The organism is Novosphingobium sp. (genome assembly GCF_965228995.1).
In the GTDB taxonomy this organism is placed as follows: Bacteria; Pseudomonadota; Alphaproteobacteria; order Sphingomonadales; family Sphingomonadaceae; genus Novosphingobium.
In genome coordinates this window covers 3,142,651-3,197,782 of record NZ_OZ245852.1, presented here as the reverse complement: position 1 = coordinate 3,197,782, position 55,132 = coordinate 3,142,651, and the positions used below count along the sequence as shown (strand labels likewise).

Annotated in this window: 52 protein-coding genes, 1 tRNA gene and 1 pseudogene (1 of these 54 cut by a window edge); 18 read left to right on the top strand and 36 right to left on the bottom strand. The window is 66.1% G+C overall.

Annotated features, from left to right (window positions below):
• Positions 1-390: 390 nt before the first annotated feature.
• Positions 391-846, top strand: coding sequence for a hypothetical protein (locus ACO056_RS14550; protein ID WP_421847956.1), 456 nt, complete (start codon positions 391-393; stop codon positions 844-846).
• A gap of 163 nt (positions 847-1,009) precedes the next feature.
• On the top strand, positions 1,010-2,329 hold the full coding sequence (locus tag ACO056_RS14545; RefSeq protein ID WP_421847954.1) for a hypothetical protein: 1,320 nt from the start codon (positions 1,010-1,012) through the stop codon (positions 2,327-2,329).
• Positions 2,330-2,369: 40 nt separating this feature from the next.
• Here the strand turns inward: ACO056_RS14545 and ACO056_RS14540 are convergent.
• Positions 2,370-2,444, bottom strand: a tRNA-Val gene (locus tag ACO056_RS14540).
• Between the two features lie 156 nt (positions 2,445-2,600).
• Entirely contained in the window at positions 2,601-2,981 is a 381-nt protein-coding gene (gene cpdR / locus ACO056_RS14535; RefSeq protein WP_421847952.1) for a cell cycle two-component system response regulator CpdR, read from the bottom strand.
• A 195-nt stretch (positions 2,982-3,176) separates the two neighbouring features.
• Between cpdR and ACO056_RS14530 the strand changes: the two genes are divergently transcribed.
• Positions 3,177-4,154, top strand: coding sequence for an N-formylglutamate amidohydrolase (locus tag ACO056_RS14530; RefSeq protein WP_421847950.1), 978 nt, complete (start codon positions 3,177-3,179; stop codon positions 4,152-4,154).
• Positions 4,155-4,479: 325 nt separating this feature from the next.
• Here the strand turns inward: ACO056_RS14530 and ACO056_RS14525 are convergent, their stop codons facing one another.
• Positions 4,480-5,253 (bottom strand): SapC family protein, encoded by a 774-nt coding sequence (locus tag ACO056_RS14525; RefSeq protein ID WP_421847948.1) that lies wholly within the window; start codon positions 5,251-5,253, stop codon positions 4,480-4,482.
• 135 nt (positions 5,254-5,388) lie between these two features.
• The gene (locus tag ACO056_RS14520; RefSeq protein ID WP_421847946.1) at positions 5,389-6,819 is read right to left on the bottom strand and encodes an FAD-binding oxidoreductase; all 1,431 of its coding nucleotides are present in this window, start codon (positions 6,817-6,819) and stop codon (positions 5,389-5,391) included.
• A gap of 186 nt (positions 6,820-7,005) precedes the next feature.
• On the opposite strand from ACO056_RS14520, the gene ACO056_RS14515 reads away from it, so the two are divergent.
• A complete protein-coding gene (locus ACO056_RS14515; protein ID WP_421847944.1) occupies positions 7,006-7,647 on the top strand; it encodes a hypothetical protein in 642 nt (213 codons plus the stop codon).
• A 141-nt stretch (positions 7,648-7,788) separates the two neighbouring features.
• Positions 7,789-9,207, top strand: coding sequence for a DEAD/DEAH box helicase (locus tag ACO056_RS14510; protein WP_421847942.1), 1,419 nt, complete (start codon positions 7,789-7,791; stop codon positions 9,205-9,207).
• Between the two features lie 345 nt (positions 9,208-9,552).
• Here ACO056_RS14510 and ACO056_RS14505 read toward each other — a convergent pair whose 3' ends face one another.
• Positions 9,553-10,005 carry a lysozyme inhibitor LprI family protein gene (locus ACO056_RS14505; RefSeq protein WP_421847940.1) on the bottom strand — a complete coding sequence of 151 codons (453 nt, stop codon included), beginning with the start codon at positions 10,003-10,005 and terminating at the stop codon, positions 9,553-9,555.
• Positions 10,006-10,014: 9 nt separating this feature from the next.
• Positions 10,015-12,297 carry an ATP-dependent helicase gene (locus ACO056_RS14500; protein WP_421847938.1) on the bottom strand — a complete coding sequence of 761 codons (2,283 nt, stop codon included), beginning with the start codon at positions 12,295-12,297 and terminating at the stop codon, positions 10,015-10,017.
• A 111-nt stretch (positions 12,298-12,408) separates the two neighbouring features.
• Here ACO056_RS14500 and ACO056_RS14495 point away from each other — a divergent pair, with 111 nt between their 5' ends.
• Entirely contained in the window at positions 12,409-13,674 is a 1,266-nt protein-coding gene (locus ACO056_RS14495; protein ID WP_421847936.1) for an MFS transporter, read from the top strand.
• Between the two features lie 189 nt (positions 13,675-13,863).
• On the opposite strand, the gene rsmD is transcribed toward ACO056_RS14495, so the two are convergent.
• The 3 genes and pseudogenes from rsmD to ACO056_RS14480 all read right to left on the bottom strand — a co-directional run bounded on the left by rsmD (position 13,864) and on the right by ACO056_RS14480 (position 16,757).
• Positions 13,864-14,412 (bottom strand): 16S rRNA (guanine(966)-N(2))-methyltransferase RsmD, encoded by a 549-nt coding sequence (rsmD, locus tag ACO056_RS14490; protein WP_421847934.1) that lies wholly within the window; start codon positions 14,410-14,412, stop codon positions 13,864-13,866.
• 248 nt (positions 14,413-14,660) lie between these two features.
• Positions 14,661-15,569, bottom strand: a pseudogene (locus ACO056_RS14485) (pseudouridine synthase); the annotation flags it as partial.
• 33 nt (positions 15,570-15,602) lie between these two features.
• On the bottom strand, positions 15,603-16,757 hold the full coding sequence (locus ACO056_RS14480; protein WP_421847932.1) for an aromatic ring-hydroxylating oxygenase subunit alpha: 1,155 nt from the start codon (positions 16,755-16,757) through the stop codon (positions 15,603-15,605).
• A gap of 154 nt (positions 16,758-16,911) precedes the next feature.
• On the opposite strand from ACO056_RS14480, the gene ACO056_RS14475 reads away from it, so the two are divergent.
• On the top strand, positions 16,912-18,606 hold the full coding sequence (locus ACO056_RS14475; protein WP_421847930.1) for an AmpG family muropeptide MFS transporter: 1,695 nt from the start codon (positions 16,912-16,914) through the stop codon (positions 18,604-18,606).
• Positions 18,607-18,714: 108 nt separating this feature from the next.
• Here the strand turns inward: ACO056_RS14475 and ACO056_RS14470 are convergent, their stop codons facing one another.
• The 13 genes from ACO056_RS14470 to radC all read right to left on the bottom strand — a co-directional run bounded on the left by ACO056_RS14470 (position 18,715) and on the right by radC (position 29,756).
• Positions 18,715-20,022, bottom strand: coding sequence for a bifunctional folylpolyglutamate synthase/dihydrofolate synthase (locus ACO056_RS14470; protein WP_421847928.1), 1,308 nt, complete (start codon positions 20,020-20,022; stop codon positions 18,715-18,717).
• A gap of 138 nt (positions 20,023-20,160) precedes the next feature.
• Complete coding sequence (accD, locus tag ACO056_RS14465; protein WP_421847926.1) at positions 20,161-21,009, bottom strand: acetyl-CoA carboxylase, carboxyltransferase subunit beta; 849 nt, start codon at positions 21,007-21,009, stop codon at positions 20,161-20,163.
• On the bottom strand, positions 21,006-21,809 hold the full coding sequence (trpA, locus tag ACO056_RS14460) for a tryptophan synthase subunit alpha (protein WP_421847924.1): 804 nt from the start codon (positions 21,807-21,809) through the stop codon (positions 21,006-21,008). The genes accD and trpA overlap by 4 nt, the downstream gene beginning before the upstream one ends.
• Positions 21,806-22,243 carry an endonuclease domain-containing protein gene (locus tag ACO056_RS14455; protein ID WP_421847922.1) on the bottom strand — a complete coding sequence of 146 codons (438 nt, stop codon included), beginning with the start codon at positions 22,241-22,243 and terminating at the stop codon, positions 21,806-21,808. Before ACO056_RS14455 ends, trpA begins: the two co-directional genes overlap by 4 nt.
• A gap of 41 nt (positions 22,244-22,284) precedes the next feature.
• A complete protein-coding gene (trpB, locus tag ACO056_RS14450) occupies positions 22,285-23,499 on the bottom strand; it encodes a tryptophan synthase subunit beta (protein WP_421847920.1) in 1,215 nt (404 codons plus the stop codon).
• A 58-nt stretch (positions 23,500-23,557) separates the two neighbouring features.
• Positions 23,558-24,202: a phosphoribosylanthranilate isomerase gene (locus tag ACO056_RS14445; protein ID WP_421847918.1), complete on the bottom strand. Its 645-nt coding sequence runs from the start codon at positions 24,200-24,202 to the stop codon at positions 23,558-23,560.
• A gap of 100 nt (positions 24,203-24,302) precedes the next feature.
• Positions 24,303-25,061, bottom strand: a complete 759-nt coding sequence (locus tag ACO056_RS14440; RefSeq protein WP_421847916.1) for an SIMPL domain-containing protein — start codon at positions 25,059-25,061, stop codon at positions 24,303-24,305.
• Between the two features lie 80 nt (positions 25,062-25,141).
• On the bottom strand, positions 25,142-25,660 hold the full coding sequence (locus ACO056_RS14435; protein WP_421847914.1) for a GNAT family N-acetyltransferase: 519 nt from the start codon (positions 25,658-25,660) through the stop codon (positions 25,142-25,144).
• An 8-nt stretch (positions 25,661-25,668) separates the two neighbouring features.
• Positions 25,669-26,355 carry an orotidine-5'-phosphate decarboxylase gene (pyrF, locus tag ACO056_RS14430; protein WP_421847912.1) on the bottom strand — a complete coding sequence of 229 codons (687 nt, stop codon included), beginning with the start codon at positions 26,353-26,355 and terminating at the stop codon, positions 25,669-25,671.
• Positions 26,352-26,648, bottom strand: a complete 297-nt coding sequence (locus tag ACO056_RS14425; RefSeq protein ID WP_421847910.1) for a DUF1049 domain-containing protein — start codon at positions 26,646-26,648, stop codon at positions 26,352-26,354. Before ACO056_RS14425 ends, pyrF begins: the two co-directional genes overlap by 4 nt.
• A 242-nt stretch (positions 26,649-26,890) precedes the next feature.
• The gene (gene purB, locus ACO056_RS14420) at positions 26,891-28,204 is read right to left on the bottom strand and encodes an adenylosuccinate lyase (protein WP_421847908.1); all 1,314 of its coding nucleotides are present in this window, start codon (positions 28,202-28,204) and stop codon (positions 26,891-26,893) included.
• 87 nt (positions 28,205-28,291) lie between these two features.
• Positions 28,292-28,999, bottom strand: coding sequence for an NRDE family protein (locus tag ACO056_RS14415; RefSeq protein ID WP_421847906.1), 708 nt, complete (start codon positions 28,997-28,999; stop codon positions 28,292-28,294).
• A gap of 13 nt (positions 29,000-29,012) precedes the next feature.
• Entirely contained in the window at positions 29,013-29,756 is a 744-nt protein-coding gene (radC, locus tag ACO056_RS14410) for a RadC family protein (RefSeq protein WP_421847904.1), read from the bottom strand.
• Positions 29,757-29,888: 132 nt separating this feature from the next.
• Here radC and ACO056_RS14405 point away from each other — a divergent pair, with 132 nt between their 5' ends.
• The 9 genes from ACO056_RS14405 to ACO056_RS14365 all read left to right on the top strand — a co-directional run bounded on the left by ACO056_RS14405 (position 29,889) and on the right by ACO056_RS14365 (position 38,518).
• Entirely contained in the window at positions 29,889-33,080 is a 3,192-nt protein-coding gene (locus ACO056_RS14405) for an intermembrane phospholipid transport protein YdbH family protein (RefSeq protein ID WP_421847902.1), read from the top strand.
• Between the two features lie 56 nt (positions 33,081-33,136).
• Complete coding sequence (locus ACO056_RS14400; protein ID WP_421847900.1) at positions 33,137-33,355, top strand: YnbE family lipoprotein; 219 nt, start codon at positions 33,137-33,139, stop codon at positions 33,353-33,355.
• Between the two features lies 1 nt (position 33,356).
• Positions 33,357-33,746 (top strand): DUF1318 domain-containing protein, encoded by a 390-nt coding sequence (locus tag ACO056_RS14395; RefSeq protein ID WP_421847898.1) that lies wholly within the window; start codon positions 33,357-33,359, stop codon positions 33,744-33,746.
• A 202-nt stretch (positions 33,747-33,948) separates the two neighbouring features.
• Positions 33,949-34,266, top strand: coding sequence for an AtpZ/AtpI family protein (locus tag ACO056_RS14390; RefSeq protein ID WP_421847896.1), 318 nt, complete (start codon positions 33,949-33,951; stop codon positions 34,264-34,266).
• Positions 34,267-34,347: 81 nt separating this feature from the next.
• On the top strand, positions 34,348-35,133 hold the full coding sequence (locus tag ACO056_RS14385) for a F0F1 ATP synthase subunit A (protein WP_421847894.1): 786 nt from the start codon (positions 34,348-34,350) through the stop codon (positions 35,131-35,133).
• A 56-nt stretch (positions 35,134-35,189) separates the two neighbouring features.
• Positions 35,190-35,417, top strand: coding sequence for a F0F1 ATP synthase subunit C (locus tag ACO056_RS14380; protein ID WP_054122335.1), 228 nt, complete (start codon positions 35,190-35,192; stop codon positions 35,415-35,417).
• Positions 35,418-35,505: 88 nt separating this feature from the next.
• Entirely contained in the window at positions 35,506-35,997 is a 492-nt protein-coding gene (locus tag ACO056_RS14375) for an ATPase (RefSeq protein WP_421847892.1), read from the top strand.
• On the top strand, positions 35,990-36,544 hold the full coding sequence (locus tag ACO056_RS14370) for a hypothetical protein (RefSeq protein ID WP_421847890.1): 555 nt from the start codon (positions 35,990-35,992) through the stop codon (positions 36,542-36,544). The genes ACO056_RS14375 and ACO056_RS14370 overlap by 8 nt, the downstream gene beginning before the upstream one ends.
• A gap of 162 nt (positions 36,545-36,706) precedes the next feature.
• A complete protein-coding gene (locus ACO056_RS14365) occupies positions 36,707-38,518 on the top strand; it encodes a hypothetical protein (protein WP_421847888.1) in 1,812 nt (603 codons plus the stop codon).
• Here the strand turns inward: ACO056_RS14365 and ACO056_RS14360 are convergent.
• From ACO056_RS14360 to ribB, 11 genes are all read right to left on the bottom strand, one after another.
• Complete coding sequence (locus ACO056_RS14360) at positions 38,499-39,392, bottom strand: ATP-grasp domain-containing protein (RefSeq protein ID WP_421847886.1); 894 nt, start codon at positions 39,390-39,392, stop codon at positions 38,499-38,501. The two genes, ACO056_RS14365 and ACO056_RS14360, sit on opposite strands and share 20 nt — an antisense overlap.
• Before the next feature lie 31 nt (positions 39,393-39,423).
• Positions 39,424-39,678, bottom strand: coding sequence for a hypothetical protein (locus tag ACO056_RS14355; RefSeq protein WP_421847884.1), 255 nt, complete (start codon positions 39,676-39,678; stop codon positions 39,424-39,426).
• A gap of 18 nt (positions 39,679-39,696) precedes the next feature.
• A complete protein-coding gene (locus ACO056_RS14350) occupies positions 39,697-40,746 on the bottom strand; it encodes a LacI family DNA-binding transcriptional regulator (protein ID WP_421847882.1) in 1,050 nt (349 codons plus the stop codon).
• The gene (gene gloB, locus ACO056_RS14345) at positions 40,747-41,511 is read right to left on the bottom strand and encodes a hydroxyacylglutathione hydrolase (protein ID WP_421847880.1); all 765 of its coding nucleotides are present in this window, start codon (positions 41,509-41,511) and stop codon (positions 40,747-40,749) included.
• Positions 41,512-41,531: 20 nt separating this feature from the next.
• Positions 41,532-41,942 (bottom strand): GFA family protein, encoded by a 411-nt coding sequence (locus tag ACO056_RS14340; RefSeq protein WP_421847878.1) that lies wholly within the window; start codon positions 41,940-41,942, stop codon positions 41,532-41,534.
• Positions 41,943-42,045: 103 nt separating this feature from the next.
• Entirely contained in the window at positions 42,046-42,324 is a 279-nt protein-coding gene (locus tag ACO056_RS14335) for a BrnA antitoxin family protein (RefSeq protein WP_421847876.1), read from the bottom strand.
• Positions 42,317-42,565: a BrnT family toxin gene (locus ACO056_RS14330; RefSeq protein ID WP_421847874.1), complete on the bottom strand. Its 249-nt coding sequence runs from the start codon at positions 42,563-42,565 to the stop codon at positions 42,317-42,319. Before ACO056_RS14330 ends, ACO056_RS14335 begins: the two co-directional genes overlap by 8 nt.
• Before the next feature lie 122 nt (positions 42,566-42,687).
• Entirely contained in the window at positions 42,688-44,394 is a 1,707-nt protein-coding gene (gene rpsA / locus ACO056_RS14325; protein WP_421847872.1) for a 30S ribosomal protein S1, read from the bottom strand.
• Positions 44,395-44,604: 210 nt separating this feature from the next.
• On the bottom strand, positions 44,605-46,344 hold the full coding sequence (locus ACO056_RS14320; protein WP_421847870.1) for a methyl-accepting chemotaxis protein: 1,740 nt from the start codon (positions 46,342-46,344) through the stop codon (positions 44,605-44,607).
• Between the two features lie 217 nt (positions 46,345-46,561).
• Positions 46,562-46,981 (bottom strand): 6,7-dimethyl-8-ribityllumazine synthase, encoded by a 420-nt coding sequence (gene ribH / locus ACO056_RS14315; RefSeq protein ID WP_421847868.1) that lies wholly within the window; start codon positions 46,979-46,981, stop codon positions 46,562-46,564.
• A 7-nt stretch (positions 46,982-46,988) separates the two neighbouring features.
• A complete protein-coding gene (gene ribB, locus ACO056_RS14310; RefSeq protein ID WP_421847866.1) occupies positions 46,989-48,257 on the bottom strand; it encodes a 3,4-dihydroxy-2-butanone-4-phosphate synthase in 1,269 nt (422 codons plus the stop codon).
• A 260-nt stretch (positions 48,258-48,517) separates the two neighbouring features.
• On the opposite strand from ribB, the gene ACO056_RS14305 reads away from it, so the two are divergent.
• Both ACO056_RS14305 and ACO056_RS14300 read left to right on the top strand, forming a co-directional pair.
• Positions 48,518-51,517: a TonB-dependent receptor gene (locus ACO056_RS14305; protein WP_421847864.1), complete on the top strand. Its 3,000-nt coding sequence runs from the start codon at positions 48,518-48,520 to the stop codon at positions 51,515-51,517.
• Positions 51,518-51,707: 190 nt separating this feature from the next.
• Complete coding sequence (locus tag ACO056_RS14300; RefSeq protein WP_421847862.1) at positions 51,708-53,222, top strand: acyl-CoA carboxylase subunit beta; 1,515 nt, start codon at positions 51,708-51,710, stop codon at positions 53,220-53,222.
• A gap of 20 nt (positions 53,223-53,242) precedes the next feature.
• Here ACO056_RS14300 and ACO056_RS14295 read toward each other — a convergent pair whose 3' ends face one another.
• The 3 genes from ACO056_RS14295 to ACO056_RS14285 all read right to left on the bottom strand — a co-directional run.
• Positions 53,243-54,082, bottom strand: a complete 840-nt coding sequence (locus ACO056_RS14295) for a hypothetical protein (protein ID WP_421847860.1) — start codon at positions 54,080-54,082, stop codon at positions 53,243-53,245.
• An 88-nt stretch (positions 54,083-54,170) separates the two neighbouring features.
• Entirely contained in the window at positions 54,171-54,899 is a 729-nt protein-coding gene (locus ACO056_RS14290) for an anti-sigma factor family protein (RefSeq protein ID WP_421847858.1), read from the bottom strand.
• Positions 54,896-55,132, bottom strand: the 3' end of a protein-coding gene (locus ACO056_RS14285) for an RNA polymerase sigma factor (RefSeq protein WP_421855522.1). The gene runs 252 nt beyond the window's last position; only the last 237 of its 489 coding nucleotides appear in the window; its start codon lies off the right edge, out of view; its stop codon occupies positions 54,896-54,898. The genes ACO056_RS14290 and ACO056_RS14285 overlap by 4 nt, the downstream gene beginning before the upstream one ends.

Sequence of the window (55,132 nt, the reverse complement as noted above, 5' to 3'; positions counted from 1 at the left end):
TCCCTATTTGAAGATATCGGCAAATCGCAGGCGGAGCACTTGTCTCGGAAGTGGTCGGTGCTCAAACCTTCGTTCGATCAGGCTTCTCACCTGATCCTCCCATCCAACGGGCATCGACTGCAGATGCGAGGTCAGCCTGATCTCGACGTTGATTGTGGAGTTTTCAGTCAACCAAACTTGCCCGTGCTGAATAGCTCCATCGGGGCCCCCAGGGATTTTTTCCCAATAGTCCATTTGCCGCAATTTATTGCGATCCATTGTTATGCTCCGATCAAGCAAATGTTATGCAGGATAGCAGAGGCGGCAACAATACGGCACTATTGCCCCTTAGGGCAGCGGAAATCGAGTGCTGAGGCATGACCACAGCATCGATCAGCAGGAGACTGTCTGATGGCCTTCGCTGAAGGAACGAGCGTCGAGTTCGAAAAGTCGATCGCTGACATCATCTCCCTTATCAAGCGCGCTGGTGCCGGCCAGATCGGGCAGATGGACTATGGCGACAAGTTCGTCATCGGCTTCAAGCTTGCCGATCGCGCAATTCGTTTCACTTTGCCGCTGGCGACCGAATACGAGGGGCCGACGAAGGCAGGGAACGGGCGGAAGATCGACCAGAAAAAGGTTCTTGAGCAGCAGAACCGCCAGAAGGGCCGCGCGCTGCTGCTGGTGATCAAGGCGAAGCTCGAGAGCGTCGAGAGCGGCATCGAGACGATGGAACAGGCGTTCCTTGCCAACGTCGTGCTGCACGGCGGGCAGACGGTCTATGACCGCATCGCTGAGCCGATCGCTCTTGAATACCAAACGGGCAGGCCGACCGTCGCTGGATTGCTGGCGGGGCCAAGCACATGACGACCCCCCAGGACCTCGTCGCACTTGACCGGAAAGTCAGCCGCGCGCTCAGCAATGGCCGGGGCATCAAGCTCTCGGCCGAGGATTTGGAACTTCTCGCCGGGCTCGGCATGATCGAACAGCTCGCCGATTCGAAGGCGAAGGCATTGAAGGAACAGGCGCGGTGTCGGCAGTTAAGGGTGGTGTCTACCAGCGAGGGCCGTTCTGGCTCGACTACGTCAGAGGCGCCGACGGTCGGCCAGCCAGCGATCGATGGTACATCTGGTGGTACGACGCCGCCGCAGGGCGCCAGCAACGGCGAAGCACGCGCACGTCAGATGTTCGGATAGCCTGCGACCGCCTCGACGAGCACTACCTTGCCACGCATCGTCCGACGCCAGCCGATCAGGCCGTCTACAGCGTACACGATGCGCTGACAGACTATTACCTTGAGCACGGTCAGAACCTGCCCAGCGCCGAACCGATTCGCGCCCGGTTCAAGCTGCTCACCCGCTTTCTTGAGATCGAGCTGGCGGCCGGGCGTGTTTCCTCGCCCTTACTCCCCGATCACGTCGACGATCAGCTGCTCGAGCGCTTCCGGGCTTGGGGCGCGGCAGATCCGATCGTCGCGCGCCGCAAGGATGCCGACGGCAACTGGATCGATGGCAAGTCGCGAGCGCGCAGCCCGTCGACTGTCGAGGAATCGATTATCCAGCTTAAGGCGGCACTCAATCATGCGTTCAAGGCCCGCCGCATTCGCTACGTGCCGCCGTTGCGGCACAAGACCCGTGATCAGGTGACGCCGGAACGCTCCTTTCGCCTGAGCCTCGAAACGCTCGGCGAGATGTTGGATTATAGCCTACGCGGCGCCGGGAACTATGCCGGGCATGGTGAAAGGCTGCTGCCGCTGCGGCGCTACCTGATCGGCGCGATCTGCACGCTGGGCCGCCCTGACGCCGTTCTCGACATGAGCGTGCAGCCAGAGCGCGGGCAATGGCTGAGAGACGAAGGTCTGTTCGCCCTTAACCCTGCGAATCGACCGCAGACGCCAAAGCGCCGCCCAGTCATGCCTGTCGTACCGCTCCTACGTTCATGGCTCGAATCGACTGACGATTGGTTCGTTTGCGCCGAGCGCACGCGGTGGGACGCGCGCCAGGAGATCGAAGTCGTCGAGCAACACGGCGTGACCGGCATCCGCAGCGCTTGGGACGGCGCTTGTGAGCGGTTCAAGATTCCAACTGGGTGGGGGCCGAAGCTGATCCGACATTCGATGGCGACGATTCTCGCCAACCGCGGTGTCGATCTGATCCAACTCGAAATGGCGCTCGGCCACCGTGTCCTGGGCAAGACTTCCAGCCGCTATGCGATCTTCGGGCCGGACTATCTGAACAGCGTTCGCGCCGGCATCGAGGACGTGATTGCGGACCTCACAAAGGCCGCCGGACCGGCGCTTCACGCAAAAGTCACGCAAAAGACGGCGAATGTCGCTGTGCTGCGGGCATGAAAAAGCCCCGCAAAAGCGAGGCTTTTCAATCATCTGGCGATGGTGGGCGTAGCAAGGATTGAACTTGCGACCCCTACGATGTCAACATAGTGCTCTACCACTGAGCTATACGCCCGCACCATCGAGCTTCCGCCGCGCCGAGCGCTTTGGAGAGGCAGCCCATTAGCCTTGGGCGGCTGGGCTGGCAAGGGGGGTTTTTTTACCCCTCCGACCCGCCTGCGGCGGGCCACCTCCCCATTTGGGCTTCGCCAAAAAGGGGAGGACAATTTTGTCAGCGCAGATTGCCGGTCATCGGGGACTCGCCGAAGACGCGTTCCACTTCGAGCACGAGATCGCGCAAGTGGAAGGGCTTCGAGAGCACGCGCGCGCTCGGGGCCTCGCGGTTGGCCTTGAGCGTGACGGCGGCAAAGCCGGTGATGAACATGACTTTCGTGTTCGGGCTGATTTCGGCGCAGCGCTGCGCGAGTTCGATCCCGTCCATTTCGGGCATGACGATATCCGACAGCAGCAGATCGAAGTGCTGTGTCTCGAGCAGAGGCACGGCCTCGGTTCCGCGATCGACCGAGACAACCTCGTAACCGGCATTCTCGAGCGCCCGGGCGAGGTAGGTGCGCATTGCGTCTTCATCTTCGGCCAGGAGGATTCGAATCATGGTCACCTTCATCGTCGTGCCAGTTGTCTGGCCCCAGTTCGCCTGGATATTGCGCCCGTGAGCCGCGGCTGACGGCATCGCTTATCCCGCACGCATACACCCGCGCAGGTTAAGATTCCCTCCAGCGAGTCCTCGATCAAGTCTCGCACCATGGAGCACTTTGACATGTGCGCCAAACCCCGGCAGCCTTTGCATATGGAGCGACTTTCTGCGTCGCGGGGCGAATCGCCTGCGCACGGCAATGCCGATACTTTCAGCGGGGGATGCGTCCCCGGCCTGGAGGGCGCGAGCGCGTTCACCGTGTGGCAGCACGACCCTTCGCCGATCCCGGTCGTGATCGCGGTTCCGCACGCCGGGCGCAGTTATCCGCCCGACCTCGTTTCGCGGATGCGCCAGCCCGCCTACAGCACGCCGCGCCTTGAAGACCGGCTCGTCGATATGATTGGCCGTGCGGTGGCGGAGCTGACCGGGGCGGCGCTGCTGGTCGCCCACGCGCCGCGCGCGATGATCGATCTCAACCGGTCCAGCGACGATGTGGATTGGGACATGGTGGGCGGCCGCGTGCCCGATGCAAGCTCGGCGCCGGCGCCTTCGGCATCGGGTCGCCGTGCGCGCAGCGGGCTCGGCCTTGTGCCGCGGCGGCTGCCGGGCCTTGGCGAGCTGTGGAAATGGCCGATTGCGCACGATGAGCTCGCCGCGCGGATCGAAGGTGTGCACCAGCCCTATCACACCGCGCTGGGAGCGCTGCTTGAAGACGTGCGCGCGCGCTGGGGGGCGGTGCTGCTGATCGATCTGCACTCGATGCCGCCGCTGCCGGCACGCGCGGGCGAAGCCGTGGCCGAGTTCGTGGTGGGCGACCGCTTCGGTGCGGCCTGCGATGGCGCGCTGGTGGCGGAGGCCTTTGCCATGCTGGGGCAGGCGCGGCGGCTAGCCGCGCACAACAGGCCTTATGCCGGGGGCTACGTGCTGGAGCGGCATGCGCGCCGCCATGCCGGAGTCCATTGCCTGCAACTGGAAATCGACCGGCGGACATACCTCGATGCGGCGCTCGCCGAGCCGGGGCCGGGGCTGGACGAGACAGTCGATCTGGTGGCGGCGCTGGTGCAGCGCCTGGCGATCGCAGTGGCAGATCTGGGCCGTGAGCGTGGGTTCTGGCGCGCTGCAGCGGAGTGAGTCACGAGATGGAAGGCGCTGCCCTTGGCCGCTCTGGATTGCTTCGCTGTGCTCGCAATGACGAGTGAAAGCTTTAAAGCTCTGAATTCATGAAAAAACCACCTGGAGCATTGCTCCAGGTGGCCAAGGTTCAGGGAGGAGGTGCACCAAGTGCACCCGCCGCGCCGGGCCATGAGGGGAGCGCCGACGCGACTTACGGAAGATAGGTTGCACTATGCGGCAGTGCAAGCGGTTTTGCCGCTCGCTTTGTCGCTATTGGTAACAGCAACCGATCTGGTCAGTAATACCGCAGCGTGATCGGCTTGGGCCGATCACGCTCCAGCAATCAGAATGCGGGAAGCGGCGGGGTGGGGCCGACGCCCATTTCGACCTGCTTGCCGAAGATCGTGCTCATCAGATCGAGCGAGAAGATGTGCGCGTAGAGCAGCGGCAGCAGCCCGCTCTGCGCCCAGCCGCGCAGGACATCGCCGCGCATGTCGCGCAGCTTTTCCTGGTTCACCATCTGGAAGCCGCGGTAGACGAAGGGCTGCTCGATCCCGGCCTGCTGGATCGCGGCTTCGCCGTCCATCAGCAGATCGTGCTTGGTCAGTTCTTCGACGAAAGTCTGCGTGCGCTGGCCGGCCTGCTCGAACTGCTCGCAGAACTGGAGCACGTTGCGCGTGGCTTCCGAGGGCTCCTCACCGTTGAACAGGAGCTCACCTTCGGGGAAATCGCCGACGAGGCCCGAAGTGGGATCGAAGCACAGCGAGAGGTCGGTGGTGTCCGGCGTCAGCTTCGCGAGGAGGAAGGGATAGCGGCGGGCATAGGCCGGCACATAGGTGCCGGGGGCGACAATGCCTTCGGCATTGACGAACACGTTGATGCCTTCGTTTAGGCCCATCAGCGCCAGCGGCACGGGATTGTCGCCCGAAGCGAAGATGATCGGGAAGTGGCGCGCGGCCTGCGGGAATTCCTCGACCGTCAGCGGAACGGCGTGCTGGCCGATCATCCACGACGCCTTGTCGGCGCCGCGAGCCTTCCAGTTCGCGTGATCGCGCAGGTTGAGCGGCACGATGTCGTTGTAGAACAGGGGCAGGGAAGCTTGCGGCGCGCTGGCCATGGAATTCTCTCCGTCAGACTGATCGCCTAGACGCGCCATGACGCGCGGGGTTGCGGCGGGAAGCGCGCCGTTTAGGGATTGTACGGAAGCTGCGCAAGAGTGCCTGAAACAGCGTTGTCATACGCCGGGACGGGATCAGACCAGCTTGCCCGGGTTGAGCAGGCCATGCGGATCGAGCGCGGCCTTGATCTGGCGGAGCAGGCCGAGCGCCACCGGATCGCCGAGGCGGGCGAGTTCATCGCGTTTCAGCTGGCCGATCCCGTGTTCGGCGGAGATCGAGCCGCCCCACTGTGTGACGAGATCATGGACCTGGGCGCTGATCGCCTTGCCATCGGTGATCTGCCAGGCGGCTGGATCGACTCCGGCCGGCGCGATGACGTGGAAGTGGATGTTGCCATCGCCAAGGTGGCCGAAGCCGACCGCGCGGGTGCCGGGCCAGGCCGCCTCGATCAGCGGGACAGCCTGCTCGACGAAATCGGGCATAAGGTGCGTCGGTACGCTGATATCGTGCTGGACGGCAGGTCCCAGCGCCCGTTCGGCCGGTGCGATGCTGTCGCGCAGGGTCCAGAAGGCTTCGGCCTGCGCTTCGCTGGCGGCGATCGTGGCATCAGCGATCAGGCCGGCCTCGAACGCGGAGGCGAGCAACGCTTCGGCGCGTTCGGGCAGGTTGGCGGCATCGGCCTCGTTCGTGGCGACGAGTTCGATCAGGGCGTGCCACGCGTGGGGCTCCGCCAGCGGCGCGCGGGCGGTGGGGAGATAGGCGCAGACCGCCTCTAGCGAATGGCGGGGCATGACCTCGAAGCCTTCGAGCGCGCCGCCCGCCTGCGCCTCGGCATACCGCAGCAGCGCGCGGGCCGCCTGAAGCGAGGCGAGCCCCGCCCAGAGCACGGCGCGGCCCGCGATGGCGGGCTCCAGCCGGAGCGTGGCGGCGGTGATGATGCCGAGCGTGCCTTCCGAGCCGATCAGCACCTGCTTGAGATCGAAGCCGCGGTTATCCTTCTTGAGCGGGGTCAGCGTATCGAGCACCGAGCCATCGGCGAGGACGGCCTCGAGCCCGAGCACCATCGCGCGCATCGTGCCGTGGCGCAGCACCTGCGTGCCGCCAGCGTTGGTGGAGACAAGGCCGCCGATGGTGGCCGAACCCTTGCCGCCAAGCGTGAGGGCGAAGCGCAGGGACGCCGCCTCTGCCGCTTCGTGGAGCGTTTGCAGCACGACCCCGGCTTCGGCGGTGACCATGCGGTTTTCTGCATCGAGCGCGCGGATCGTGTTCATCCGGCGCAGGCTGAGGAGGAGCGCGTGGCCGCCGGTATCGGGCGTCGCGCCGCCGGACATGCCGCTGTTGCCGCCCTGCGGTACGATGGCCACGCGGTGCTGAGCGCAAAGGCGCACCAGCGCGGCGACTTCGGCGGTGGAAGCGGGCGAGGCCATGGCCAGCGCGCGGCCGGTGAAGCGCCCGCGCCAATCGGTTAGCCAGGGCGCCATGAGATCGGCATCGCTGGTGAAGCCGCGGGGGCCGAGCAGCGCCGCAGCGGCTGCGAGGAACGGAAGGTGATCGGGGCTGGACATGCCCAGCGGGGGCTAATCCCGGCAGGGCGCTGTGGGCAATTCATTTTTTCCTGCAGGCGAGTTAAGCGGGGGTTCAAGCTCTGCTGCTAACGAGAACGCACGATTCTCCGGGCACGAAGCTGGCCTGAGACAAGAGTCGAGGCGGGGACAACAGTTTCGAGGGACCACACTGCTTCTGCCGTCGCCATGACCAGCCTGTTTGACCTTTTTGCGAGCATCGCCCTTGTCCTGCCCGGTTTCCCGGCGGACGAAGCCGTGTTTGCGCCGCCGGCTGGCGAAGTCTCGGCTGAGGATGAGTGGGATGCGGCGGCGCTGCCCGCCGGGTCGATCCTGCTGGCGAACCCGCAAGCGCCGGGCGCGACCGCAGCGGGGATCAACCCGCTGGCGCCCGATGTGTGGGATCAGGAGCGCATCGAACAGCGCGTGATCATCCGCGTAACGCCGCGCGATGCGGGGCGCGATGCATTGGCACCGCAGATCCTGCCGCTCCAGTCGATGCAGCCGATTGTCCAGCCGCTGGTGCCGCAGCCGCGCTCCACTTCGGTGCGGGTGCGCGAGCGCAAGGCGGGCAAATGCATGCCCGCCATGGGCATCGCGGCGGTACAGCCGATCACCGATGGCCGGCTGATGTTCTACATGCGCGATCGGCGGATGCTGGCGGCGGGGCTCGAAAAGGCCTGCAGCGCGCGCGATTTCTATCTCGGCTTCTACATGTCGAAGACAGCGGACGGGCAGCTTTGCGTGGGCCGCGATGCTATCCATTCACGCGCAGGCACCACCTGCAAGCTCAAGGATGTGCGCGAATACGTTCCGGTGGATGGCAATTGAACGTCCGTACGCAACCACTTTCCTTGACTTTCGTGGGGCTTTGGGACTAGGCGCGGGGCCACGATGGCGGGCCGCGAGGCCGAGCCTTCCGCGCGCGGGACTGTCCCTGTGCGCCTTACCATTTCGGAAAAACCAGCGCCCATGAAATTTGCCGACCTCGGCCTGTCTGACGAATTGCTGCAGTCGGTTCTCGACGCAGGTTACGACACGCCGACTGCGATCCAGGCGCAGGCCATCCCTTCGGTGCTGATGATGCGCGATCTGATCGGCATCGCCCAGACTGGGACGGGCAAGACGGCGAGCTTCGTGCTGCCGATGATCGACATTCTGGCGCATGGCCGCCGCCGCGCGCTGATGCCGCGCTCGCTGATCCTCGAGCCGACTCGGGAACTCGCCGCGCAGGTGGCCGAGAACTTCGAGAAGTATGGCAAGAACCACGATCTCAAGATGGCGCTGCTGATCGGCGGCGTGCAGATGGGCGATCAGGTCAAGGCGCTGTCTGACGGCGTGGACGTGCTGATCGCGACGCCGGGCCGGCTGATGGACTTGTTCGAGCGCGGCAAGATCATGCTCAACGGCTGCGATCTCCTGGTGATCGACGAGGCGGACCGCATGCTCGACATGGGGTTTATCCCGGATATCGAGACGATCTGCTCCAAGCTGCCCGCACAGCGCCAGACACTGCTGTTTTCCGCGACGATGCCGCCGGTGATCAAGAAGCTGGCGGACAAGTTCCTCTCGAACCCGAAGTATATCGAGGTGGCGCGGCCTGCCTCTAACAACACCAGCATCGTCCAGCACAAGGTGCATGTCACGACGCGCGGCAAGCGCGAAGCGCTGCGGCACCTGCTGCGCACCGACAACGTGGGCACCGCGATCATTTTCGCCAACCGCAAGACCACGGTGCGCGAACTGGCCAAGAGCCTGCAGCAGAGCGGCTTTTCAGCGGGCGAAATCCATGGCGACATGGACCAGAACGCGCGCAATGCCGAGCTGCAGAAGTTCAAGGACGGGGTGATCTCGATCCTCGTGGCGTCCGACGTCGCGGCACGCGGGCTGGACGTGAAGGGCGTGAGCCACGTGTTCAACTATGACACGCCGTGGCATCCGGATGACTACGTCCACCGCATCGGCCGCACCGGCCGCGCGGGCGCGACGGGCCGGGCGTTTACGTTCGTGACGAGCGAAGATGCCGAAGCGATCGCCAACGTCGAGAAGCTGACGGGGATGAGCATTCCGGTGTTTGCGCTGGAAGGCGGGGATGCGGCGCCGGCGCGCGAGGATGCTGCACCGCGCGAGAGCGGACGGCGTGAGCGGGCACCGCGCAGCGAGCGTGCGCCACGCAAGGAACGCGCCCCCAAGGCGGCAGCACCTGTGGAAGAGATCGACGTTTCGCCAGAAGTGGTGAAGGATCCGGCCCCTGCAGCAGCTCCTGCGCGGGCACCCCGCGCACGCCGCGACGAGCCGCGTCCGCCCAAGGATGTGCTGACGGAACTGCCTTCGCAGCCGGGCGAGTGGAACGGGCCGGTGCCGGGGTTCCTTGGCGTTTCGGCGCTTTAAGTCCTTCCAAACATTCCATTCCCCGTTCGTGTCGAGCCCCTCGACTTCGCTCGGGATAAACTTCCGGACTGAAAGGCCGGAAGTCGAGACACCGAGCGCGGCGTGTGGTGTCTCGACTTCGCTCGACACGAACGGATGGTGGGTGCTTGGGACAGGCTGACATCCGAGGGGATCGTCAGCCCGGACTTGATCCGGGCCTTGGCCCGGACTTGATCCGGGCCTTGGCTTCTTGTTTCAGCGCCGCGCCAGAAGGACAGCCCAACCCCGTGTCAAGCACGGGGTGACGGATCACGGTACGGTCATCTGTCGCCAGTCGAGACGGTGCCAAGCCTGCGCATGGGCCCTTCAACCCCTTGCCAGCTTCTCAAGCCAGAGCGTTCGCCGGATGGTCTGTTCGGTGCGGCAGCTCACGTAAATGACTGGGGCAATGGTGCCGCCGGAGAAGCCGTCGGATTCTTTACGGCAGAACGGATCACGCGCCGCCAGCCAGCGGCGCTGGGCCGCGCGTAGGAGCGGGCGCTGCTGGGCTGGGATGCGAGGAAACGCGGCCTGCCAGGTGCGATTGAGAACCGCATCCTGCCGGGCGAACTCCGCTACGAAACAGTCTGCGTTCTCGCTCGTGGTCTGCGCGGTGTTCTGGCAGGCGGCGAATGCGGCAGTGTAGCGGCCCTCGACCTTGGGATCGAGCGGGCCTTCCTCCGGGGTCTGGACCATCCGATAGGCGAAGGGTGGGGCGGCCTGCGCGAGCGCAGGTACTGCTGCGGCGAGCAGAACCAGAAACCGGATATGGTGTGCCATGAAACCCCCTCAAGCCGCCTTCACAAAGCTATCAATCACCCGCTTCCGGTCCCCCGTCTCGAAGTCGATCTCCAGCTTGTTGCCCTCCTGCGCGGCGACGGTGCCGTATCCGAACTTGTCGTGGAACACGCGGGTGCCAACGGAAATGTCGGTGCGGGGTTTGCTGGCGAAGCTGGCGGCGGAGCGGCTGGGTTCGGCGATGCGTTTGGGGGAGGGGTCGTAGGTCGCGGCGGCGGCGCGTTGCCAGCCGGGGCCGCGGGTGAGGTTGCGCGCCGGATTGGCGCTGGCGACGTGCGCGAAGGGGTCCGAGTGTTCGGACCATTGCGCGCGCCACAGGGAGGCGCCGCCACTCATCGTGGTTTCCTCCTCGATATGGTCGGCGGGCAGTTCGCCGACGAAGCGGCTGGGGATCGAGCTGGTCCACTGGCCGTAGATGCGGCGGTTGGCGGCGTGGAGGATCGTGCAGCGTTTGCGCGCGCGGGTGATCGCGACATAGGCGAGGCGGCGCTCTTCCTCAAGGGAGGCGAGGCCGCCTTCATCCAGCGCGCGCTGCGAGGGGAACACGCCTTCTTCCCAGCCGGGGAGGAACACGTTGTCGAATTCAAGCCCCTTGGCGGCGTGGATGGTCATCACCGTCACCTTCTCGGTGTCCGCCGCGGCGTCGTTGTCCATGACGAGGCTGACGTGCTCGAGGAAATCGCCGAGCGTTTCGTATTCCTCCATCGCGCGGGCGAGTTCGGTGAGGTTTTCGAGGCGGCCGGAGGCTTCGGTGCTCTTTTCGGCCTGAAGCGCGGCGGTGTAGCCGCTTTCATCCAGCACGGTGCGCATCAGTTCGGCGGGGGTGAGCGTGGCGATCCCGTCGCGCCAGCCGATGAAGCTGCGCATCAGGCTGGACAGCGTGCCGCGGGCGCGGGCGGGGAGTTCATCAGTGTCGCACAGCTCGATCGCGGCGGCGGCGAGCGGGATGCCGCGCGCGCGGGCGTGGCGGTGGAGCTTTTCGAGCGTTTTGTCCCCAAGGCCGCGCTTGGGGGCGTTGTAGATGCGCTCGAACGCGAGGTCGTCCTGCGGGGAGGCGATGACGCGCAAGTAGGCCAGCGCGTCGCGGATTTCAGCGCGTTCGTAGAAGCGGAAGCCGCCGACGATCTTGTAGGAGAGGCCGATCTGGATGAAGCGGTCCTCGAACTCGCGCGTCTGGAACGAGGCGCGCACGAGGATGGCGATGCGGTCGAGCGGGGCGCCTTCGCGCTCCAGCCGCTCGATCTCCTCACCCACGCGGCGGGCTTCTTCGGGGCCGTCCCATACGCCGATGACGCGGACCTTGTCGCCGCCGTTCACTTCGGTCCACAGCGTCTTGCCGAGGCGTTGGCTGTTTTCCGCGATGACTCCGCCGGCGGCGGCGAGGATATGCGGGGTGGAGCGGTAGTTCTGCTCCAGCCGGATCACCTTGGCGCCGGGGAAATCCTTTTCGAAGCGCAGGATATTGGCGACTTCTGCGCCGCGCCATGAGTAGATCGACTGATCGTCATCGCCCACCACGCAGATGTTCTTGCGCGTCTGCGCAAGCAGGCGGAGCCAGAGATACTGGACGGCGTTGGTGTCCTGATACTCGTCCACCATCACGTATTTGAAGCGGCTCTGCCAGCTTTCCAGCACTTCGCGGTGCTGCTTGAAGATGGTGAGCATATGGAGCGTGAGATCGCCGAAATCGCAGGCGTTGAGCGCGCGCAACCGGTCTTGATACAAGGCGTAGAACTTGGCGCCCTTGCCGTTCGCGTAAGCCTCGTTGTCGAGCGCATCGAGGTCCTTCGGGCCGAGGCCGCGGTTCTTCCAGCGGTCGATCAGCCCGGCGAGCTGGCGCGGGGGCCAGCGTTTGTCGTCGATCCCTTCGGCCTGGATCAGCTGCTTGAGGAGGCGCAGCTGGTCGTCGGTATCGATGATCGTGAAGGTGCTTTGCAGACCGACCAGTTCGGCATGGCGGCGCAGCATCTTGGCGGCGACCGAGTGGAACGTGCCGAGCCAGGGCATGCCTTCGACCGAAGGGCCGATCAGCTGGCCGACACGCTCACGCATTTCGCGCGCGGCCTTGTTGGTGAAGGTGACGCAGAGGATTTCCGAAGGCCACGCGAGGCGCGCGCGCAGCAGGTACGCAAGGCGCGCGGTGAGCGCGGCGGTTTTGCCGGTGCCCGCGCCCGCGAGCATGAGCACGGGGCCTTCGGTCGTCAGCACGGCCTCGCGCTGCGGGGGATTGAGGCCTTCAAGCCAGTTTGAATCGGGGGCGTTTACAAGGGTCACACCGGAACAAGTAGGGAACTTCGCGAGGGCGTGCAAGTCTGCGGGGAGGAGGCTGGTTGCGCCGACCGAAGCGAGCGGGCATGGCACCCATGAAGCCGGGGTAGGGGATATATGAACACTGCAAATCCGTTCGTGGTCCACGCGCGCGTACTCTTGGCCAGCCTTGTTGGCACCGCGGTCGAGTTCTACGATTTCTACATCTTCGGCACGGCCGCCGCGCTGGTGATCGGGCCGCTGTTTTTCCCGGCCGAGAGCGTGGCGGCCCAGACGCTGCTGGCGCTGATGACCTTCGGGATCGCGTTTTTTGCACGGCCGGTGGGCGCGGTGGCGTTCGGCCATTTCGGTGACCGCATCGGACGCAAATCGACGCTGGTCGTCTCGCTGCTGCTGATGGGAGTCTCGACCTTTCTGGTGGCCTTCCTGCCGGGCTATGCGGTGGCAGGCTGGGTGGCGCCCGCGCTGCTGTGCCTGCTGCGCTTCGGGCAGGGCTTTGGCCTTGGCGGCGAATGGGGCGGGGCATCGCTGCTGGCGGTGGAGAACGCGCCGAAGGGGATGGAGGCGCGCTTTGGCATTGCCGCGCCGCTGGGGGCGCCGCTGGGGTTCCTGTTTGCCAATGGCCTGTTCCTGCTGCTGGGCCTGATGCTGAACGAAGCGGATTTCCTTAGCTGGGGCTGGCGCGTGCCGTTTCTGGCGAGTTCGCTGCTGGTCATTCTCGGGCTATGGATCCGGCTGCGGATTGGCGAGACGCCTGCGTTCAAGGCCTCGCTCGAAGCCGCGCCGCCGCCGCGCGTGCCGCTGGGCAAGCTGCTGGCCGAATATCCCGGCGCGGTGCTGGCGGGCACGATGGGGGTGATTGCGTGCTTTGCGCTGTTCTACCTCGCGACGACCTTCGCGCTATCGTTCGCGACGACCAAGCTGGGCTACCCGCGCGAGACGGTGCTGGCGATCCAGCTGGGCGCGGACGTGGTGTTCGCCATCGGCATCGTGGTCTCGGGCTGGTGGTCGGACGCTGCGAGCCCGCGCACGGTGATGGCGGTGGGAGCCGCGCTGACCGGGCTGGTCGGGCTTGGCTTTGGCAGCGGGCTGGCGGCAGGATCGCTGCCGGTGCTGTTTCTGACGCTCTCGGCCGCGCTGTTCGTGATGGGGCTCTGTTACGGCCCCATCGGTGCGTGGCTGCCTTCGCTCTATCCGGTGGACGTACGCTACACGGGGATTTCGCTGGCGTTCAATCTCGGCGGGATCGTCGGCGGGGCGCTGGCGCCGCTGGGCGCGGCGTGGCTTGCGGCGCATGGCGGGGTGGTGTGGACCGGCCTGGTGCTGACGGCTGCGGGGGTGGTGACGCTGGTGGGGGTGCTGATGGCGCCGCGCCGGGTTTAGGAAGAAGATACCCCTCCGACCTGCCTGCGGCAGGCCACCTCCCAATTTGTGCCTGCGGCAAAAATGGGGAGGACCTAGAGTGGGTTGGCCCATTTGTGCCTGCGGTAAAAATGGGGAGGACAAGAAGATCCTCCCCATTTTCACGAAGTGCAAATGGGGAGGTGGCAGCCCGCAGGGCTGACGGAGGGGTTATTCAGCCACCCGCATCAGCGTGAGGCGCGCTTTGCCGACTTTGCGTTCGGCGTCGATGGCGAGCGCGCGAACGCCGGAGGGTTCATCGGCGTGAGTTTCGAGGCTGACCCAGGTGCCGGGGCCGATCCAGCCGAGGCGCAGGAGACGGTCAATGGCGACAGCGCCGGCGCCGGAGCCATAGGGCGGATCGAGCATCACCACATCGAGCGGAGATGGCACCGGGCCAAGCGCGAGGACCGAGGCTGCGCGCACGTCGCACTGCGCCTGCGCCTGAAGCGCGGCGATATTGGCGCGGAGCGCGCGGATCGCGGCGGGGTCCTGCTCGACGAATAGCGCCTTGGCCGCGCCGCGCGAGAGGGCTTCCAGGCCGAGCGCGCCGGAGCCTGCGAACAAGTCCGCGACGGTCAGTTCCTCGAAGCTGCCGAGGCGGCTGGTGAGCATCGAGAACAGCGTTTCGCGCGTGCGGTCTGCGGTGGGGCGGGTGGTGTCGCCCGAGGGGGCCTGAAGCTTGCGGCCGCGCCAGGTGCCGGCGATGATCCTCAGCATCAGCGCTTGGCCCCGGGCTTGCCGCCGCTCTTGGGTCCGGTGCGGCGCGGGGGGCGGCCGCCTGGCTTGTCGACCAGCTTGCCGGCATCAGGGCTGAGGCGGACGCGCTGCGCGCCGGCGCGGCGGGGCCGTTCGGCCTCGCGTTCGGGCGCGGGCGCGGGAGCGGCAGGGACGGGCTTGGGCGCGCGGGGCGCGACCGCCTTGCCGGCATGGACCGCCTGCTGGACGCGCGTGGCGTGATCGCCCGCAAGCCCCTTGCGGAAGCGCTCGACCACGACTTGCGGCACTTCTTCCGCCGCGCCGCGCTGCAGTTCGCCGAGATCGAAGGGGCCGTAGCGCAGGCGCAGCAGGCGCGAGACTTCGAGGCCGAGATGTTCGAGCACGCGGCGTACTTCGCGATTCTTGCCTTCGGTGAGGGTCAGCTCGATCCACTTGTTGCGGCCGGTGCTGCGCTCGAGATTGGCGTTGATCGGGCCGTAGCGGATGCCCTCGATCTCGATCCCCTGCATGAGTTCATCGAGCTGGCTCTGCGCCACATCGCCAAACGTGCGCGCGCGGTAGGTGCGCGGGACCGCGTTGGCGGGCAGTTCCATCGCGCGCTTGAGTTCGCCGTCGTTGGTGAGGAGGAGCAGGCCTTCGGTGTTGATGTCGAGCCGGCCAACCGGCATCACCCGGCCCGCGCCTTCGGGCAGGGCATTGCGCAGTGCGGTGTAGATCGTCGGGCGCCCGGTGGGGTCGCGCTCGGCAGTGATCAGGCCCGAGGGCTTGTGGAACATGAACAGGCGCGGTGGTTCGGGGGCGGCGACGGGGTTGCCGTCTACGGTGACGCCGCGCAGGTTCTTGAGGATCGTGGCGGGCGTGGTGATCACCGTGCCGTCCAGCGCGATGCGGCCTTCGGCGATATAGCGCTCGATCTCGCGGCGGCTGGCGATGCCGGCGCGGGCGAGGAGCTTGGCGATCCGGTCGCCCTCGCGCGGGGTGCCATCTTCCGCCAGGGCGCGCGTCTGCGGCACGGCGGCGGCCTTGGGCAGGCGCGGCTTGGGGATCTTGTAGGGAGCGGGCTGATTGGAGGGGTTTCGGCGCGAGCCTGAACCTGAGCCGGTAGGAGCCGCGGGCCTTCCCGGGCGGCCGCTCCTGTCTTTGGGGGGGAATGCCATAGACTTGCCCCTTACGCGCGCAAGGGCGCGCCGTCACCCTGCTTCGTGTCGGGCGATCTCGCGCTGGCAGATCTCGTGGAAGCGGCGGATGCCGCCTTCGAGCGTGCCGAGGGTCAGCTGCGGGACGGCGCCGGTGGCGAGGCCCTGCTGGCCAAGTTCGGCGGCGCGGAAGTCTTCGGAGCCGAAGACCTGCCCGTCGAGCAGCTCCCAGCTGCGGCGCCAGTGGTCCTCGGCCTTTTCGGTGGCCGGGGCCTCGGCAATCAGCATGAAATCCTCGACCAAGGTGAGGTCGTGCGCCTGCGGCATGATCGTCATCAGGTTCACGTAATCCGGGCTGATCACGATGACGGTGGCGGGGAACAGCTGGTAGGCGAAAGTGGCGACGCGGCGCAGCGCGGGCCAATCGGCGAGATCGAGGCCTTCGAGTTCGGTCACCCGGCCGACGATGGCGCGCATGTGGGGGCCAATCTCGTCGCCCGCTGTCACGCCATCCTTGAAATAGGGCGCGATGGTGCGGGCGTGGAGGCGCTGCACGTGGTAGCTTTCAAGGAACGCATCCATGATGAGCTTCCAGTTGGACGCGACCCTGTGCGTGCGGCGGGCATAGAGGTGATGACCGCCAAGGCCCGCAGCCGCGAAATCGGCGCTGATTTCGGCGGCGAGGCTGAATTCGGCCGATTGCGGCGCGAACCAGATCAGTCCTCCGGCTTCGAGGCTGGGAAGTTCGATCAGTCCGAGCGCAGGCTGGTCGAGGCCGGGGAAGGTATCGGGGCGGGGAAGCGCGAGGAGCTTGCCGTCGGTGCCGTAAGTCCAGGCGTGATAGGGGCACACGAGGCGCTTGGTGCACTGGGCCTCGCCGCCTTCGACAAGGCGGGTGCCGCGGTGGCGGCAGACGTTCATGAACACATGCGCCTTGCCGGCGGTATCGCGGGTGAGCAGCAGGGGCCGGCCGGTGGCATCGTGGGGCACGGCCATGCCGGGCTGCGGCAGCAGCGCTGAAGGGGCGAGAACCTGCGGGAACCGGTCAAACAGCGCGGCTTTCTCGCGCGCCCAGTGGGCGGGATCGGTATAGACGCTGGCCGGAACGTGGCTGATCGCCTCGCCCTTGCGGCCTGTGCCTGCGGCCACGAGGCGCGCCAGATTGAGCTGGCCATCGGTAGGCCGACTGGTCGTTTCAGTGGTGGCCATTCGCGGCTCTCCCCCGGTTTCGTCACTCTCCGGCGCTAGGCATAGCGCAATTTGCCGCTTAGCATGCAAGGAAATGCTTGATCGCATTGGGGTGCCTCCGTTCCCCGTTCGCTCGACACGAACGGAAGGGAGGTGGGAAAACATGAGGAATTGAATGGCATCGACTGCCACTGAAGTGGAAAAGCCGCCACGCCCCAAGGGCTTCCGGCTGCTGATGATTGCGCTGGCGACGCGCAAGTCGGCGACGATGCTGGGCTTCGGCTTTGCCTCGGGCCTGCCTTATGCGCTGCTGCTTGGCACGCTGAACGCGTGGCTGGGCGAAGTGAAGATCGATCTCGCGACCATCGGGGTGCTTTCGTGGATCGGCCTCTCCTATTCGTTCAAATTCCTGTGGTCGCCGCTGGTGGACCGCATGGCGCTGCCGGGGCTGGAGGCACTGGGGCGGCGCAAGAGCTGGATCCTGCTGTGCCAGATCGTGTTGATCATGGGCTTTGCGGGCCTCGCCGCGACTGATCCGACCAAGGCCATCGGCACGTTCGCACTGTTTGCCTTCCTGGCTGCGCTGGCATCGGCGACGCAGGACGTGGCGGTGGATGCCTGGCGGATCGACGTGGCGGACGCGGACACGCCGGTCGAGCTGCTCTCCTCGATCTACCAGTTCGGCTACCGCATCGCCTCGATTGTCGGCGGGGCGCTGGCGCTGGTGCTGGCGGGACGGATGTCGTGGCCGCTCGTTTATCTGCTGATGGCGGGGCTGATCGCGCTGATCGCGGTGGTGACCGTGCGCGCGCCCGATACGCCGCGCCCCGAGCAGGGCACACTCCACGCCGCGCTGGCGCAGCCGGGCGAACTCACACCGCGCGCGCGGGGCATCGCGCTGCTCGTGGTGGGCACGAGCTGGGCCTGGGCCATCAGCACCATCGTGCGCTTCATGGTGGTGATGCTGAGCCCGCTGGGACCGGGCGAGAAGCATCCTTCGGTCGGCGATTTCACGCGCGAGTTCGGCCCGCTGATCGTGGCGGCGACAGTTGCGGTGCCGCTGCTGGTGGCGGCGGTGACCAATGCGCTGCGGGCGCAAGGCCGGGCGGTGCTGACGGCGCCTGATACGCGGCGTTCGCCCGCACGGACGGCCGCGAACCATCTCTATGTGGCGCTGATTGCGCCGCTGGCGGAACTGGTGGCGCGGCTCGGCTGGGGGGTGTTGGTGGTGATCGGGATGATCCTGACCTACACGCTGTGCTACAACGTGTGGTCGAGCTTTGCCTTCCCGTTCTACCTCGATTTCCTGCACTATTCGAAGGACGAGGTGGCGTTTGCCTCCAAGGTCTTCGGCATTTTCATGACCATCGCGGGGATCAGCCTTGGCGGCTACCTCTTCCTGCGGCTGGGGCGGATGCCGACGATCCTGATCGGCGCGATCCTGCCGATGCTGGGCAACTTCGTTTATGCCGACCTCGCCGAGGGCGCGGTGCATATCGATGCGGTGGGCAAGGCCATCGGCCTGCACTCGCTGTTCGCGCAGTTCGGGTTTGATCCGCGCATGATCCGGCTGCTGCTGGCGATCAGCTTCGAGAATATCTCCACCGGCATCGCGGGCGCGGCATTCGTGGCGTACCTCTCGGGCATCGTCTCCAAGCGCTACACAGCGGTGCAATATGCGCTGCTGTCCTCGCTGACGTTCCTGATCGGCTCGCTCGGGCGCGGGATCGCGGGGGAGGCGTTTGACCTCTATGGCTATCCGACTGTGTTCCGCTGGACGGCGGCGGCAGGGTTGGTGGCTGTGGCGTTCGTGTGTCTGGAATGGGTGCGGGTGGGGCGGCGGGTTGCGGTGGTTCCGGCGGAAATGTGACGCCGCGCATGATCCTTCGACAAGCTCAGGATGAGCGGGACTTGGGGATTTCGGGCAATCACAAACTCCGCTCGTGCTGAGCTTGTCGAAGCACGTTGGCGCCACGGCTCAATCCGGCGCTTCGTCGTTCCGTTTGAGGACGTCGCCCGCGAGATAGAGCGAGCCTGCGATCAGGACATCGCCCTCCGCCGGCAGCGCGGCGAGGGCCTCGGCCACATTGGTGAAGCTGCGCACGGCAAGCATGGTGAAGGGGGCGAAGTCCTCCGGCGTGTGCGCGTCGTGGCCGGGGGCGGGGACGATGGAGACCGAGGCGAGCTTGCCTTCCAAGGGGCGCAGGATGGCGCTGGGGTCCTTGCTGGTCAGCATTCCCATGATGAGGTGGAGCGGCGCGCTTTCCGCGAAATGGCGGGCGATGGCCTGCCCCGCGTCCGGGTTGTGGCCGCCATCGAGCCAGACAGTGCGCTGGCCCGCGAGCGCCGTCAGCGGGCCGGTGCCGAGGCGCTGGAGGCGGGCGGGCCAGCGGGCGGCGCGGATGCCTTGCGCCATGGCTTCGGGGCTGACCGGGACGGCGCTCTGGTGGCGCAGCATGGCGATGGCGAGCGCGGCGTTATCGGCCTGATGCGCGCCGGCGAGGGCGGGGAGGGGCAGGCTCAGCGTGCCCTGTGCATCGCGGTATTCGATGGTTTCACCGACTTGCGCCCGCCAATCGCGGCCGCGCAGGTGGACGGGCGCGCCGATCCGGCTGGCCGTGGCGAGGACGCTGGCGAGCGGGCTGGCGGCGTAGCTTTGTACGACCAGCGGCACGCCGGACTTGGCGATGCTGGCCTTTTCGAAGGCGATGCGGGCGAGGGGGTCGTCCGGGGTGCCTTCCTCGGGCACAAGCAGGAAGGCCTCGTGATCAATGCCCAGGGTGGCGATGCCGCAGACAGCGGGGCTTTCGAGCACGTTGGTCGCATCGAGGCGGCCGCCGAGGCCGGTTTCGATCACACAGGCGTCCGCGGGCGTTTCGGCGAAGGCGAGGAAAGTGGCGACGGTGGTGACTTCGAAGAAGCTCGGGCCGAGGTCTGCGGAGGCATCGAGCACGCGCTGGAGGAGATCGGCAAGGCTTTCGTCGCTGACGAGCTTTCCGGCTATGCGGATGCGTTCGTTGTAGCGCACGAGGTGGGGTTTCGTGGCTGTGTGGACCACGAGGCCCTGCGCTTCGAGGATCGCGCGCAGATACGCGCAGGTCGAGCCTTTGCCGTTGGTGCCTGCGACGTGGAAGACGGGCGGGAGCTTGTTCTGCGGGTTGCCGAGGCGGGCGCAGATTTCGCGCACGGTATCGAGCCCGAGGCGGCCTTGCGGGAGCGAGAGTGCGCCTAGGCGGTCAAGCTGCGCTTGCACGCGGGGGTTTTCGGAAATGGCGAAGTCGCGCAAGGTTTACCCCTCCGTCAGCCCTTCGGGCTGCCACCTCCCCATTTGCACTTCGTGAAAATGGGGAGGACCTTTCTTGTTCCTCCCTGTTTTGGCGAAGCCCAAACGGGGAGGTGGCCGGCGTCAGCGGGTCGGAGGGGTCTACGCCGCCTGTGCGGCCATCAGGTAGCCGATGGTGCGGGCGAGGGTGGCCTTCAGCATGTGGCGGCTGATGACCATGTCGATCATGCCGTGCGCGTGGAGGTATTCGGCGCGCTGGAAGCCTTCGGGGAGCTTTTCGCGGATCGTGTCCTGGATCACGCGCTGGCCGGCAAAGCCGATGAGCGCGCCGGGCTCGGCGATCTGGATGTCCCCCAGCATAGCGTAGCTCGCGGTGACACCGCCGGTGGTGGGATCGGTGAGGACCACGATGTAGGGCAGGCCTGCCGCGCGCATGCGATTGATCGCGACGGTGGTACGCGGCATCTGCATGAGGCTGAGGATGCCCTCCTGCATGCGCGCGCCGCCTGCGGCTGTCACGGCGATGAAGGGGCACTTGTTGGCGATGGCGGCTTCAGTCGCCGCGATAAAGGCATCGCCCACGGCCATGCCCATCGAGCCGCCCATGAAGCCGAAATCCTGCACGCCGACGACGGCCTTGTGGCCATCGATCTTGCCGACGGCTGCGGTGAGCGCATCGGGCAGCGGGTTGGCGGCGCGGGCGGCCTTGAGGCGGTCCGTATAGCGCTTTGTGTCGCGGAACTTCAGCGGGTCTTCGCGCACCTTGGGTGCGGGCAGGATCTCGAACCCGGCGTCGAGCAGCTGGGTGAGGCGCTCCGTCGCGCCAATGCGGCCGTGGTGATCGCAGCGCGGGCAGACCGAGAGGTTTTCTTCGTACTCCTTGGTGAACAGCATTTCGCTGCACGAAGGGCACTTGATCCAGAGATTGTCCGGCGTGTCGCGCTTGGGCGAGAACGGCAGCGAATTGCGGACGCGGGTTAGCCAGCTCATACCTCTACCTTTCGCGCATTGTGGACGGCATTGGCAAGCGCGGAGACGAGTTCGCGCACCGGGCCTGCGGCGTTTTCACCGTGTTCGGCGATAATGTCGATCAGCGCCGAACCGACGACCACACCATCTGCCACCTGGGCGATGGGGCCGGCCTGCTCAGGGGTGCGCACGCCGAAGCCGACGGCGACGGGGATCGTGGCGGTCTGTTTGATACGGGTGACGGCCTCTTCGATCGAGGCGAGCGCGGCGGATTGCTTGCCGGTAATGCCCGCGACCGAGACGTAATAGAGAAAGCCCGAGGAGCCTTCGAGCACGGCGGGCAGCCGCGCGGCGTCTGTCGTCGGGGTTGCGAGCCGGATCGGGCTGATCCCGGCCTTGCGCAGATAGGGGCCAAGCTCGCCGTCTTCCTCGGGCGGGATATCGACGCAAATCACCCCGTCGACTCCGGCCTTGGCGGCTTCGGCGGCGAACCATTCAGGCCCGCGCGTGATCATCGGGTTGGCATAGCCCATGAGGACCAGCGGCACATCGGGGTGGCGCGCGCGGAAATCGGTGGCCATCTTGAGGATATCGGCGGTCTTGGTGCCGGCGGCGAGGCTGCGCAGATTGGCGCGCTGGATCGCCGGGCCATCGGCCATCGGGTCGGTGAAGGGCATGCCGAGCTCGATCACATCGGCGCCGCCCTCGACGAGCGCATCGAGGATCGCGGGCGTGGCACCCGGCGTCGGATCACCGGCGGTGACGAAGCAGACGAGGGCGGGGTGGCCCTTGGCGAAGGCTGAGGCGAGGCGGATGGTCATTCCCCTCTCCCCGACCCTCTCCCCTGAAGGGGAGAGGGAGACTTAGCCCTCTCCCCTTCAGGGGAGAGGGTTGGGAGAGGGGAAGGCGGCTGCATTTCGGCAATCACCCCGGTCAGATGGATCAAAACGCCCTCCAAATTCTGCATCACATCGGCATTCTTGTATCGCACAACCCGATAACCTTGCGCTTCGAGAAAGCGAGTCCTGTTTGCATCGCGCCGGTCATCGACATCGTGCGTGTTGCCGTCAATTTCGATCACCAGCTTTGGGTCATTCGCTGCGAAGTCGGCGATGACCGGCCCAATCACCTTCTGCCGCCGGAACTTGATGCCGGAAAACCGTTCAGCGCGAAGCGCCAGCCACATGCGGGTTTCGGGTTCGGTCATGTGCTTGCGGTTATCGCGGGCGTGGCCCGTGAGTTTGGCGTCGCGCATTCCCCTCTCCCAACCCTCTCCCCTGAAGGGGAGAGGGCTATTTAGAGCTTCACCCCCAGGTGCTCCGCGACCGAGAAGATGTCCTTGTCGCCGCGGCCGCAGAGGTTGGCGAGGATGATCTCATCCTTGCCCATGGTCGGCGCGATCTTCTTGACTGCGGCGATGGCGTGGGCGGGTTCCAGCGCGGGGATGATGCCTTCGGTGCGGCAGAGCAGCTGGAAGCCGTCGAGCGCTTCGGTGTCCGTCACCGAGGTATACTGGACGCGGCCGGTTTCCTTGAGCCAGGCGTGTTCGGGGCCGATGCCGGGGTAATCGAGGCCCGCCGAAATCGAGTGGCCTTCGAGGATCTGGCCGTCCTCGTCTTGCAGCAGATAGGTCTTGTTGCCGTGGAGCACGCCGGGGCGGCCGCCGGCTAGGCTGGCGGCGTGGAGCTGGTCGAGGCCGTGGCCTGCGGCTTCGACACCCATCATCTTGACGCTCGGATCATCGAGGAAGGGGTGGAACAGGCCGATGGCGTTGCTGCCGCCGCCGATCGCGGCGACGAGGAGATCGGGCAGGCGGCCGACGCGGCTCAGCATCTGGGCGCGGGCTTCCTTGCCGATCACGCTCTGGAAATCGCGCACGAGTTCCGGATAGGGGTGCGGGCCGGCGGCGGTGCCGATGATGTAGAAGGTGTCGTGCACATTGGCGACCCAGTCGCGCAGCGCCTCGTTCATCGCGTCTTTCAGCGTGGCGGCACCGGCGGTGACGGGGACGACTTCGGCGCCGAGCAGCTTCATGCGGAACACGTTGGGCGCCTGGCGGGCAACATCGGTCGCGCCCATGAAGATCACGCACGGGAGGCCGAAGCGCGCGCAGACGGTGGCGGTGGCGACGCCGTGCTGGCCTGCGCCGGTTTCGGCGATGATCCGCGTCTTGCCCATGCGGATGGCGAGGAGGATCTGGCCGATGCAGTTGTTGATCTTGTGCGCGCCGGTGTGATTGAGCTCGTCGCGCTTGAACCAGACCTGGGCGCCGCCGAGCTCTTCCGTTAGCCGGGGCGCGAAATAGAGCGGGCTGGGGCGGCCGACGTAGTGTTCGAGCAGGTCATCGAACTCGGCGTGGAAGGCAGGGTCTGCCTTGGCCTTGCGGTATTCTGCCTCGAGATCGAGGATCAGCGGCATCAGCGTTTCGGCGACGTAGCGGCCGCCGAACTGGCCGAAATGGCCCTGAGCGTCGGGCTGGGTGCGGAAGCTGTTGGGGATGGGCGCGTGCATGGCGCTTCGCTTGGCAGAGCCCTGCGCGCTTGTCCAGATTCGCGGGCGAAAGGGAAGGTCAGGCGGCGCGAGCGGCCTTGCAGAATTGGGTGATGAGGCTTTCGTCCTTGACGCCGGGTGCGCTTTCGACGCCGGAGGAGACATCGACCAGCGGGGCCTGCGTGATCCGCACGGCTTCGGCCACATTGGCGGGAGAAAGGCCGCCGGCAAGTCCCCAAGGAAGCGGGGCCTTGTAGCCTGCCAGCAGGGTCCAATCGAACACTAGGCCGAGGCCGCCGGGCATGATGGCGCCTTTGGGGGGCTTAGCATCGAACAGCACGAGATCGGCGGCGCCTGCATGGGCTTCGGCGCGCGCTATGTCTTCGCGGGTGGAGACGGCGGTGGCCTTCCACACGGGCTTGCCGAAAGCGGCGCGGATCGCGGCGACGCGGGCGGGGTCTTCCTTGCCGTGAAGCTGGATCACATCGAGCGATGCTGCGGCGACCACTTCGGCGATCAGGCTTTCGGCGGCGTCGACGAACAGGCCGACGAGCTTGATCCGGCCTGCCGCGCGCGCTGCCAGTGCGGCGACATCGGCGAGCGCGAGGTGGCGCGGGCTGGCGGGAAAGATCACGAGGCCCGCATAATCGGCGCGCGCGGCAATGGTCGCATCGAGCGCGGCGGGGGTGGTGAGGCCGCAGATCTTGATCAGGGGGGCGGGCATGGGGTGCGGATAGGGGCGAGCGCGCTGTGGGTCAAATGCGGGTGGGGCAAGTTCCCCTCTCCCAACCCTCTCCCCTGAAGGGGAGAGGGCTTTTCAGGGCTTACTGCCCCAGTTCGAACGTCACCGTCACGTTCGCAGCCACCTGCACTTCGCCGGCGGCGACCGGGCTCGGGGCCTTGGCCATCATGGCATCGGCGCGCGCGTACATCACCATCGGCTGCGGGGCATAGCCGCCGCTTTCGCTGATGGTGAGGATGCGCTTGACGGTGAGGCCCGCCGCCTTGGCATAGAGCTCGGCGCGGGCGCGGGCCTTTTTCATGGCTTCGAGGCGGGCTTCGTCGCTGGCGACATCGGGGTTATCGAGCTGGAACGAGGGGCCGCTTACCTGATTGGCACCGGCGGAGACCAGCGTATCGATGGTCTTGCCGTAGTTGCCGATCTTGCGCTGCTTGACCTCGACCTGATTGGTGGCCTGATAGCCGATGATCAGCGGATCGCCGCTGACGTTGCCATTCGCATCGGCGCGCTGCTGGCCGTAGACCGGGTTCACCGAGAGGTTGCTGGTCTGGATATCGCGCTCGGCGATGCCCGAGGCCTTGAGCGCGGTGATCACCGCATTCATGCGGTCCGCGTTTTCGGAGAGGGCGGCGGCGGCGGTCTTGGCCTGGGTGGTGACGCCGGCGCTGAACACGGCCAGATCGGGGGTGCGGCTGGAGCGGCCATCGGCGCTGACCGTCAGCACGGCGTTGCCGGGGGCGACGACTGGTGCGGGCGAGACGGTCTGCGCCATGGCGGGCGTGGCGGCACCGGCAGCAGCAAGCGCGGCGGCCATCAGGAGCGAGGTTGAGCTAGTGGTCATCGGTTGGTCCCCTTGAGAATGTGCCCTGCCATTGCACAGCGCGGGCTTTCGCGGGGCTGAACCGCGTTGACAGGAGGCCTTCAGGCGCCGGATTGATGGATGGCGCGTTCGAGCACGACCATCTTGTAGGGCACGTCCATCGGCAGCGGGAAGGGGCGCAGCTCCCCGGTGCGGGTGTAGCCGCGGCGTTCATACCACGCGATCAGTTCGGTGCGGACGTCAACCACGATGAGTTCCATCACGCGCGCGGCAAATTCGCGGGCGGCCAGCGCTTCGACTTCGCAGACAAGCGCGCGGCCAAGGCCGCCAGCCTGGAGCGTGGGGGAGACGCAGAGCAGGCCCATGTAGGCGCGTTCGTTTCCGAGATCGGTGATCGTGACGGTGCCGACGAGGGCGCCGTCCTGCTCGGCGAGGAGGACGCGCTTTTCAGGCGCTGCGATCATCGCGGCGACTTCTTCGGGCGTGGTGCGGTCACCGCCGAGGAGGTCTGCCTCGTTGGTCCAGCCCTGTCTTGCGCTGTCGCCCCGATAGCCGCTTTCGATCAGTGCGCGAACGGCGGGCGCGTCGGCGAGGCCGGCAATGCGATAAGTCGTCGTCATGGCTCGGCTCAGAGCGTGGCTTCGATGGCGCGGGCGGCGGCGACGGGATCGTCGGCGCGGCTGATCGGACGGCCGATGACGAGCACGCTGGCACCGTCGCGGCGGGCGGCGCCGGGGGTGACGATGCGCTTCTGGTCTGCCGTGTGCGCCCCAAGGGACTTGTCTTCGGGCCTGAGGCCGGGGACGACGAAGAAGCCGTTCTTCCAGCGCTTGTGGATCGCGCCGACTTCGTGACCCGAGCAGACGATGCCATCCAGCCCGGCTTCCTGCGCGAGATCGGCAAGGCGCAGCGCCTGATCGTGCGCGCCGCCGGGGACGCCGACGCCGGCGAGGTCATCATCGTCGAGGCTGGTGAGGACGGTGACGGCGACGACCTTGCAATGCTCGCCCGCCGCGGCCTTGGCGTCTTCCATCATGGCGCGGCCGCCCGCAGCGTGGATGGTGACGATGGCCGGCTCGAGCACGTGGATCGACTGCATCGCGGCAGCGACGGTGTTGGGAATGTCGTGCAGCTTGAGATCGAGGAAAATCGGCAGGCCGAGCTTGGCGACTTCGTGCACGCCGTGGTGCCCGTGTGCGCAGAAGAATTCGAGGCCGAGCTTCACCCCGCCGATATGGCCCCTGACCTTCTGTGCGAGTGCTATGGCGGCATCGAGGCGGGGCAGATCGAGTGCGAGAAAGACGGGATTGCTCATGGGGCTTCGCTTGCTTTCCGGGCTTCTAGCTGCGTGGACGAAAGCGAGGCGCTTCCGGCCAGCGTGGTTTCAAGATTGGTGATGCGGCGCTGAAGCCGCCAGCGCATGGTGCGGTGGATCAGCCACATCGGGACAAGTCCCAGCAGGAACGCGCCGATAACCAAGGCGGGCAGCTTGGTATCGAGCACGAGGCCCTGCCACACCACGAGTTCGACGGGCTGCCAATTGGCTGCAGAGAATGCGGCCAGCGCGGCCACGATTACGAGCCACAGGATCGAGCGTAACAGTTTCATCAGGCTTTGTCCCCAGCCTCCCCCGTGTGGCGCCCATGCTAGGGCGCTTTGGCGGGGAAGACCAGTGCTAGCGGGTGTCAGGGCCAGATGCCAAAATCTATGGTTGTGCTTTCTCCCCTTCAGGGGAGAGATACGAAGACTTGCGAGCTTGCTCGCTAGTCGGAGTTGAGAGGGGACTTCCGGCGCGCCATTCCCCTCTCCCAACCCTCTCCCCTGAAGGGGAGAGGGCTATAAGCCGAGCCTCAGCTGCCGAATACCCGCGCGAAGATCGTGTCGACAGCCTTGAAGTGGTAATCGAGGTTGAACTTGTCCTCGAGCTCCTGCGCGCTCATCACCGCGCTGACTTCGGGATCCGCCTTCAGGAGTTCGAGCAGCGAGAGCTGGCCGTCCGACTGCCAGACCTGCATCGCATTGCGCTGGACGAGCCGGTAGGAATCATCGCGCGTAAGGCCCGCCTGGGTGAGCGCGAGGAGCACGCGCTGCGAGTGGACGAGGCCGCCCATGCGGTCGAGGTTCTTCTGCATGCGTTCGGGGTAGATGAGCAGCTTGTCTATCACCGAGGTGAGCCGGGCCAGCGCGAAATCGAGCGTGATCGTCGCGTCCGGGCCGATGTAGCGCTCGACCGAGGAGTGCGAGATATCGCGCTCGTGCCACAGCGCGACGTTTTCCAGCGCGGGGGTGACGGCGGAGCGGACGACGCGGGCAAGGCCGGTGAGGTTCTCGGTGAGCACCGGGTTACGCTTGTGCGGCATGGCGGAGGAACCCTTCTGCCCGGGCGAGAAGTATTCCTCCGCTTCCAGCACTTCGGTACGCTGCAGGTGGCGCACTTCGGTGGCGAGGCGTTCGATGCTGCTGGCGATCACGCCCAATGTGGCGAAGAACATCGCGTGGCGGTCGCGCGGGATGACTTGCGTGGAGACGGGCTCGACCGCAAGGCCGAGCTTCTCGGCGACATGGGCTTCCACCGCCGGATCGATATTGGCGAATGTACCGACCGCACCGGAGATGGCGCAGGTCGCGATTTCGGCGCGCGCGGCGACGAGGCGGGCGCGGCAGCGGGCGAACTCGGCATAAGCCTGCGCAAGCTTGAGGCCGAATGTGGTCGGTTCGGCGTGGATGCCGTGGCTGCGGCCGATGGTGGGGGTGTACTTGTGCTCCATCGCGCGGCGCTTGATCGCGCCGAGCAGCGCGTCGATATCGGCGATGAGGATATCGGCGGCCTGCGTGAGCTGCACCGAAAGCGTGGTGTCGAGCACGTCGGAGCTGGTCATGCCCTGGTGCATGAAGCGCGCTTCGGGGCCGACTTCCTTGGCCACCCAATCGAGGAAGGCGATGATATCGTGCTTGGTCACGGCCTCGATGGCATCGATCGCGGCGACGTCGATCTTCGGATTGGTCGCCCACCAGTCCCACAGTGCCTGGGCGGCCGAGGGCGGGACGACGCCCAGTTCGCCGAGCTTCTCGGTCGCATGAGCCTCGATCTCGAACCAGATCCGGTAGCGCGCTTCCGGCTCCCAGATCGCGGTCATCGCGGGGCGGGCATAACGGGGGACCATGGGCGACTCCTGATCGCGATTACGAGGGGCGGTATGAGGGGGAGCCGCTAGGAGGGAGGGGGACGGATGGCAAGAGGCGGCGAACGTTCAGGCGGTAGCGAACGCCAGATCGGTTTCCCCGGTCATGCGCCCTTCGGCATCGAAGCGGCGCTCGATGATCCTTGCAGTGCCGTCTGCCGCGATGGTGACTACGGTGGAGCAGCGCGTGCCATAAAGCGGATTGCGGATGAACACCGGCGAGAAGCGCGGCTCGGGGCCAGGGCCGGGGAGTTCGGTCCGGTCTGCCAGCGCCGCGAAGAGGGGGGCGTGGTTTGTGCCCTCTCCCTCCAGCCAGCTTGCCAGCGCAGCTTCGAGAGCGTGGGTCTTCGCCCAGGGCAGCTCGTGCGGGCCGTTTGAAAGGCCATGGATGCCCGGGGCAAGCCGAATGCGGTGCGCTTCGGGGTGGTTGGTAAGGTGCGCGGCGCCTTCGGCATCGGCCATGAACAAGTTGAACGGGTTCATGGTTTCTGGCGCGGCGGGTTCGTGTCCGGCGAGCCAGTCGGTGACGAGGCCCCCGCGTGAGGCGAGGTGCGGCATGGGGTAGCCATCAACGCGCAAGTTGGTGACGAGCGCGAAGCGGCCTTCAGCGTTGACGCCGAGCCACGTGCCACCGGCCTGCAGATCGCGTCCGGCAATGACGCCAGTTTCCCATTCTGCAAGCGGCGCGGTGGGGCGTTCGTGAAACTCGTCGCGATTGCCGATGACCACGAGGCGCCAGCGTGGATGCGCGCGGAATGCGGCGGCAGCGACACACATCAGGACACCGGCATCAGATCAGGCCCTTGGCTTTCAGGCTGACATGCCCCTGCCGTCCGATGATCACGTGATCGTGGACCGTCACGCCCAGCAGCCGCCCGGCCTCGATGATCTTCTGGGTGATCTGGATATCGGCGCGGCTGGGCTCCGGGCTGCCGGAGGGATGGTTGTGGACCAGGATCATCGCAGCGGCGCCAATGTCCATCGCCTTGTGAATCACCTTGCGCGGGTGGATCGCAGCTTCGTCGATATCGCCATCGGCCACCTTGTCATCAAGGATCAGGCGGTTCTGGGTGTTGAGATAGAGCACGCGCACACGTTCGTGCGTGAGGTGCGCCATATCGATGTGGAGATAATCGAGCAGCGCCTGCCAGCTGGAGAGCACCGGCAATTCGGCGACGGTCGCCTTGGCCAGCCGGCGAGCCGAGACACCGGCGATGCGCAGCGCGGCGGCGGCGGCGTCCTTGATGCCGGGCGTGGCCATCAGCGCGCGCGGATCGGCGTTGAACACCGCGGCAAGGCTGCCGAAGCGCTGGAGCAGCATGCGGGCGAGAGGTTTCACATCCTGCCGGGGAATGGCGGTCATCAGCAGGTATTCGATCACCTCGTGATCGCCGAGTGCATCATCGCCGCCTTCGAGCAGGCGCTTCCTGAGGCGCGCACGGTGGCCGGATGGATCGAGGCCCGCCTCACGCACGCGGTCCCTGGCGGAAGGTTCGCTCCCGCGCAGGGGAAAGAGGCTGGGCGGTTCGTCCATGGCGTCGGGCGGACATTGCCCGCCTCGGCGGCGAGGCGCAAGCGCCGCGCGCGGGGCCTCGTAATACCTGCCTGTCTTTCGATAGCGTCCTCTCCATTGCTTCGCGCGCGGTGCTGGGCAACAAGGGCGAGGATGCCGGACGACACCGAGTTTGCGAGCGAATCGCCGGAAGGCGCACCGGCAGCGCCCCGCGCCGGGGTGCGCCGCCGCAAGGTTGCGCTTATCTCGGCGGGTGCGATTGCGGCGCTGGCGGTGGGCTTGTGGTCTGCGCGCGAGCAAATCGCGGGCGGGCTGATCGACCGGCAACTGGCGCAGATGGGCCTGCCCGGGCACTACGCGATCGACGCTATCGGCGCGGACCGGCAGATCCTGAAGAACATCGTGATCGGTGATCCGGCGCATCCCGATCTCACCATCGCGCGCGCTGAAGTGCGCCTGGCCTATGGCCTTCTGGGGCCGCGCATCGGGCAGATCATCCTTGAGCAGCCAAGGCTTTACGGGTCGTACCGGCATGGGCACCTGAGCTTTGGCGCGCTCGATAGCGTGCTCCTGCCCAACGCGCCTTCTGGCACCGCGCCGGGGCTGCCCGATCTCGACCTTGCGGTCATCGATGGCCGCGCGCTGCTGGAAAGCGATTTCGGCCGCCTCGCGGTGAAGACGGAAGGCTCGGGCAATCTCGCAGGCGGCTTCAGGGGGACGCTCGCGGCGATCATGCCGGGGGTCACAGCAGGCGGTTGCAGCGGCGAGCGGCTGACCGCCTACGGCAAGCTATCGGTGAGCGCAGGCCGGCCGCGCTTTGCCGGGCCAGTGCGGCTGGCGGGGCTCGCCTGCGGCAAATCGCTGAGCGCCGGTCCGGCAGCGCTGGCGCTTGACGTGACGGGCGACAAGGATCTCGGCGGCGCAGCGATCACGGGCAAGCTCGATGCAGGCACGCTCGCCGCGCCGGGCATGGCGGCTTCAGGCCTCACGGTCGGCGGCGAACTGGCCTTCAAGCTGGGCGAATTGCGCGGCCATGTTCTGAGCGGAGCGCGAGGGGTGCGCACGGCGAGCCTTACGGCGAGTTCGCTCGGGATCGACGGCGATCTCGATCTCAAGGCGGGCGCTCAAAACATCGTGTTCCGCGGTGCGGTTTCTGGCCGGGGCCTCGCGCGCGGGGAGGCGAGCGAGCGCGCGCTGGCGGGCGCGCAGACCGCGGCGGAAGGGACTCTCGCCGCATCGCTCATCGCCCGGCTGCGCAGCGCGCTCGCCCGGGAAGAGCGCGGCAGCCGGCTGGCCGGAGATGTCGCGCTGCGGCGCGACGGCGCGCGCTGGAGCCTTGTCGCGCCGAGCGCCGAACTGCGCGGCGGAAGCGGCGCAGCGCTGCTCTCGGTCTCGCGCCTGCAGATCGCCTCGGAGCCGGGGCGGCTGCCCATGCTCACCGGCAATTTCGTGATGGCGGGTGAGGGCCTGCCGCCGGTTACCGGGCGCATGGAGCCCGGCGCGGGCGGCAGACCAGCGCTCAAGCTGCGTATGGCTGAATACCGCGCGGGGACTGACATGCTCGCGCTGCCCTTGCTCGAAGTGGCGCAAGGGCCGGGCGGTGCGCTGAGCTTTAGCGGCACCGCGCTCGCTTCGGGCGCCATACCCGGCGGGGCCGTTCGCGGGCTTGCGCTGCCAATTGCAGGTACGATCAGCCCGCGCGGCGATCTTGCGCTGTGGCCGCATTGCGTGACGCCCTCGTTTACCAGCCTGCAATTGAGTGCGCTTTCGCTCGACAAACGGCAGCTGACGGTGTGCCCGCCGGGCGGTCAGGCAATCGTGCGCAGCAGCCCGGGCGGCCTCAAGGCGGCGCTCGGCATCAATGCGCTCGCGCTGAGCGGGCGGCTGGGGGAGACCCCGCTGCTGCTCAATACCGGGCCGGTCGGCCTTGCCTGGCCGGGCACGCTGACGGTGCGCGGCGCCGATGTCACGCTCGGGCCGAAGGATACCGCAACGACCCTGCACCTCGCCAATCTGGTGGCGCAGCTCGGCCGGGACTTTACCGGGACGTTTGACGGCGTGAACGCCAAGCTCGCCGCCGTGCCGATCGACGTGAGCAATGCGACCGGCGATTGGCACTATGCGGGCGGCGTGCTGAGCCTGAGCGGCGTGCGGTTTGCGGCCTCCGACCGGTTTGCGCCCGCGCGGTTCAAGACGCTGGCCGGGGAGAACGGCATCCTCACGCTGAAGGACAATCGCATCGCCGCCGAAGCCCTGCTGCGCGAGCCGGATTCGCGGCGTGAAGTGCTGCGGGTGAACGTGCGGCACGATCTCGCCAGCGCGCGCGGGCATGCCGATCTGGCGGTCGATGCCCTCGTGTTTGACAAGGGCAAGATCGTGCCCGGCAAAGTCGGCGGGCTGCAGCTGAGAGATCTGGCGCCGCAGTTCCGGGGCGTCGTCGCCGATGCCGAGGGCACCGTGCGCGGGAGCGGCGTGGTCGACTGGACCGCCGAGACGGTGACAAGCTCTGGCACCTTCGGCACTGAAGACCTTGATTTCTCGGCGGCGTTCGGCCCGGTGAAGGGGCTTTCCGGCAAGCTGGTGTTCACCGACCTGATCGGCATGGTGACCGCGCCGCATCAGACCCTGCACGTGGCTTCGGCCAACCCCGGCATCGAGGTCAACGACGGGGTGATCGATCTGGAACTGCTGCCCGAACAGGTGGTGCGCATCAACAGCGGCATCTGGCCGTTCCTTGGCGGCAAGCTGCGGCTGGCACCGGGCGAACTCCGGATGACCGTGAACGAGCCGCGGCGCTTCCGCCTCGAGATCGAAGGGCTCGATGCCGCGAAATTCCTCGAGCGGATGGAACTGGCGAACCTCTCGGCCACGGGCGTGTTCGATGGCCACTTGCCGCTGGAATTCGACGCCAATGGCGGGCGGATCACGGGCGGGCAGCTCGTCTCGCGCAAACCGGGCGGCACGGTCTCCTATGTCGGCGCGCTTTCGTACAAGGACCTTTCGGCCATGGCGAATTTCGCGTTCGATGCGCTGAAATCGCTCGATTATACCGACATGGTCATCGGGATGGACGGCAATCTCGCGGGCGATGTCGTGACGCGGGTCGAGTTCTCCGGGATCAAGCAGGGCAAGGACGCGAAGCAGAACTTCATCACGCGGCAGGTCGCCAGAGTGCCGCTGCAGTTCAACGTCAATATCCACGCGCCGTTCTACAGCCTGATCAGCTCGATGAACCCGCAGCCGCCGCCGGGGGCGCTCCGGCACCTTCCCGGAAACTTACAGCCGCCTGCCAGCGGTGTTCAGCCTCCGGTCAGCCCGGCCAAGCCAAAAGGAACCAGCAATTGACGCGGTCCAGCAACCCTGCAACCAAGTGGCCCCTCATGAACGAGGGGCAAACCGGAATGGCGGGGACAAGCAAAGGGCCGGGGCGATTGCGCCTGACGACCGTGATGGTGGCAGGCTCGATGCTGAGTTGTCTGCTTTTGGGGGGCTGCATTACCGTGAAAGCGCCCGATAAGCCGATCGTCATCGAGCTCAACATCAACATCAAGCAGGAAGTGGTCTATCGCCTGGCCGGAGATGCCAGCCAGACGATCGACAATAACAAGGACATTTTCTGAGATGGCACGCACATTTGGAAAACTGGGGCTCGCGCTGGCTGCGCTGGCAGTCGCGGGGATGATCCCCGCCGCCGCGTTCGCGCAGCGTGATCCCGCCTATGCTGCGGCCCGCGCCGCCGGTCAGGTCGGCGAGAAGGTCGACGGCTACCTCGGCTATGTTGTCCCGCCTGCGCCCGGCCTCAAGGCGGTGATCGACGAGCTCAACATCAAGCGCAAGGCGGTCTACGCCGAAAAGGCCGCCGCCGCGAAGGCGACGGTGGAGGAATATGCGCTGACTTCGGGGTGCTTGCTGATCACGCAGACCCAGCCCGGCGAAAAGTACCAGGGCCCCGACGGTAGCTGGCAGACGCGCACCTCGGCCCCGCCGTTGCGCGATTCGCGCTGCCCCTGAGGCCAATTCGCGGTAAAAACGGGCGCGCGCCGGGTTCCTGACCCGGCGCGCGTCTTCGCACTTGCCGCAAATCTGCGGTTTACAGCCGCTTCCGCCGCGGTTGACTTGATAAGCCGCCCTTCCTAAAGGGCCGGTGCCCTTGACGGGGGACCGTTTCCCGCGCCAGGCCGCTTGCGCTGCATAAAGGCGAAAGAAGGCTGGCATGGTTGACGACTCTGACCGTGAGGACCCTATCGGCGCGGATGCCCGCATCACTTCGCTTGAGGCGCGGCTTGCCGCGGCGCGGCGAAGTGAAGCGGAGCGGACGCGCAGCGGCCAGCAAGGCGCCGACGCGGGTTACCGCCTCGGCAACCGCGTTCTGGCTGAACTGCTGGGGGGAATGATCGGGGGTGCAGCGGTTGGCGTGGCCATTGACTGGTTCGTCGGACGCGGCCACTGGGGCCTGATGGTGATGCTGTTCCTCGGGATCGCAGTCGCCTTCAGAAACATCATCCGGATTGCGAACCGGCGTTCCGATTGACCCCCTGGACCGAGGGGGCCGCATTGGAAGGCCGTTTTGGCATAAGTTTTTGTGGTATTCTGGGAAACGGGATTTTCGCGCGTGGCAACCGAAGCCAAAGTTGATCCGATGCACCAGTTCACGATCGAGCCGTTGTTCGGTACCGATCACTGGGCCCTTGGCGGCTTCAACATTGCGTTCACCAATTCGGCGCTGTGGATGCTGATTTCCGCGGTTGTGCTCTATGCCTTCATGCTGGGCGGGATGAAGCGCGAGCTCGTCCCCGGCCGCTGGCAGATGATGGTCGAGAGCATGACAGGCTTCATCGAGGACATGCTTTCGGCCAACGTCGGCAAGGAAGGGCGCAAGTACCTGCCTTACGTGTTCTCGCTGTTCATGTTCATCCTCTTTGCCAACCTGCTTGGCCTGCTGCCGCTTGGCCTCGTCGGTATTCACCCCTTCACCTTCACCAGCCACTTCACCGCGACGGGCGTGCTTGCCATCCTGTCGTTCTCGATCGTGCTGGTCGTCGGCTTCTGGAAGCACGGCTTCCACTTCTTCTCGCTGTTCGTGCCCCACGGCACGCCGCTGCCGATGATCCCGCTGATCTTCGTGATCGAGCTGGTGTCGTTCCTCGTGCGCCCCTTCAGCCTTGGCCTGCGTCTCTTCGTGGCGATGATGGCCGGGCACGTGCTGCTCGAGGTGCTTTCGAGCTTCGTGATCGGCGGCGCCAATGCCGGCGTGTTCTTCACCGGGCTCGTCTCGATCCCCAGCTTCATCCTGATGGTTGCCATCTGCGCGCTCGAGATCCTCGTCGCCGGCATTCAGGCCTACGTCTTTGCGCTGCTCACGTCGCTGTACATCAACGACGCCGAGCATCTGCACTGAGTTTCTTCGTAATCGTATCCAACCACCTGAATTTTTGAGAAAAGGGAGTTTAAGTCATGGAACCTGCAAGCGCCAAGCTCATCGGTGCGGGTCTCGCTGCGATCGGCGCCGGCATGGCCGCCATCGGCGTGGGCAACGTCTTCGGTTCGTTCCTTGAGAGCGCACTGCGCAACCCGGGTGCAGCCGACGGCCAGCAGGGCCGCCTGTTCATCGGCTTCGCGGCCGCCGAACTTCTCGGCCTGCTCTCGTTCGTCGTGGCGATGATCCTGATCTTCGTCGCCTGAACCAAAGGCAAGGCGGCGCTCCGGTCATCGCACCGGAGCGCCGGCCTTTCCCCAAGTTTTCCAGCGTTCTGATCGCCCGGGAACCCCAATGCCCCAGATTTCGCAGCTTGCCGCGACCTATTCCAGCCAGATTTTCTGGATTCTGGTCATTTTCGGCGCCGTTTTCTTCCTCGTCGGCCGGGGCATGGCGCCCAAGGTTCTCGAGACCATGGAAGGCCGCGACCAGAAGATTGCCGCGGACCTCGCCGCTGCTGAAGCCGCGCGCCGCGATGCCGAAGCGCAGGACGATGCGTGGAAGGCGGCATCTGCCAAGCAGCGCGGGGAAGCCCAGGCGCTGATCGCTGCGGCCAAGCTCGATGCTGCCAAGGCCGCCGAAGTCCGGCTGGGCGCGGCAGGTGCCGACGCCGAAGCCAAGGTTGCCGAAGCCGAGGCGCGGATTGCCGCGGCGCGGCAGGGCGCACTGGCTGAAATCGAAACCGTGGCGGCCGAAGCCGCTGCCGATATCGCTGCCCGCGTGGCCGGGCTGACGATCGCGGCCGATGCCGCACGCGCGGCGGTGAAGGACGTGCTCCATGGCTAATTTCGCTCTGCTCGCCGCCGCTGCCAATGCTGCGGCCGAACACGCCGAACACGCCGAGCCGGTGGCCTTCGGGTTTGTGACCCCGGGCATGTGGGTCGCGCTTTCGATGACCGCGTTCCTCGCCATCGTGATCTGGAAGAAGGTCCCCGGCGCCATTGCCGGCGCGCTCGATGCCAAGATCGTCACGATCCGCCAGCAGCTCGATGCCGCAACGGCACTTCGCGCCGAAGCTGAAGCGCTGCGCGCCGAATATGCGAAGAAGATCGCCGGAGCGGAAGCGGACGCCGCCGCGATGGTCGAACATGCGCGCCATGAAGCCCAGGCGATCATCGCCAAGGCCGAGGCGGACACGACCGCGATGATCTCGCGCCGCGAGAAGATGGCGACCGACAAGATCGCGGCTGCCGAGCGCGCTGCCGTAGAAGAACTGCGCGCCCGTGCTGCTTCTGCCGCCGCTGCTGCGGCCGGGCACCTGATCGCCCAGCATCACGGTGCCGGCGCGGACAAGGCGCTGGTCGACAGCGCGATTGCCGGCCTCGCCAACTGACCTCCGGAACGGACCATTCCCCGCACTGCGCTGTGGGGCATGGTTAACTCTACCCTAAGGGTTTTCGCCTAGGTCCGGTCCCATGAAGAGGATCGGGACCGGGTGCGGGGCATGAGCCGCGGGCAATTTCGGAAGCTTGCGGCGCTGCTTCTGGCGTTGTTGATGGTAAGCTTTGGTGCCGGACGCGCCGAAGCCGCGAGTTGTTTCTACGCGACCTCGCAGGGCTCCACCGGGCCCGCCAACTGGAACTCCTACTGCTGGCTCGATTTCACGGGCTATAACGACACCGCCGCGCGATCCGCGGGCGGGCAGGCGATGTCCTACACGTTGCCCGACGGCACCGTGATGACCTTCACGCTCAAGATCACCGGTGCGGCGATCAGCGGCGCAGCGGCGCCTTCGTGGAGCGGTGCGGCCATCGGCAATACCGCGTTCCTCGGCATCGGCGGCCGCCCGATCCTTTACCAGAGCGCAGCCGGCACGACGACGGCGGTTATTTCCAACATCGTGCTGACCCCGCCCGCCGGGGTTTCGCAAATCACCAGCTACATGTTCGTGGCGGCTGATGGCGAATCCTCGAACGATGGCGAATCGCTAGGCTTCCAGACCAATGGCGGAAACTGGGTCGCGCTCGACAATGCAGGCCCGATCAGCGGTTCGCTCTATCCCACAAGTTCAGGGCTGGGCACCCAGACGTTCAATGTGACCGGCGTTGCCGGCACGGTGGGCGCGAATATCGTCGGTTCGAGCACCCCGACTTCGCTCACCACCACGATCCTTGGCGGCGGCCTGCAGGGTGTGATGTTTGCTGTGCGGTTCGCGTCGATCCGGCTCAATCTGCAACTGACCGGCGCGCGCGCGGCGGCGGCTGACCAGTTCACTTTCAACATCAACGCGACTTCCGGCGGCGCCACGCTGGCCAGCGGCACATCGAGCGGGACAGGCAATGGCCCGTTCTCTGCAGCCACGCTCACGACCGCTTCTGCGCTTCCGCTCACGCTGACGCAGGCGATGGCATCGGGCAGCGTGAACCCGCTCACCGATTACCGCTCCAGCCTGACCTGCACCAATTCGGTCAGTTCGAGCACGCCGCTGCCGAGCGGTGCGATCACCACCAATTACAGCTTCGGCGCGCTACAATTCGGCGATCTTGTCACCTGCACGTTCACCAATACGGTGTTCCCGCATCTCCAGCTGACCAAGGCGCTGGGGACCGGCGGGCGGCGGTTCAGCACCGATCAGTTCGTCATGCAGATCAACCAGGGCTCGACCACCGTGGCGACCACGACGACGACCGGAACGGCGAGCACGGTGACCAACGGGACGACGCCGCAAGTGCTGGTTTCGGCGGGAACGGCCTATGCCTTTACCGAGGTGGGTTCGGGCACCACGAGCCTCACCCAATATACCGCGGCGATGGCCTGCACGAATGCGTTCACCGGTTCCTCGACCACGCTGCCGAGTGCGGCGGGCGGCACGGTGACGCCGCAGATGGGCGACGTGATTTCCTGCACGATCACCAACACGCGCCGCACTTCGAACGCGACGTTGACGCTGGTGAAGACATCGAGCGTGCTTTCGGACCCGATCAACGGCTCGACCAACCCAAAGATGATCCCCGGCGCGATCGTGCAGTATTCGATCCTCGTTTCGAACACCGGACCGACGCCAGTGGACAGCAATTCGGTCCTGCTGATCGATTCGCTGCCGAGCCAGATGCTCGTCGGCACCGCCGCAACGCCGACGTTCACGCAAGGGACGCCGACAAGCGGGCTGACGTTCACCTCCAGCACCGATATCAAGTATTCGAACGCGGCCAGCGCGCCGACGACCTTTGCCGGCTGCACCTACACGCCGACGACAGCCTATGATGCGGCGGTGAAGTTCATCTGCGTGAACCCCAAGGGCACGATGACGGGATCGAGCGGCACGCCGCCCAACTTCACCATCTCGTTCAGGGCGCAGATGCAGTAAGCAGACGGCGCAGCCCGGCCAGCAGGCGGGGCCCCAGTTCCGGGCCTTGCAGCGGATAGAGGAACGGCTCGATCAGTTCGGCTTCCATGAGTAGCAGGCCGCCCTCGGGCCCGCGCACAAGGTCGATGCGGGCATAGAGCGGCGCGGGGAACGGGAGGCCGGCGATCACCGCCTGCGCGGTGGCAAGGTCCTCTGGCGCCGGGGTGACGGCGGTATCCCAGCCGCCATAGAGCGATTGCACGCGGTAGTCGCCGGGTGCGGGGCGCTTGATCAGGCCGTGGCTGAACTGGCCGTCGATGAAGATCAGCGAGTGCTCGCCTTCCTCGACAATGCCGGGAAGGAATGGCTGGACGAGCGCGGGATGGCCCATGCGCCAATCGGCGGCGGGAGGGTTGTCGCGCGTAAAGTCATACTGTCCTTCCGCTCCTGCGCCGACGCGGCGCTTGGCCACAACGCGGTCGCAGCTGAAGTGATCGAACGCGGCGAGAATGTCCTCGCGCCCCGGATTATCGAGCAAGAGCGTGGGGATGGTGGCGACACCGCGTTCGCCGAGCTCAGCCAGATAGCCCTTGTCGATATTCCAGCGCACCACTGAGGGCGCGTTGCAGACCGGCATGCCGAGCGCTGCGATGGCATCGAGCTTTGCCAGAAACGCCTCGCGATTGTCCCAGTAGTCCCACGGCGTGCCGATGATCACGGCATCGAAGCCGGCAAAGGCATCGAGCGGGGCCTGCCAATCGATATCGGTAACGCTTTCACCCGGGCGCAGCGCGGCGATGAACGCGGCCATCTGCTGATCGTGCTCGAAGGCATCGGCGCGGCGATCGGGAGCGCCGGGCAGCGTGGTGCTGCAGGCGAGGAAGGCGATGTTCATGGAAGGTCCTGAGTTGGCGTATGCGTCGGGATCAGTGGAATGCGGAGAGCCGCAGAACGGACGCCAGCGCGACGTAGGCGCTGGCGAGAAGGTAGAGCACTTCCGGAACGACCCCGAGGTTCACGCGCCTGCCCCGGCGGATCAGGACAAGCATGTAACCGGCCATGGCGAGGAACAGCACGATCTGGAGCTCGAGACGCCCTCGGGTTTCCGGGTAGGTGCTCAGCACGATGAGAATGCCGCCGATCAGCAGGATGTAGCAGGCGAGCCTGATGATGCTGAGCATGGGGCCAGGTGTTCTGGATCAGGGACGCGTTGAGCCGCGTACGACGAGGCGCACGGGCACCCGGCGCGGGGTCTCGGCCTCGCCCGCCATCGAGGCGAGTAGCCGCTCGACAAGAAGCGCGCCGGCGGTCTCGAAATCCGATTCGATCGTGGTGAGCGGCGGGGTCGACCACGCGCCCGCGCGCACGCCATCGAAGCCGACGATGCCGACCTGATCGGGCACGCGGTAGCCGCGATGGCCGAGTTCCTTGAGCGCGCCGAGCGCGATTTCGTCGCTCACCGCAAAGATGCCATCAAACACCTGGCCGCTCTCTGCCAGCGCGGCGGCGGCGCGGCGGCCTTGCTCCTCGCGCGGGAGGCCGCGTTCGATGCGCTGGAGCACGGGCTCGCGGCCCGCATCGCGCATGGCGGAGGCATAGCCGTCGTAGCGTTCCTTGAACTGGCGCTGGGGCGAAGTTTCCGAGCCGATGCACACGATCCGCTCGTAGCCGCGCACCAGCATGTGCCGCACGGCAAGCGCAGCGCCGGCTTCATTGTCGCTGCGCACCCACGGGAACGCATCGCTGGGCGCGCCCCAGCACACCCAGTTGGTGGCGGGATCGAGCTGGCCGAAATAGTCCCACGCGGGCGTGTTCTCGCTCGTGCCGATGACGATCATGCCATCGGCCTTGCGGCGCTCCTCGTAGTGGCCCCAGAAGTTCTCCGCGCTGTCCTGGAAGGAGACCAGCACTTCGTAGCCGCGCGCGGACGCGGCGGCGCAGGTGCTGCCGAGCAGCGCGAAGTAGAATGGGTTGAGGTCCTTGCGGTCCTGCCCGGCGCGGCAGATCATTACCACCGCGAGCGTACCGGTCCGGCCCCGGCGCAGGCGGGCGGCGTTTTCGTTGACCTGGTAGTTGAGCCGGGCAGCGGCGGCGATCACGCGCTGACGCGTCGGCTCGCTGATCGAGGTATCGCCCGCCAGCGCGCGGCTCACGGTCGACTGGCTGACGCCGGCTTCCTCCGCCACGTCGAACGAGGTGACGCGGGTGATCCGGCGGACGGCGGCAGGCGTGTCTGGGCTATCGGGCATCTAGCGGAAATTGTCCTTGGCGCTGCGCAGCGCGGCGAAAGTTTCCACCGCCGACGCGCCGCCCCAGCGGGCCCGAAGCGCCGGATCATCGGCGCGGAGGAAGGGATTGGTGGCAAGTTCGCGGTCCAGCCGGGTGGGCACGGTCCATTCCTGCCGCGCGCGCTTGTCGGCGATCTCGGCGGCGTAGGCGGCGAGCGCGGCGTTGTCCGGATCGGCGTGCACGGCAAACCTGGCGTTCGAGGCTGTGTATTCGTGCGCGCAGTACAGCGTGGTTTCGGGCGGAAGCGCCTTCACACGCAGCAGGCTCGCCCAGAACTGGTCCGGCGTACCTTCGAACATGCGCCCGCAGCCAAGCGCGAAGACGGCATCGCCGACGAAGGCGAGGGCAGCTTCGGGGAGGTGATAGGCGCAGTGGCCGAGGGTGTGGCCGCCGACATCGATCACGTGCGCGGCGTAAGTGCCGAAGGGGACGGTATCGCCGTGGGCGACGGTGCGGTCGATCCCGGCGATGCGCGCGGCTTCAGCGGCAGGGGCGATGATCGTGCAGCCAGTGGCGGCCTTGATCGCTTCGTTGCCGCCGGCGTGATCGGGGTGCCAGTGGGTGTTCCAGATCTGGGTGATCGTCCAGCCCCTGGCTTCTGCTTCGCGCAGATAGGCCGCGGCATCGGGCGTGTCGATGCACGCGGTCTCGCCGCTCGCGCTATCGTGCAGCAGATAGCCGTAGTTGTCGCTGAGGCAGGTGAACTGGTGAACTTCTAGGGTCATGCGGTCCTCAGGTGCGGCGCTCAGGTACGGCCACGCGGAAAATGAGCAATTGCGCCGGGGATGGCAACCCAGTGATGCCGGGTTTCCTCCCATACCGAACGGATCGGGGCAGGGAAGGCGGGATCGGCGAACAAGCCAACGGGGATGCCGATCGCATCCGGCTTCCCGCCCGAGCGCACCCACACGGTGGTGCCGCAGCGCGGGCAGAAGTGGCTGGTGAAGGGCTTGCCGCTGGTGCCGGTGCGGGTAAACGCGCTGGACCTGCCGCTGAGCGTGACATCGGCACCGTCGAAATAGGCGATGACGCCGAAGGGGCTGCCCGAACGCTTCTGGCAGGCGAGGCAGTGGCACGCGACAACCTGCTCGGCCGCAGCCGCGATATCGGCAGCGATATCCGCCGCGAGATCTCCACACTGGCACTCGGCGCGCATGTTCTCTCCCCCTTCGGCGCCATGCTTAGCGCGGCGCGGCGGCTAAAGCAAAAGCCCGCCCGGATCGCTCCGGACGGGCTTTCGGTAATCACGCTGGATCAGGTCAGGCCGGCAAAGCTGCGCGCAGAGCACTGTTCATGCGCGCCTGCCAGCCAGGACCGGTTGCACGCCAGCGTTCGAGCACATCGGGATCGAGCCGCAAGGTCACCGATTTCTTGCTGCCGGGCTTGTGGGTGCCGACCGGACGCCCGCGCTTGCCCGGGCCGAACGCCTCGCGGATATGCGCGGGGATCGCATCGCCCCTGAGTGCGCGTGCGAAATCGGCCTTGGTCCATTCGGGGTTCTCATCGTCAAAAATGACGGTGCGGTCTGGTTCAGACATATCGGCGCATCTCCTTGGCATGGGCGCGGCGCAGGCTGATCACGCGAATGGTTGACCCGCGCATCGTACCGGCAACGCAGCAGGCCTCTCCGTCGATGAAGCCGTAGAGCCGGAAGCGCGGCTCCGTGAAGCGATCATCGGCAATATAGGCCCTGACATCGAGTTCGGCAGCGCGGGCGAGCGAAAGGCCGTGCTTGGCGACGTTGGCCGCATCCTTTGCCGGATCGAACTCGATATCCACGAATTATATGTAGCTGCAATTATTTTTGCACGCAACGCAAAAGCCCGCCCGGATCGCTCCGGACGGGCTTTTGACAGGCCGGGAAGGCAAAGGCCGTGGCCCTTGCCCGCCGGAGGCTGGACTTACTGCTTGGCCTTGAGCGCGGCGCCGAGGATGTCGCCCAGCGAAGCGCCGGCTTCCGACGAACCGTACTGCTCGACGGCTTCCTTCTCTTCGGCCAGCTGGCGGGCCTTGACAGAGAAGTTGGGCTTCTTCGAGCGATCGAAGCCGATGACCATGGCATCGAGCTTCTGGCCAACCTGGAAGCGGTCCGGACGCTGCTCGTCGCGGTCGCGGCCGAGGTCGGTGCGCTTGATGAAGCCGGTCGCGCCGTCTTCGCCGGCCTGCACTTCGAGGCCGCCATCGCGGACTTCGAGGACAGTGACGGTGACGACTTCGCCACGGCGGAGCGAGCCTGCGCCGCCGGCCGAAACGCCGCCAGCCGCCGGAGCGCCCTTTTCAAGCTGCTTCATGCCGAGCGAGATGCGCTCCTTCTCGACATCGACGTCGAGCACGATGGCCGAAACCTGCTCGCCCTTGCGGTGCAGCGCCAGCGCGTCTTCGCCCGAGATGCCCCAGGCGATGTCCGACATGTGGACCATGCCATCGACGTCGCCGTCGAGGCCGATGAACAGGCCGAACTCGGTCGCGTTCTTGACTTCGCCCTCGACAGTCGAGCCGACGGGGTGCGATTCCGCGAAGGCTTCCCAGGGGTTCTGCTGAGCCTGCTTGAGGCCGAGGCTGATGCGGCGCTTGTCCGAATCGACTTCGAGCACCAGCACGTCGACTTCCTGCGAGGTCGAGACGATCTTGCCGGGGTGGACGTTCTTCTTGGTCCACGACATTTCCGAAACGTGGACGAGGCCTTCGATGCCTGCTTCCAGCTCCACGAAGGCGCCGTATTCGGTGATGTTGGTGACAACGCCGTGCAGCTTCGCGCCGACGGGGTACTTGGCGGCCACGCCATCCCACGGATCGCTTTCAAGCTGCTTCATGCCGAGGCTGATGCGCTGCGTGTCCTGGTTGATGCGGATGATCTGCACCTTCACGGTATCGCCGATGGCGATCACTTCGCTGGGGTGGTTGACGCGCTTGTAGCTCATGTCGGTGACATGGAGCAGGCCGTCGATGCCGCCGAGGTCCACGAACGCACCGTAATCGGTGATGTTCTTGACCACGCCGTCGATGATCTGGCCTTCCTTGAGGTTCTGGATCAGGCCCGAACGCTGCTCGGCGCGGGTTTCTTCCAGCACCGCGCGGCGCGAGACGACGATGTTGCCGCGGCGGCGGTCCATCTTGAGGATCTGGAAGGGCTGCGGCATGTCCATCAGCGGGGTCACGTCGCGCACCGGGCGGATATCGACCTGCGAGCCGGGGAGGAACGCCACGGCGCCGTCGAGATCGACGGTGAAGCCGCCCTTGACGCGGCCGAAGATCACGCCCTCGACGCGCTTGCCTTCGCCGAATTCGCTCTCGAGCTTGTCCCAGGCGGCTTCGCGGCGGGCGCGGTCGCGGCTGAGCATCGCTTCGCCATCGGCGTTCTCGACGCGGTCGACAAAGACTTCGACTTCATCGCCGACCGAAAGACCATGCGGCTGGCCGGGCATCGCGAATTCGCGAAGCGGCACGCGGCCTTCGCTCTTGAGACCGACGTCGATGACGGCCTTGTCGTTTTCGATGGCGGTGACGGTGCCCTTGACGACCCGGCCTTCAAAGCCGCCGTTTGCGGCGCCGCCGAGGGTTTCGTCGAGCATCGCGGCGAAATCGTCGCGCGTGGGATGAGATGCCATTGCTGGTAGTCCTGTTATCGCTGTTTCCGGCCAGGCGGTTGTCTCCGCCGGTCTTTCACCGAGCTTCCGCACCATGCGGACCCGGGGCAAGGGGCCGAACCATCTGCCGGGCCGAATGCCATGACAGATATCCGTCCGGAAGCACGCCCCCGTACGGACGTGCGGCCCCTATGTCAGGAACGGGTAAAAAGCAAGCTGAACCGCGCCGCTTCAGGCCGCGAGCGCATGCGGGCGCGCCGGGGCCTTGCGGGCCGATGTGCGGAAGCGGGAGACGGCGGCGGCAAGCTCGCCTGCCTCCTGCGCGAGCGAACGGGCGGCGGCGGCGGTTTCCTCGACCATGGCGGCGTTGCGCTGGGTCATCGTGTCCATGCCAGAGACGGAGACGCTGACCTGATCGAGGCTGGCGGACTGGTCATGCGTGGCGAGGGCGATTTCGCCCATGAGCCGGGCGAGGAGGCCCACCCGTCCCACCATCGCGCCGAGTGCCTCGCCGGTGCGGCCGACGAGCGAAACACCACCGGCAACTTCGCGCGAGCTGGTGGCGATCAGCGTGCGGATCTCGTTCGCCGCATCGGCGCTGCGCTGGGCGAGCGCGCGCACTTCGGTCGCGACGACGGCAAAGCCTCTGCCGGCATCCCCGGCGCGGGCGGCTTCGACCCCGGCGTTGAGCGCGAGCAGATTGGTCTGGAAGGCAATCGAATCGATGAGATCGACGATCCGCCCGATCTCCTGCGACGAGCGCTCGATCGCACTCATCGCCGCCATCGCCTCGCCGACCAGCAGGCCGCCGGCTTCGGCATCCTGCGTGGTCATGCCGATTTCCGCTTCGACTTCGCGCGTGCGGTTCGCGGTTGCAGACACCAGCGCTGCAACTCGCTGCATCGCTGCGCTTGATTCCTCGACGCTGGCGGCCTGGCTCTGGTTGCGGCTGGCAAGATCGCTCGACGCGCTGCGGATTTCGCCGGCGCCCGTGTTCACGCTGCCGGCCGTGGTGCCGACGCGGGACAGCACGCTGTCGAGCCGCTCGGCCGCGGCGTTGTAGGCGCCGCGCAGCGCCTCGTATTCGGCGGGGAAGGGGGCGGTGATGCGGTGGACGAGGTCTCCTTCGGCCAGTTGGCCAAGCGCGGTGCCCATTTCGGTGACGACCGCTGCCTGCTTGCGGGCATCCTCGCGCTGCGCTTTGGCCGCGCTGCGGAACACTTCGATCGCGCGGGTCATTTCGCCGATCTCGTCGCTACGGTGTTCGGTGCGGCGGCCTGCTTCCACATCACCGGCGGCCATCGCGGCCATTCCGTTTGCGGTTTCCGCCAGTGGATCGAGCACGTGGCGGTTCAGCAGGCGTACGGCGGTGAGAACGAGCGCCACTGTACCGGCGCCTGCAAGGCCCATGACCACAAGCAGCGCCGAGACAGTGGTCGTGCTGGCCGAGACGAGCGCATCGCGCGCTGTCATCGCATGCGAGGTGAGCAGCAGGATCGCGCTGCGTTCGCGGGCGAAAATGGCATCGAGCCGCTGCTTGCTGGCTGCAGCCGCCTGAGCATCGCTGTGTTCAAGCGCAGGCAGCAGCACCGCGTTGAGTTCCTGCCAGAACGCATCTGCTTCCTTTGCAACCGAGGTGCGCAGTTCCTCTGCCAGCGCCGGATCGACATCGTCCGACGTCCAGCGGGCAAGGCTGGCGCGGTACTGCTTTTCGAGGTCGGCGAGATCGGCGCGGTTCTGCGCCAGATGGGCCGGATCATCGATGGCCTGCCGCGCCTTGAGCGCCGGTTCCACGATGTAGAGCGGCGGGGGCAGGATATCGGCCGTGAAGCCGGTCACGCTGTCGATGCGGTTCTCCACCGTCCCGCCGACGCGAATGTGCTGCACGGCGAGGCCGATCAGCAGGAGAACCAGCGTCACCGTGCCAACCAGCGCCCAGCCGCCGCGGCGGCTCCGGATTCGGATGCTCATGGACTTGGACACTCCCCTGCTTGCACGGCCGCGCAACGGTTTGCGGCCAGTGTGGGCAGGGCATAGCGCGGTGTTGCAAACCAAAGGCTTGCGGGGTTCAGGCGGTGGATTGCCTAAGTCGGCAAAGCGCCATGTTAACGTTTGCAGCGCCGGAACCTGCCCAAAGGTGCAGGATTTACGATCCGGCAAGACTTGCCGGATCGGCTAGCGCCCGAGGTCAGGCGTAGCGAGACCGCAGCGCGAGGAGCGCGAGTGCTGCCTTGGCCGCCTCGCCGCCCTTGTCCTTCTCGGCCGGATCGGCACGGACGAGGGCCTGCGCTTCGTTTTCGACGGTGAGAATGCCGTTGCCGACCGCGAGGCCGTCCATCGTCAGCGCCATGACACCGCGCGCGCTTTCGCCCGCCACGATCTCGAAGTGATAGGTTTCGCCGCGGATGACCACGCCGATCGCGACATAGCCGTCGTACTGGCCAGACTGGTCTGCCAGCACGATCGCGCCGGGGATTTCGAGCGCGCCGGGGACAGTGACGACCTCGACCGCGTGGCCTTCGGCCTCCAGCGCAGCGCGTGCGCCGGCGACCAGCAGGTCGTTGAGATGATCGTAAAAGCGGGCTTCGACGATGAGAAAACGGGCCATGGGGGGCTTACTCCGCGGTGATCGGCTGTTCGCCGACAATGTTGAGGCCATAGCCTTCGATGGCGACGATATTGCGATGCGAATTGGTCAGCAGGATCATGTCGTGAATGCCAAGATCGGCAAGGATCTGTGCGCCGATGCCGTAGCTGCGCAGGTCCATGTCGCCGGTGCGGCCGGAGATCTCCGCCTGCAGTTGCTCGCTGCCGCCGGGCATGAGCAGAACGATCACGCCTGCGCCCGCCTTGCCGATCTCGCTCATTGCGCGCTGCAGGCTGCGCTTGCGCGGGCCGGGCTGACCGAGCACGTCGGAGAGGATCGAGATGCCGTGCATGCGCACCAGCGTGGGTACTTCGGGCCGCACGGCGCCCTTCTGCAGCACGAGATGGACCACGCCGTCGATCTTGTTGCGATACGTGCGGATGGTCCAGTCGCCGCCGTAGTCTGAATGGAATGGCTGCTGATCGACGCATTCGACCAGGTGATCGTGGCGGCGGCGATATTCGATGAGATCGCGAATCGTGCCCATCTTGAGGCCGTGCCGCCGCGCGAAGGGGACGAGATCGTCCATCCGCGCCATGGTGCCGTCGTCCTTCATGATCTCGCAGATCACGCCCGAGGGATTGAGCCCGGCAAGCCGCGAGATGTCTACCGCCGCTTCGGTGTGCCCGGCGCGGACAAGCACGCCGCCATCGCGCGCGATCAGCGGGAAGACGTGGCCCGGCGTGACGATGTCGTCCCTGGTCTTGGACGCATCGATGGCGACCGCCACCGTGCGGGCACGGTCGGCGGCGGAAATGCCGGTGGTGACGCCTTCACGGGCCTCGACCGAGACGGTGAATGCGGTTTCGTGGCGGGTGCCGTTGTTGCGGCTCATCAGCTCCAGGCCGAGCTGCTCGGTGCGGGTGCGGGTGAGGGTGAGGCAGATCAGGCCGCGGCCATGGGTGGCCATGAAGTTGATCGCATCGGGGGTCGCCATCTGCGCGGGGATGACGAGATCGCCCTCGTTCTCGCGGTCCTCGTCGTCGACCAGAATGAACATGCGCCCGTTGCGCGCCTCATCGATGATTTCCTCGATCGGCACGAGCGCAGGTGTATCGTCGTTTTCGCTGAGCACGCGTTCGAGCTTGGCGAGCGTATCGGCGGTGGGGTTCCAGCCGGGCAGGCCTGCATCGCGCAGGGTGTTGGCATGGAGCCCCGCGGCGCGGGCGAGGCCGGAGCGGGACATTCCGCCCTCGATGACGAGGCGGCGGATGCGGTCGATGAGTTCGCTGGACATGCCGTGCTTCTCTCACATCGCAATGTGATATGCAAGACGGGGTATCACATCGAGATGCGATTTCGCGAAGTTGATTCGCGATTCCAACCATTTCGGTCCGTCAAGGGTTGCTGCCGGGTCACACCTTGGTGCCACCTGCCGTTACGGAAAGGGCAAAATTTAATTGAGCGGTTGACAAGGCGGTTGTTCCGCTATGTTCTGTAGGCAGAAGGTCGACCCTCAAAAATGATGGGCGTCCGCTGAAGAGAGAGGACTTTGATATGAGGGGCAAACTTACCCTGCTCGCAGGTGTGTGCGCAGCAGCCGTGGCAACGCCGTCGTTCGCGCAGAATGCGCCGGGCGCAGTCGGCAGCGACAACGGCCCGGGTGTTCAGGAAATCATCGTGACCGCGCAGCGCCAGTCGCAGCGCCTGCAGACGGTGCCGATCGCGATCAGCGCGTTCACCAAGGAAAATCTCGACAAGCAGCAGATCAAGAATCCCTCTGATCTTCAGCTTTCGCTGCCCAACGTCACCTTCACAAAGACGAACTTCACTTCGTCGAGCTTCACCATTCGCGGCATCGGCGATCTGTGCACGGGCGTGACCTGCGACAGCGCGACCGCCATCCACCTCAACGACGCGCCGCTGTTCTTCTCGCGCCTGTTCGAGGGCGAATTCTACGATCTGGCGCAGATCGAAGTGCTGCGCGGGCCGCAGGGCACCCTGTTTGGTCGCAACGCGACTTCGGGCGTGGTCAATTTCCGCACCGCCAAGCCTGATCTCAACGGCTTTGCTGCTTCGGGCGAGGCCGAATACGGCAACTACAATTCGATCCGCGTGAAGGGCATGATCAACATTCCGCTCACCAGCACGCTGGCGGTGCGGGCAGCCGGCTTCTACCTGAAGCGCGACGGCTACACGAAGAACCTCTTCGACAACTCCAAGATCGACGACCGCGACATGTACGGTCTGCGCGGGTCGCTGACCTGGCAGCCGTCCTCTTCGACCACGATCGACCTCATGGGCCAGTACTTCCGCGAGAAGGACAGCCGCATGCGCATCCAGAAGCAGTACTGCCAGAACGATCCGACGGGTGTGCTGGGCTGCCTCAACACCACGCGCGGCACGGGCACGACCAACAGCAACGCGCTGCTCGCCGGCATCCTTCCCTCGAAGGAATTCTTCGCGATCCGCGGCCTGACTGCAGCGGGTCTCGGGCCGTTCGCGCTCGGCAGTGTCTATGGTCCCAGCCAGTATACCAACGAAAATCCGGCCGATCCGCGGGTGGTCAACACCGACTTCAACCCGACCTACTTCACCGAGGAAACCATCCTCCAGGGCACTCTCAAGCAGGATATCGGCGAGAAGCTGAGCCTGCGTGTCGAGGGTAACTACCAGAAGACGAAGGTCGATTCGTCGCAGGACTACAACCTGTCGGTGCTCAACCGTGCTGGTTTCGCTCCTGCACTCGGCGCGCTTCAGGCGGCGGGCGCGGGTGCGCTGGGCGCCGGCCTCAAGGCCTACCTGGGTCCTGTTGCCAGCGCGCTCATTCCGCAGGGCGCGGCAGGCCCGCTGTGCACCTCGGCGGCAGAGCCGACCGGCACCGGCGTCTACGGCGGCCACAGTGTGTGTGGCAACACGCCGCTTGACTTCGACCGTTCGAACCAGAGCCAGACGGCGTGGACGGCTGAAGCGGTGCTGACCTCGAAGTTCGATGGTCCGATCAACTTCCTGCTCGGCGGTATCTACGGCAAGTACAAGGTCAGCGAGAACAGCTACTACGTCGACTCGTTCGGGCTTGACTACTTTGCCGGCGTGGTCGGCGCAGCAACCGCGCTGGGCGCAGGCCTGCCGCCTGCGTATCTTGGCACGCCTGCCTATCGCAACAACGGTGCGACGGGTGACGGCTACCGCCTGACGACCTACGGCATCTTCGGCGAAGCCTACTGGAAGTTCAGCGACAAGCTCAAGCTGACGGCCGGTCTGCGCTACAACAACGACAAGAAGACGATCACCGCGCGTACGACGCTGTTCAACTTCCTTGTGCCGCATGGCAGCACCAATGCCTATGATTCGCCCTATATCGGTGGCTACGACGCCGATCCGGGTACGGCGGGCAACCAGCTGTTCCAGGTGCGTAGCGTCAAGTATGGTGAATTGACTGGTCGTGCCGTGCTTGATTACCAGATCACGCCGGACCACCTGATCTACGCTTCGTACTCGCGTGGCTACAAGTCTGGCGGTATCAACCCGCCGCTTTCGCCGATCTTCTCGGTGCCGGAGAGCTTCAATCCCGAATTCGTCAATGCGTTCGAAATCGGCTCGAAGAACAGCTTCGGCAACGGTGCGCTGCAGTTGAACCTCACCGGGTTCTACTACAAGTACAAGGATCTGCAGCTCTCGCGCATCGTGGCGCGTACGTCGGTCAACGACAACGTGAGCGCGAACATCTACGGTGTCGAGGCGGAAGCAATTGTCCGGCCGATCCGTCCGCTGACGATCAACATGAACTTCAGCTTCCTTCACACCCAGGTGTCGCAGGACAAGTTCCTGTCCAACCCGCGTGATTTCGGCGCAGGCCGCAAGGACGCGGTGATCATCAAGGACATCACCAACGCCGCGAACTGCGCGGTCGGCTCGAACTCGGGCAATGTTGCAGGGGTCAACGCGTTTGTTGCGGCAGCCAACGCTGCGATCAATGCTGGTATTCGTGATCCCGCGTATCCCGACGATCCAACTAAATACCTTGTCTACCCCGGCGCCGGGCTCAAGAACCCGACCGCCTTCCCGGCGGATGGTGGCATTGCCTCGACCGGCGCCTACAGCATCTGTTCGGTGCTGCAGTCGGTGGCTGATGCAACGGGCGGTGGTGCTCCGTTCGGCGGCGTGACCGTCTACTCGTCGGGTATCCCGGTCAACATCCGCGGCAACAAGCTGCCCGGCGCGCCGAGCGTGAAGTTCTCGGCCGGCGTGCAGTACGCTGCATCGATCGGTAACCTCACGCTGACCCCGCGCGTCGACCTCAACTTCACTGGCAAGTCGGACGGCACGATCTTCAACGGGGTGATCGACAAGGTTCCGTCGTTCACGCAGCTGAATGCCCAGATGCAGCTCGATGGTCCGGACAAGAAGTGGTTCATCCGCGGCTTCATCCAGAACATCACCAACGACAACTCGGTGACCGGTCTCTACGTGACCGATCAGTCCTCGGGTAACTTCACCAACGTCTTCACGCTGGAACCGCGCCGCTACGGCGTTGCCGCGGGCTTCAAGTTCTGATCGTTTGGGGGGAACCGGCCCGGCGCCCGCAGGGGTGCCGGCCGGTCTGAGGCGGGCGCCGGAAGGTAACTTCCGGCGCCTTGCTTTTTGCGCGGGACAAGCAGCAGCTCCGCGTGGTGGTCCGGGTTCTGCCGCCCCCTTTCGCCGGGGCGCCGGACATGTCACATCGCTAGGCGGGAGAGCGTGACCGATGAGCTGGCAAGCCGAAATCGATGAACTTCGCCGCCGCGAGGCGATGGCCGAGAAGATGGGCGGGGCCGACAAGGTCGCGCGTCAGCACGGCCGCGGCAAGCTCGATGCACGGGCGCGGATTGCCGGGCTGGTCGATGCAGGATCGTTCCGCGAAATCGGCAAGATCGCGGGCAAGGGCCACTACAATGCCGCTGGTGATCTCGTGGATCTCAATGCCTCGAATCTCATTTTCGGCCGCGCCAATATCGAAGGCCGCCCGGTCGTTGCTTCTGCCGATGATTTCACCGTGCGGGGCGGGGCAGCCGATGCTGCGATCCATCGCAAGTTCACCCAGTGCGAGCGGATGGCGCATACGCTGGGCATTCCGCTGATCCGCATGATCGACGGCACCGGCGGCGGCGGTTCGGTCCGCACGCTGGAGGAGATCGGCGCGACCTACGTGCCCGCGGTGCCGGGCTGGTCCGACGTCATCCGGAACCTCGACAGCGTGCCCGTGGTCGCGCTCGCGCTCGGGCCGACAGCGGGGCTGGGCGCGGCGCGGGTCGTGGCTAGCCACTATTCGCTGATGGTGAAGGGCCTTTCGCAGCTCTTTGCCGCCGGGCCTGCGGTGGTCGAGGCGCTAGGGGAGGCGAGCGACAAGGAAAGCCTGGGCGGCAGCGCGATCCACACCCGCAACGGCGTGGTCGATGATGAAGTGGCAAGCGAGGCCGAAGCCTTCCAACGCGCGCGCCGCTTCCTGTCCTACCTGCCCAGCCGCGTCGGCCAGCACGCTCCCCGGACCGAACCGCGCGATCCGGCGGACCGGCGGGAGGACTTCCTGCTCTCGGCTGTCCCGCGCGATCCCAAGCAGGTCTATTCGATGCGCAAGGTGGTCGAGGCCGTGGCCGACAAGGGCAGCGTGTTCGAAATGGGCCGCCAGTGGGGCCGCGCCGCGATCACCGCTTTCGCCCGGTTCGATGGCTGGCCGGTGGCGCTGCTCGCCAGCGATCCTTCGTTCCTCGGCGGATCGTGGGAAGCGCGCACTTCGGAAAAGGTGGAGCGCTTCGTCAAGCTGGCTGATCAATTCCGGCTGCCGATCATCCATCTGGTCGACAATCCCGGCTTCATGATCGGCATCGCTGCCGAAACCAGTGGCACAATCCGCTACGGCGTTCAGGCGATGAACGCGATCTACCGCGCGACTGTCCCTCTAGCCTCGGTCATCGTGCGGCGCGCCTATGGCATTGCAGGCAGCGCGATGAGCAATGCCGACGCCTTCCAGTACCGCTTCGCCTGGCCTTCGGGTGATTGGGGCAGCCTGCCGATCGAGGGCGGGATCGAAGTGGCCTACAAGTCCGAGCTTGAGCAGGCAGAAGATCCCGCCGCGCATCTCGCCGCGATCCGTGACCGGCTGAACAAGGTCCGCTCGCCCTTCCGCACGGCCGAGCACTTCGGCGTCGAGGATATCATCGATCCGCGCGATACCCGCCCGCTGCTATGCGAGTTCGCCGAACTTGCCTGGGCGAAGCTCTGAGCTGGAGGAAGGGCGGCGCTTCAGAAGCCGGCGCCCAGGCGCACGCCTAGTTTCAGATCGGGCGCACCCCGGCTCAGGCCGGCATCGCCTTGCAGGCCCAGTTGCAGGTTGCGGCCCAGGCCGACACCCAGTCCCACGCCGACGCTCTGGCGATCGGCCAAGGCGCGTGAGGCCGATTGCTCGTACGAGTAGGAGACCGTAGCCGACGTCCGCGAGGACAGCGCAAGCCGCGTGCCGGCAGAGGCTGCGACCGTGTTGCGCACCGCAAACCCATCGGGCTTGCCGACGAGCGTATAGGACACTGCCGCAAACGGGGTGATGCCTCCGCGCAAGGGACGGGCGATCTGGGCATTCACCGCGTAATCGACTTTGCCGGTGCCAAGGCCCTTGCTGCGCGAGGCGGTCGGCAACTTTAGCCCCGCGCCGACCGATGCGATGAAGCCTGCCGCAGGCAGATCGTAAGCCGCCTCGATCACCGCATCGCCAATCCCTTCGCGCCGGGTGCGCACGGTCTGGTTCGTGGTACTGCCCAGCAGCGGAGTGCCGAACAGGCCGCCCTGGCTGACGACCACGTCGATCGGGGCGGTTGTCCGCACGTAGGGAAGCGCGGCGGCCAGCCTTACCCGGCCCTTGCGGAGGCCGATGCCGATTCTGGCCGAAGCGGTTTCGACCTTGGCGTTGCTCCCGTAGTTTCCTTCCTCGTAATCGGCCCCGCCAAAAATCTCGGCGGACGTAGTGCTGTGCGGATCGGCTTGCTGGGCCGGAGCGGGGAGCGTCCGGGTCTCCTGCGCGGCGGCGGGTGAGCACAGGGGCAGGGCGAGCACGGCGGTGAGAAGGTTTGAAATCAGAATCTTGCGCATGGCTGCCTCCACGAGGTGTCGGCCGGGATGGCCGTGCTTTCGTGGCGACAACGAACGCCGCGCGCCGCTTAATCCCCTTCGGCCGCGCTTATTTCTGCCATCCGCGCGCCTTTGCTTCCTGTTCCTGCGCGGCATCGAGTGCGCCATCGGGCGCCATGTCCTGCGCCATGGCCATCAGTGCGGCATCGGCGCTGCCCGCTTGCCGGTAGTCGTTTGAGGGCCCGGCCGCCGCGCCGAGCACTTTGCGCAATTGCCAGCCTCGTTCGTCATGACAGGCAATTCCCGCCTGCGCCGCTCCCGAGAAAGCGCGGCAATACGTGCCGGTGCCGTCCTTGAAGCTGAGCAGGATGCGCGTCTGCGTTGCGCCCGGGGTGCTCGCAGAAAGCTGGTTCCCCAGTGCCTCCGCGAGCGGGCCAGTGGCGTAGGCGGGTCCGGTGTCTTGATGCTTTGGCAGCAGGACCACCAGAGCCAGCGAAGCGGCAAGCGCAGGGGCGGCTATCCACGCCCAGCGCCGCCAGCTGGCCTGCCGCTGGTCCGGCAGGCTCGGCGATTGCTTGCTTGCCCGCGCCAGCCGCGCTGCGGCGAGATCGATCACTTGAGCTTGCGGAGCCTTCAGGGCCGCTGTGAGCCGATCCGGGATCGGCGCGTCCATGATCGGGGCGAAGTGTGCGGATAGCTGCGCGCGCAGCGCGCGATGCTGCGCAACTTTTCGCGCAAGGTCAGCGTCTTGCGCGACGGCCTTGGCAATTTCCTGCGCCTCGGCTTCGGGAAGTTCGCCATCGGCAAAGGCTGCGAGCTGTTCGGGCGTGATCGTCATGGTGTGGTTCCCAGCAAAGTGAGCAGGGCATCGCGGCCGCGCACAAGGCGCGAGTTGAGCGTGCCTACAGGGCAGCCGACGATCTCGGCGGCTTCCTTGTAGGAGTAGCCTTCGACCATCACCAGCAGCACCGCCTCGCGCTGTTCGGCGGGCAGGCGGGCAAGGGCGCGATCGATGTTGCCGAGCTCGACGACAGCTTCCTGATCGCCGTTGGCGCCGACAGCCATGCCGCT

What these genes read in the sequence shown, in the direction of transcription:
- ACO056_RS14395 (WP_421847898.1), top strand. Translation starts at nt 33,357, where the DNA reads ATGGCACGCACATTTGGAAAACTGGGGCTCGCGCTGGCTGCGCTGGCA.
- ACO056_RS14445 (WP_421847918.1), bottom strand. Translation starts at nt 24,202, where the DNA reads ATGCCCGCCCCCCTGATCAAGATCTGCGGCCTCACCACCCCCGCCGCG.
- ACO056_RS14510 (WP_421847942.1), top strand. Translation starts at nt 7,789, where the DNA reads ATGAAATTTGCCGACCTCGGCCTGTCTGACGAATTGCTGCAGTCGGTT.
- ACO056_RS14390 (WP_421847896.1), top strand. Translation starts at nt 33,949, where the DNA reads ATGGTTGACGACTCTGACCGTGAGGACCCTATCGGCGCGGATGCCCGC.
- rpsA (WP_421847872.1), bottom strand. Translation starts at nt 44,394, where the DNA reads ATGGCATCTCATCCCACGCGCGACGATTTCGCCGCGATGCTCGACGAA.
- rsmD (WP_421847934.1), bottom strand. Translation starts at nt 14,412, where the DNA reads ATGCTGAGGATCATCGCCGGCACCTGGCGCGGCCGCAAGCTTCAGGCC.
- ribB (WP_421847866.1), bottom strand. Translation starts at nt 48,257, where the DNA reads ATGTCCAGCGAACTCATCGACCGCATCCGCCGCCTCGTCATCGAGGGC.
- ACO056_RS14370 (WP_421847890.1), top strand. Translation starts at nt 35,990, where the DNA reads ATGGCTAATTTCGCTCTGCTCGCCGCCGCTGCCAATGCTGCGGCCGAA.
- accD (WP_421847926.1), bottom strand. Translation starts at nt 21,009, where the DNA reads ATGAGCTGGCTAACCCGCGTCCGCAATTCGCTGCCGTTCTCGCCCAAG.
- ACO056_RS14550 (WP_421847956.1), top strand. Translation starts at nt 391, where the DNA reads ATGGCCTTCGCTGAAGGAACGAGCGTCGAGTTCGAAAAGTCGATCGCT.
- ACO056_RS14525 (WP_421847948.1), bottom strand. Translation starts at nt 5,253, where the DNA reads ATGGCCAGCGCGCCGCAAGCTTCCCTGCCCCTGTTCTACAACGACATC.
- ribH (WP_421847868.1), bottom strand. Translation starts at nt 46,981, where the DNA reads ATGGCCCGTTTTCTCATCGTCGAAGCCCGCTTTTACGATCATCTCAAC.
- cpdR (WP_421847952.1), bottom strand. Translation starts at nt 2,981, where the DNA reads ATGATTCGAATCCTCCTGGCCGAAGATGAAGACGCAATGCGCACCTAC.
- ACO056_RS14505 (WP_421847940.1), bottom strand. Translation starts at nt 10,005, where the DNA reads ATGGCACACCATATCCGGTTTCTGGTTCTGCTCGCCGCAGCAGTACCT.
- ACO056_RS14295 (WP_421847860.1), bottom strand. Translation starts at nt 54,082, where the DNA reads ATGCGCAAGATTCTGATTTCAAACCTTCTCACCGCCGTGCTCGCCCTG.
- trpA (WP_421847924.1), bottom strand. Translation starts at nt 21,809, where the DNA reads ATGACCATCCGCCTCGCCTCAGCCTTCGCCAAGGGCCACCCCGCCCTC.
- ACO056_RS14405 (WP_421847902.1), top strand. Translation starts at nt 29,889, where the DNA reads ATGCCGGACGACACCGAGTTTGCGAGCGAATCGCCGGAAGGCGCACCG.
- ACO056_RS14400 (WP_421847900.1), top strand. Translation starts at nt 33,137, where the DNA reads ATGGCGGGGACAAGCAAAGGGCCGGGGCGATTGCGCCTGACGACCGTG.
- ACO056_RS14350 (WP_421847882.1), bottom strand. Translation starts at nt 40,746, where the DNA reads ATGCCCGATAGCCCAGACACGCCTGCCGCCGTCCGCCGGATCACCCGC.
- ACO056_RS14425 (WP_421847910.1), bottom strand. Translation starts at nt 26,648, where the DNA reads ATGAAACTGTTACGCTCGATCCTGTGGCTCGTAATCGTGGCCGCGCTG.
- ACO056_RS14495 (WP_421847936.1), top strand. Translation starts at nt 12,409, where the DNA reads ATGAACACTGCAAATCCGTTCGTGGTCCACGCGCGCGTACTCTTGGCC.
- radC (WP_421847904.1), bottom strand. Translation starts at nt 29,756, where the DNA reads ATGGACGAACCGCCCAGCCTCTTTCCCCTGCGCGGGAGCGAACCTTCC.
- ACO056_RS14455 (WP_421847922.1), bottom strand. Translation starts at nt 22,243, where the DNA reads ATGCGCGACGCCAAACTCACGGGCCACGCCCGCGATAACCGCAAGCAC.
- ACO056_RS14415 (WP_421847906.1), bottom strand. Translation starts at nt 28,999, where the DNA reads ATGTGTGTCGCTGCCGCCGCATTCCGCGCGCATCCACGCTGGCGCCTC.
- purB (WP_421847908.1), bottom strand. Translation starts at nt 28,204, where the DNA reads ATGGTCCCCCGTTATGCCCGCCCCGCGATGACCGCGATCTGGGAGCCG.
- ACO056_RS14290 (WP_421847858.1), bottom strand. Translation starts at nt 54,899, where the DNA reads ATGACGATCACGCCCGAACAGCTCGCAGCCTTTGCCGATGGCGAACTT.
- ACO056_RS14480 (WP_421847932.1), bottom strand. Translation starts at nt 16,757, where the DNA reads ATGGCCACCACTGAAACGACCAGTCGGCCTACCGATGGCCAGCTCAAT.
- ACO056_RS14360 (WP_421847886.1), bottom strand. Translation starts at nt 39,392, where the DNA reads ATGAACATCGCCTTCCTCGCCTGCAGCACCACGCTGCCCGGCGCTCCC.
- ACO056_RS14335 (WP_421847876.1), bottom strand. Translation starts at nt 42,324, where the DNA reads ATGTCTGAACCAGACCGCACCGTCATTTTTGACGATGAGAACCCCGAA.
- ACO056_RS14520 (WP_421847946.1), bottom strand. Translation starts at nt 6,819, where the DNA reads ATGTCCAGCCCCGATCACCTTCCGTTCCTCGCAGCCGCTGCGGCGCTG.
- ACO056_RS14305 (WP_421847864.1), top strand. Translation starts at nt 48,518, where the DNA reads ATGAGGGGCAAACTTACCCTGCTCGCAGGTGTGTGCGCAGCAGCCGTG.
- ACO056_RS14355 (WP_421847884.1), bottom strand. Translation starts at nt 39,678, where the DNA reads ATGCTCAGCATCATCAGGCTCGCCTGCTACATCCTGCTGATCGGCGGC.
- ACO056_RS14375 (WP_421847892.1), top strand. Translation starts at nt 35,506, where the DNA reads ATGCCCCAGATTTCGCAGCTTGCCGCGACCTATTCCAGCCAGATTTTC.
- ACO056_RS14530 (WP_421847950.1), top strand. Translation starts at nt 3,177, where the DNA reads ATGGAGCGACTTTCTGCGTCGCGGGGCGAATCGCCTGCGCACGGCAAT.
- ACO056_RS14515 (WP_421847944.1), top strand. Translation starts at nt 7,006, where the DNA reads ATGACCAGCCTGTTTGACCTTTTTGCGAGCATCGCCCTTGTCCTGCCC.
- ACO056_RS14340 (WP_421847878.1), bottom strand. Translation starts at nt 41,942, where the DNA reads ATGCGCGCCGAGTGCCAGTGTGGAGATCTCGCGGCGGATATCGCTGCC.
- ACO056_RS14475 (WP_421847930.1), top strand. Translation starts at nt 16,912, where the DNA reads ATGGCATCGACTGCCACTGAAGTGGAAAAGCCGCCACGCCCCAAGGGC.
- ACO056_RS14380 (WP_054122335.1), top strand. Translation starts at nt 35,190, where the DNA reads ATGGAACCTGCAAGCGCCAAGCTCATCGGTGCGGGTCTCGCTGCGATC.
- ACO056_RS14440 (WP_421847916.1), bottom strand. Translation starts at nt 25,061, where the DNA reads ATGACCACTAGCTCAACCTCGCTCCTGATGGCCGCCGCGCTTGCTGCT.
- ACO056_RS14300 (WP_421847862.1), top strand. Translation starts at nt 51,708, where the DNA reads ATGAGCTGGCAAGCCGAAATCGATGAACTTCGCCGCCGCGAGGCGATG.
- ACO056_RS14365 (WP_421847888.1), top strand. Translation starts at nt 36,707, where the DNA reads ATGGTAAGCTTTGGTGCCGGACGCGCCGAAGCCGCGAGTTGTTTCTAC.
- ACO056_RS14435 (WP_421847914.1), bottom strand. Translation starts at nt 25,660, where the DNA reads ATGACGACGACTTATCGCATTGCCGGCCTCGCCGACGCGCCCGCCGTT.
- gloB (WP_421847880.1), bottom strand. Translation starts at nt 41,511, where the DNA reads ATGACCCTAGAAGTTCACCAGTTCACCTGCCTCAGCGACAACTACGGC.
- pyrF (WP_421847912.1), bottom strand. Translation starts at nt 26,355, where the DNA reads ATGAGCAATCCCGTCTTTCTCGCACTCGATCTGCCCCGCCTCGATGCC.
- trpB (WP_421847920.1), bottom strand. Translation starts at nt 23,499, where the DNA reads ATGCACGCGCCCATCCCCAACAGCTTCCGCACCCAGCCCGACGCTCAG.
- ACO056_RS14320 (WP_421847870.1), bottom strand. Translation starts at nt 46,344, where the DNA reads ATGAGCATCCGAATCCGGAGCCGCCGCGGCGGCTGGGCGCTGGTTGGC.